The 53,391-nt window shown below is 70.1% G+C and carries 62 protein-coding genes, 1 pseudogene and 1 riboswitch (2 of these 64 only partly in view); of the genes and pseudogenes, 26 read left to right on the top strand and 37 right to left on the bottom strand.

Features of this window, described 5'->3' with window-relative positions:
* From J2S55_RS41955 to J2S55_RS41935, 5 genes and pseudogenes are all read right to left on the bottom strand, one after another.
* A protein-coding gene (locus tag J2S55_RS41955) for a threonine synthase (protein ID WP_306872832.1) crosses the window boundary here: on the bottom strand, positions 1-921 show its 5' portion. The gene continues 258 nt to the left of window position 1, outside the view; the window shows 921 of its 1,179 coding nt (coding positions 1-921); it begins with the start codon at positions 919-921; the stop codon falls past the left edge of the window.
* 87 nt (positions 922-1,008) lie between these two features.
* On the bottom strand, positions 1,009-1,224 hold the full coding sequence (locus J2S55_RS41950) for a hypothetical protein (protein WP_306872829.1): 216 nt from the start codon (positions 1,222-1,224) through the stop codon (positions 1,009-1,011).
* Positions 1,225-1,383: 159 nt separating this feature from the next.
* Positions 1,384-1,551, bottom strand: a complete 168-nt coding sequence (locus J2S55_RS41945; RefSeq protein WP_306872826.1) for a hypothetical protein — start codon at positions 1,549-1,551, stop codon at positions 1,384-1,386.
* 319 nt (positions 1,552-1,870) lie between these two features.
* Positions 1,871-2,401 (bottom strand): RDD family protein, encoded by a 531-nt coding sequence (locus J2S55_RS41940; RefSeq protein ID WP_306872825.1) that lies wholly within the window; start codon positions 2,399-2,401, stop codon positions 1,871-1,873.
* Positions 2,402-2,946: 545 nt separating this feature from the next.
* Positions 2,947-3,039, bottom strand: a pseudogene (locus tag J2S55_RS41935) (IS5/IS1182 family transposase); the annotation flags it as partial.
* A 277-nt stretch (positions 3,040-3,316) separates the two neighbouring features.
* On the opposite strand from J2S55_RS41935, the gene J2S55_RS41930 reads away from it, so the two are divergent.
* The gene (locus J2S55_RS41930; protein ID WP_306872822.1) at positions 3,317-4,432 is read left to right on the top strand and encodes a MerR family transcriptional regulator; all 1,116 of its coding nucleotides are present in this window, start codon (positions 3,317-3,319) and stop codon (positions 4,430-4,432) included.
* 463 nt (positions 4,433-4,895) lie between these two features.
* Here the strand turns inward: J2S55_RS41930 and J2S55_RS41925 are convergent, their stop codons facing one another.
* The 3 genes from J2S55_RS41925 to J2S55_RS41915 all read right to left on the bottom strand — a co-directional run bounded on the left by J2S55_RS41925 (position 4,896) and on the right by J2S55_RS41915 (position 7,329).
* On the bottom strand, positions 4,896-5,612 hold the full coding sequence (locus J2S55_RS41925) for a TetR/AcrR family transcriptional regulator (RefSeq protein WP_306872821.1): 717 nt from the start codon (positions 5,610-5,612) through the stop codon (positions 4,896-4,898).
* 44 nt (positions 5,613-5,656) lie between these two features.
* Positions 5,657-6,877 carry an FAD-dependent monooxygenase gene (locus J2S55_RS41920; RefSeq protein WP_306872818.1) on the bottom strand — a complete coding sequence of 407 codons (1,221 nt, stop codon included), beginning with the start codon at positions 6,875-6,877 and terminating at the stop codon, positions 5,657-5,659.
* 269 nt (positions 6,878-7,146) lie between these two features.
* Positions 7,147-7,329 (bottom strand): hypothetical protein, encoded by a 183-nt coding sequence (locus tag J2S55_RS41915; protein ID WP_306872815.1) that lies wholly within the window; start codon positions 7,327-7,329, stop codon positions 7,147-7,149.
* Between the two features lie 323 nt (positions 7,330-7,652).
* Here J2S55_RS41915 and J2S55_RS41910 point away from each other — a divergent pair, with 323 nt between their 5' ends.
* The 4 genes from J2S55_RS41910 (at position 7,653) to J2S55_RS41895 (ending at position 10,761) form a co-directional block, all read left to right on the top strand.
* A complete protein-coding gene (locus J2S55_RS41910; protein WP_306872811.1) occupies positions 7,653-9,080 on the top strand; it encodes an MFS transporter in 1,428 nt (475 codons plus the stop codon).
* 85 nt (positions 9,081-9,165) lie between these two features.
* Positions 9,166-10,380 carry a cytochrome P450 gene (locus J2S55_RS41905; protein WP_306872809.1) on the top strand — a complete coding sequence of 405 codons (1,215 nt, stop codon included), beginning with the start codon at positions 9,166-9,168 and terminating at the stop codon, positions 10,378-10,380.
* 20 nt (positions 10,381-10,400) lie between these two features.
* On the top strand, positions 10,401-10,598 hold the full coding sequence (locus tag J2S55_RS41900; RefSeq protein ID WP_306872806.1) for a ferredoxin: 198 nt from the start codon (positions 10,401-10,403) through the stop codon (positions 10,596-10,598).
* Between the two features lie 34 nt (positions 10,599-10,632).
* Complete coding sequence (locus J2S55_RS41895) at positions 10,633-10,761, top strand: hypothetical protein (RefSeq protein ID WP_306872803.1); 129 nt, start codon at positions 10,633-10,635, stop codon at positions 10,759-10,761.
* Between the two features lie 102 nt (positions 10,762-10,863).
* Here J2S55_RS41895 and J2S55_RS41890 read toward each other — a convergent pair whose 3' ends face one another.
* A complete protein-coding gene (locus J2S55_RS41890) occupies positions 10,864-11,757 on the bottom strand; it encodes a helix-turn-helix domain-containing protein (RefSeq protein WP_306872801.1) in 894 nt (297 codons plus the stop codon).
* Between the two features lie 88 nt (positions 11,758-11,845).
* Here J2S55_RS41890 and J2S55_RS41885 point away from each other — a divergent pair, with 88 nt between their 5' ends.
* Together J2S55_RS41885 and J2S55_RS41880 are read left to right on the top strand one after the other, a co-directional pair.
* Positions 11,846-12,703 carry an alpha/beta fold hydrolase gene (locus tag J2S55_RS41885; RefSeq protein ID WP_306872798.1) on the top strand — a complete coding sequence of 286 codons (858 nt, stop codon included), beginning with the start codon at positions 11,846-11,848 and terminating at the stop codon, positions 12,701-12,703.
* Between the two features lie 21 nt (positions 12,704-12,724).
* Entirely contained in the window at positions 12,725-14,008 is a 1,284-nt protein-coding gene (locus J2S55_RS41880) for an FAD-dependent monooxygenase (RefSeq protein ID WP_306872796.1), read from the top strand.
* On the opposite strand, the gene J2S55_RS41875 is transcribed toward J2S55_RS41880, so the two are convergent.
* A complete protein-coding gene (locus tag J2S55_RS41875; protein WP_306872794.1) occupies positions 13,985-14,254 on the bottom strand; it encodes a helix-turn-helix domain-containing protein in 270 nt (89 codons plus the stop codon). The genes J2S55_RS41880 and J2S55_RS41875 overlap by 24 nt on opposite strands.
* Before the next feature lie 87 nt (positions 14,255-14,341).
* On the opposite strand from J2S55_RS41875, the gene map reads away from it, so the two are divergent.
* Positions 14,342-15,166, top strand: coding sequence for a type I methionyl aminopeptidase (gene map / locus J2S55_RS41870; protein ID WP_306872791.1), 825 nt, complete (start codon positions 14,342-14,344; stop codon positions 15,164-15,166).
* Positions 15,167-15,331: 165 nt separating this feature from the next.
* Here the strand turns inward: map and J2S55_RS41865 are convergent, their stop codons facing one another.
* Positions 15,332-16,351: an aldo/keto reductase gene (locus J2S55_RS41865; RefSeq protein WP_306872788.1), complete on the bottom strand. Its 1,020-nt coding sequence runs from the start codon at positions 16,349-16,351 to the stop codon at positions 15,332-15,334.
* Positions 16,352-16,508: 157 nt separating this feature from the next.
* Here J2S55_RS41865 and J2S55_RS41860 point away from each other — a divergent pair, with 157 nt between their 5' ends.
* Complete coding sequence (locus tag J2S55_RS41860) at positions 16,509-17,099, top strand: TetR/AcrR family transcriptional regulator (RefSeq protein WP_306872785.1); 591 nt, start codon at positions 16,509-16,511, stop codon at positions 17,097-17,099.
* A 10-nt stretch (positions 17,100-17,109) separates the two neighbouring features.
* The gene (locus tag J2S55_RS41855) at positions 17,110-17,319 is read left to right on the top strand and encodes a hypothetical protein (RefSeq protein WP_306872784.1); all 210 of its coding nucleotides are present in this window, start codon (positions 17,110-17,112) and stop codon (positions 17,317-17,319) included.
* Here the strand turns inward: J2S55_RS41855 and J2S55_RS41850 are convergent.
* Positions 17,309-17,851: a hypothetical protein gene (locus tag J2S55_RS41850; RefSeq protein ID WP_306872783.1), complete on the bottom strand. Its 543-nt coding sequence runs from the start codon at positions 17,849-17,851 to the stop codon at positions 17,309-17,311. The genes J2S55_RS41855 and J2S55_RS41850 overlap by 11 nt on opposite strands.
* Before the next feature lie 76 nt (positions 17,852-17,927).
* The gene (locus tag J2S55_RS41845) at positions 17,928-18,644 is read right to left on the bottom strand and encodes an ArsR/SmtB family transcription factor (protein ID WP_306872782.1); all 717 of its coding nucleotides are present in this window, start codon (positions 18,642-18,644) and stop codon (positions 17,928-17,930) included.
* Between J2S55_RS41845 and J2S55_RS41840 the strand changes: the two genes are divergently transcribed.
* Complete coding sequence (locus J2S55_RS41840; protein ID WP_306872781.1) at positions 18,627-18,884, top strand: hypothetical protein; 258 nt, start codon at positions 18,627-18,629, stop codon at positions 18,882-18,884. The genes J2S55_RS41845 and J2S55_RS41840 overlap by 18 nt on opposite strands.
* Before the next feature lie 98 nt (positions 18,885-18,982).
* The gene (locus J2S55_RS41835; protein ID WP_306872779.1) at positions 18,983-19,153 is read left to right on the top strand and encodes a hypothetical protein; all 171 of its coding nucleotides are present in this window, start codon (positions 18,983-18,985) and stop codon (positions 19,151-19,153) included.
* A gap of 113 nt (positions 19,154-19,266) precedes the next feature.
* Here J2S55_RS41835 and J2S55_RS41830 read toward each other — a convergent pair whose 3' ends face one another.
* From J2S55_RS41830 to J2S55_RS41820, 3 genes are all read right to left on the bottom strand, one after another.
* Positions 19,267-20,394, bottom strand: coding sequence for a VanZ family protein (locus J2S55_RS41830; protein WP_306872777.1), 1,128 nt, complete (start codon positions 20,392-20,394; stop codon positions 19,267-19,269).
* 60 nt (positions 20,395-20,454) lie between these two features.
* Positions 20,455-20,652, bottom strand: coding sequence for a hypothetical protein (locus J2S55_RS41825; RefSeq protein WP_306872775.1), 198 nt, complete (start codon positions 20,650-20,652; stop codon positions 20,455-20,457).
* A 114-nt stretch (positions 20,653-20,766) separates the two neighbouring features.
* A complete protein-coding gene (locus J2S55_RS41820; RefSeq protein WP_306872773.1) occupies positions 20,767-21,033 on the bottom strand; it encodes a hypothetical protein in 267 nt (88 codons plus the stop codon).
* 78 nt (positions 21,034-21,111) lie between these two features.
* On the opposite strand from J2S55_RS41820, the gene J2S55_RS41815 reads away from it, so the two are divergent.
* Together J2S55_RS41815 and J2S55_RS41810 are read left to right on the top strand one after the other, a co-directional pair.
* Positions 21,112-21,996, top strand: a complete 885-nt coding sequence (locus J2S55_RS41815; RefSeq protein ID WP_306872769.1) for a DUF2268 domain-containing putative Zn-dependent protease — start codon at positions 21,112-21,114, stop codon at positions 21,994-21,996.
* Between the two features lie 10 nt (positions 21,997-22,006).
* Complete coding sequence (locus J2S55_RS41810) at positions 22,007-22,765, top strand: MerR family transcriptional regulator (protein WP_306872766.1); 759 nt, start codon at positions 22,007-22,009, stop codon at positions 22,763-22,765.
* A 141-nt stretch (positions 22,766-22,906) separates the two neighbouring features.
* Here J2S55_RS41810 and J2S55_RS41805 read toward each other — a convergent pair whose 3' ends face one another.
* On the bottom strand, positions 22,907-23,845 hold the full coding sequence (locus J2S55_RS41805) for an RNA ligase family protein (RefSeq protein ID WP_306872764.1): 939 nt from the start codon (positions 23,843-23,845) through the stop codon (positions 22,907-22,909).
* Positions 23,846-24,088: 243 nt separating this feature from the next.
* Here J2S55_RS41805 and J2S55_RS41800 point away from each other — a divergent pair, with 243 nt between their 5' ends.
* A complete protein-coding gene (locus J2S55_RS41800; protein ID WP_306872762.1) occupies positions 24,089-24,844 on the top strand; it encodes a class I SAM-dependent methyltransferase in 756 nt (251 codons plus the stop codon).
* An 18-nt stretch (positions 24,845-24,862) separates the two neighbouring features.
* Here J2S55_RS41800 and J2S55_RS41795 read toward each other — a convergent pair whose 3' ends face one another.
* The 6 genes from J2S55_RS41795 to J2S55_RS41770 all read right to left on the bottom strand — a co-directional run bounded on the left by J2S55_RS41795 (position 24,863) and on the right by J2S55_RS41770 (position 31,371).
* Positions 24,863-26,317 (bottom strand): alpha/beta hydrolase family protein, encoded by a 1,455-nt coding sequence (locus J2S55_RS41795; RefSeq protein ID WP_306872759.1) that lies wholly within the window; start codon positions 26,315-26,317, stop codon positions 24,863-24,865.
* A 199-nt stretch (positions 26,318-26,516) separates the two neighbouring features.
* Complete coding sequence (locus tag J2S55_RS41790; protein WP_306872757.1) at positions 26,517-26,723, bottom strand: hypothetical protein; 207 nt, start codon at positions 26,721-26,723, stop codon at positions 26,517-26,519.
* A gap of 52 nt (positions 26,724-26,775) precedes the next feature.
* On the bottom strand, positions 26,776-27,438 hold the full coding sequence (locus J2S55_RS41785; RefSeq protein ID WP_306872754.1) for an RICIN domain-containing protein: 663 nt from the start codon (positions 27,436-27,438) through the stop codon (positions 26,776-26,778).
* Positions 27,439-27,497: 59 nt separating this feature from the next.
* Complete coding sequence (locus J2S55_RS41780) at positions 27,498-27,749, bottom strand: DUF4242 domain-containing protein (protein ID WP_306872751.1); 252 nt, start codon at positions 27,747-27,749, stop codon at positions 27,498-27,500.
* A gap of 114 nt (positions 27,750-27,863) precedes the next feature.
* Positions 27,864-30,467 carry an AAA family ATPase gene (locus tag J2S55_RS41775; protein ID WP_306872748.1) on the bottom strand — a complete coding sequence of 868 codons (2,604 nt, stop codon included), beginning with the start codon at positions 30,465-30,467 and terminating at the stop codon, positions 27,864-27,866.
* 211 nt (positions 30,468-30,678) lie between these two features.
* Positions 30,679-31,371: a TetR/AcrR family transcriptional regulator gene (locus J2S55_RS41770; RefSeq protein WP_306872746.1), complete on the bottom strand. Its 693-nt coding sequence runs from the start codon at positions 31,369-31,371 to the stop codon at positions 30,679-30,681.
* A 53-nt stretch (positions 31,372-31,424) separates the two neighbouring features.
* On the opposite strand from J2S55_RS41770, the gene J2S55_RS41765 reads away from it, so the two are divergent.
* On the top strand, positions 31,425-32,609 hold the full coding sequence (locus J2S55_RS41765; protein WP_306872743.1) for an FAD-dependent oxidoreductase: 1,185 nt from the start codon (positions 31,425-31,427) through the stop codon (positions 32,607-32,609).
* 588 nt (positions 32,610-33,197) lie between these two features.
* Here the strand turns inward: J2S55_RS41765 and J2S55_RS41760 are convergent.
* Positions 33,198-34,073 (bottom strand): NAD-dependent epimerase/dehydratase family protein, encoded by an 876-nt coding sequence (locus J2S55_RS41760; protein ID WP_306872741.1) that lies wholly within the window; start codon positions 34,071-34,073, stop codon positions 33,198-33,200.
* 131 nt (positions 34,074-34,204) lie between these two features.
* Here J2S55_RS41760 and J2S55_RS41755 point away from each other — a divergent pair, with 131 nt between their 5' ends.
* The gene (locus tag J2S55_RS41755; RefSeq protein ID WP_306872740.1) at positions 34,205-34,741 is read left to right on the top strand and encodes a MarR family winged helix-turn-helix transcriptional regulator; all 537 of its coding nucleotides are present in this window, start codon (positions 34,205-34,207) and stop codon (positions 34,739-34,741) included.
* A gap of 183 nt (positions 34,742-34,924) precedes the next feature.
* On the opposite strand, the gene bluB is transcribed toward J2S55_RS41755, so the two are convergent.
* The 6 genes from bluB to J2S55_RS41725 form a co-directional block, all read right to left on the bottom strand.
* Entirely contained in the window at positions 34,925-35,623 is a 699-nt protein-coding gene (bluB, locus tag J2S55_RS41750) for a 5,6-dimethylbenzimidazole synthase (protein ID WP_306872737.1), read from the bottom strand.
* 32 nt (positions 35,624-35,655) lie between these two features.
* A riboswitch (cobalamin riboswitch) is annotated at positions 35,656-35,850 on the bottom strand.
* Between the two features lie 224 nt (positions 35,851-36,074).
* Positions 36,075-36,596, bottom strand: a complete 522-nt coding sequence (locus tag J2S55_RS41745) for a histidine phosphatase family protein (protein WP_306872735.1) — start codon at positions 36,594-36,596, stop codon at positions 36,075-36,077.
* A gap of 101 nt (positions 36,597-36,697) precedes the next feature.
* Positions 36,698-37,300: a cytochrome b family protein gene (locus J2S55_RS41740; RefSeq protein WP_306872732.1), complete on the bottom strand. Its 603-nt coding sequence runs from the start codon at positions 37,298-37,300 to the stop codon at positions 36,698-36,700.
* Positions 37,301-37,534: 234 nt separating this feature from the next.
* Positions 37,535-38,083: a DUF6886 family protein gene (locus J2S55_RS41735; protein ID WP_370879758.1), complete on the bottom strand. Its 549-nt coding sequence runs from the start codon at positions 38,081-38,083 to the stop codon at positions 37,535-37,537.
* Positions 38,084-38,292: 209 nt separating this feature from the next.
* A complete protein-coding gene (locus J2S55_RS41730; protein ID WP_306872727.1) occupies positions 38,293-38,736 on the bottom strand; it encodes a MarR family winged helix-turn-helix transcriptional regulator in 444 nt (147 codons plus the stop codon).
* Positions 38,733-39,350: a type 1 glutamine amidotransferase family protein gene (locus J2S55_RS41725; RefSeq protein WP_306872725.1), complete on the bottom strand. Its 618-nt coding sequence runs from the start codon at positions 39,348-39,350 to the stop codon at positions 38,733-38,735. Before J2S55_RS41725 ends, J2S55_RS41730 begins: the two co-directional genes overlap by 4 nt.
* Before the next feature lie 309 nt (positions 39,351-39,659).
* Here J2S55_RS41725 and J2S55_RS41720 point away from each other — a divergent pair, with 309 nt between their 5' ends.
* From J2S55_RS41720 to J2S55_RS41705, 4 genes are all read left to right on the top strand, one after another.
* Positions 39,660-40,607 carry an NADP-dependent oxidoreductase gene (locus J2S55_RS41720; protein WP_306872722.1) on the top strand — a complete coding sequence of 316 codons (948 nt, stop codon included), beginning with the start codon at positions 39,660-39,662 and terminating at the stop codon, positions 40,605-40,607.
* A 9-nt stretch (positions 40,608-40,616) separates the two neighbouring features.
* Positions 40,617-40,826 carry a hypothetical protein gene (locus tag J2S55_RS41715; protein WP_306872720.1) on the top strand — a complete coding sequence of 70 codons (210 nt, stop codon included), beginning with the start codon at positions 40,617-40,619 and terminating at the stop codon, positions 40,824-40,826.
* Positions 40,823-41,515: an alpha/beta fold hydrolase gene (locus J2S55_RS41710; protein ID WP_306872718.1), complete on the top strand. Its 693-nt coding sequence runs from the start codon at positions 40,823-40,825 to the stop codon at positions 41,513-41,515. The genes J2S55_RS41715 and J2S55_RS41710 overlap by 4 nt, the downstream gene beginning before the upstream one ends.
* A 271-nt stretch (positions 41,516-41,786) precedes the next feature.
* Positions 41,787-42,434, top strand: a complete 648-nt coding sequence (locus tag J2S55_RS41705) for a TetR/AcrR family transcriptional regulator (protein WP_306872716.1) — start codon at positions 41,787-41,789, stop codon at positions 42,432-42,434.
* Positions 42,435-42,692: 258 nt separating this feature from the next.
* Here the strand turns inward: J2S55_RS41705 and J2S55_RS41700 are convergent, their stop codons facing one another.
* The 4 genes from J2S55_RS41700 to J2S55_RS41685 all read right to left on the bottom strand — a co-directional run bounded on the left by J2S55_RS41700 (position 42,693) and on the right by J2S55_RS41685 (position 46,381).
* The gene (locus tag J2S55_RS41700; RefSeq protein WP_306872713.1) at positions 42,693-43,817 is read right to left on the bottom strand and encodes a pentapeptide repeat-containing protein; all 1,125 of its coding nucleotides are present in this window, start codon (positions 43,815-43,817) and stop codon (positions 42,693-42,695) included.
* Positions 43,818-44,135: 318 nt separating this feature from the next.
* The gene (locus J2S55_RS41695; RefSeq protein WP_306872711.1) at positions 44,136-44,396 is read right to left on the bottom strand and encodes a hypothetical protein; all 261 of its coding nucleotides are present in this window, start codon (positions 44,394-44,396) and stop codon (positions 44,136-44,138) included.
* Positions 44,397-44,582: 186 nt separating this feature from the next.
* Entirely contained in the window at positions 44,583-45,821 is a 1,239-nt protein-coding gene (locus J2S55_RS41690) for an MFS transporter (RefSeq protein WP_306872708.1), read from the bottom strand.
* Positions 45,818-46,381: a Chromate resistance protein ChrB gene (locus tag J2S55_RS41685; RefSeq protein ID WP_306872706.1), complete on the bottom strand. Its 564-nt coding sequence runs from the start codon at positions 46,379-46,381 to the stop codon at positions 45,818-45,820. Before J2S55_RS41685 ends, J2S55_RS41690 begins: the two co-directional genes overlap by 4 nt.
* Positions 46,382-46,471: 90 nt before the next feature.
* Here J2S55_RS41685 and J2S55_RS41680 point away from each other — a divergent pair, with 90 nt between their 5' ends.
* Entirely contained in the window at positions 46,472-47,227 is a 756-nt protein-coding gene (locus J2S55_RS41680; protein WP_306872703.1) for a DedA family protein, read from the top strand.
* Between the two features lie 117 nt (positions 47,228-47,344).
* On the top strand, positions 47,345-47,614 hold the full coding sequence (locus J2S55_RS48545) for a Tn3 family transposase (RefSeq protein WP_370879757.1): 270 nt from the start codon (positions 47,345-47,347) through the stop codon (positions 47,612-47,614).
* Here J2S55_RS48545 and J2S55_RS41675 read toward each other — a convergent pair.
* Genes J2S55_RS41675 through J2S55_RS41665 form a run of 3 tightly spaced genes read right to left on the bottom strand, consistent with a single transcriptional unit; the run spans position 47,539 to position 49,240 of the window.
* A complete protein-coding gene (locus J2S55_RS41675; RefSeq protein WP_306872701.1) occupies positions 47,539-47,772 on the bottom strand; it encodes a DUF4287 domain-containing protein in 234 nt (77 codons plus the stop codon). The genes J2S55_RS48545 and J2S55_RS41675 overlap by 76 nt on opposite strands.
* Before the next feature lie 29 nt (positions 47,773-47,801).
* Positions 47,802-48,635 carry an alpha/beta fold hydrolase gene (locus tag J2S55_RS41670; RefSeq protein WP_306872698.1) on the bottom strand — a complete coding sequence of 278 codons (834 nt, stop codon included), beginning with the start codon at positions 48,633-48,635 and terminating at the stop codon, positions 47,802-47,804.
* Positions 48,636-48,685: 50 nt separating this feature from the next.
* Positions 48,686-49,240 carry a dihydrofolate reductase family protein gene (locus J2S55_RS41665; RefSeq protein ID WP_306872695.1) on the bottom strand — a complete coding sequence of 185 codons (555 nt, stop codon included), beginning with the start codon at positions 49,238-49,240 and terminating at the stop codon, positions 48,686-48,688.
* A gap of 112 nt (positions 49,241-49,352) precedes the next feature.
* Here J2S55_RS41665 and J2S55_RS41660 point away from each other — a divergent pair, with 112 nt between their 5' ends.
* The 3 genes from J2S55_RS41660 to J2S55_RS41650 all read left to right on the top strand — a co-directional run.
* Positions 49,353-50,000: a winged helix-turn-helix transcriptional regulator gene (locus tag J2S55_RS41660; RefSeq protein WP_306872692.1), complete on the top strand. Its 648-nt coding sequence runs from the start codon at positions 49,353-49,355 to the stop codon at positions 49,998-50,000.
* A 327-nt stretch (positions 50,001-50,327) separates the two neighbouring features.
* The gene (locus J2S55_RS41655; RefSeq protein WP_306872689.1) at positions 50,328-53,153 is read left to right on the top strand and encodes a TIR domain-containing protein; all 2,826 of its coding nucleotides are present in this window, start codon (positions 50,328-50,330) and stop codon (positions 53,151-53,153) included.
* Between the two features lie 184 nt (positions 53,154-53,337).
* A protein-coding gene (locus tag J2S55_RS41650; RefSeq protein WP_306872687.1) for a sensor histidine kinase crosses the window boundary here: on the top strand, positions 53,338-53,391 show its start. The gene runs 816 nt beyond the window's last position; only the first 54 of its 870 coding nucleotides appear in the window; its start codon is at positions 53,338-53,340; its stop codon lies beyond the right edge, outside the window.

The raw sequence follows: 53,391 nt of genomic DNA, 5'->3' as shown, positions 1-53,391 counted from the left end.
ACGGATCGCCTCGACGGCCTCCGGGAGCCGGACCGGGTTGGCGATGGAGGCTCCTTCCGCGATCGTCGGGACCCGCGGTCCTCGGCTCTGCGGATCGATCCCGTTCACCGTGTCCGCGATGGTGGCCCAGTGCTCCGGTTGGCCGACCAGAAGTCTGGGGCGTCGGTCGATCTGACGCGCTTCGAGCAGCTCGCTGAACGCGATGTCACAGCCGAGGATGTTGCTGCCCGCACCCGCTACGAGCACGATGTTGTCAGGCGCCCTGAATCCGAGCGACTCCCACATCTCGTAGGCGATCGTCTTGGTGCCCTGCAGAAAGAACGGGTGCCAATTGTGGCTGGCATAGGGGATCTGCTCAGACTGACGGATCGCCTCGTCGGACACCTGGTCCCGGGTGCCTCCGACGAGTTCGATCTGGGCGCCGTACGCGCGTGCCTGAAGGATCTTGGCGGCCGACGTCGCTGCGGGGACGATGATCTTGGCGTGAATCCCGGCGGCAGCCGCGTAGGCCGCGACCGAGGAGCCGCCGTTGCCGGAGCTGTCCTCAAGGACGTGCGTCTCTCCCTGTCCGCGCAGGTGGGAGATCATCACCGTGATGCCGCGATCCTTGAAACTGGAGGTGGGGTTGAACCACTCGAGCTTGAAGTGGACGCGCAGCCCGTTCCAGTCCAGCGGCAGCATGGGGGTGAAGCCCTCTCCGAGACTCACCCGGTGTCGAGGGGAGACCGGGATCGCGGCCTGGTAGCGCCAAAGGGAGCGTTCGCCGGTGTCGATCCGGTCGGGCGTGAGCCCTGGCACCGGGCTGAGTGCGAGAGGCGTCCCGTCCTCACCGCGCCAGCGCCGGTCGGTGACCGCGTAACGCCGACCGGACCTGTCGTAGAGGAACGGGGTATTGATCACGGCGCTGCTGGTGTCGTTCATGGAGCTGTTGAAACCCTTCGACAGGTGGTTCCCCCGGCGAGGGGAACGTCAGATGAGTGGTCGAGGCACGTGGGATGGACAGACGGGTCAGCGCATCGGTCCGGTGGCCGCCGCGGGAACGTCGCCGGCTCGTGTTGTTCCGCGGGTCGTGGTGTCGGTCGCGCTGCGGCCGAGGACGGCGACGGCCACGGCATTGCCGCCCGCCGTCGGGGTCAGGTCCAGCCCGTTCCCCACGCCCATGGCGCGCGCCGCGAGAAATCCGTAGGCGTCGACGAGGAACGACGCAGAGACGGACCACACCATCGAGCGGGCGGGCAGCGACCCGAGGCCCTTGGCCTTCGCCCGTCATGGAGCAGTGGGCTGCAGGCTGCGCCCTGCAGGGAACGCTCGGTGCGGCCGGCACGTGTGTGTTCCAGGCACCCTCACAATGTTAGACAAATATTGCAACATTGCAAGAAAATTCTAAGTTGATATCCGTCGGCGCACGGGCTTGAGCAGCAACCGCTCGGCCGGTGGCGTCAGCGGGCCGTCGAGGGCGGAGTTACCGCCGTCCAGCGCGGTGATGTGGGGGGTGTCAGCGGTGGCCGGGGTCGTGTTGGGGGAGGGCTGCTGCGACGGCTTCTGAATCAACTCCTGGCATACGACCCACATCTCAGGCCCGGCCGGAACCTTCCGACGGCCCATCACGACCCGAGTCTGAATCCCGAAACTCCGCCTGGCCGGACCGTCAAGATCTTCAGGGCACTCCTGCCGGGCGACGCCGGCCAAGCGGAACCTTCATCGGCCGCGCCAGGCCTCGCCGCCGTCTTCTCGTGGACCGGAACATCCCCCGCCCTTGATCTCGATCGCATCCGTGACGGCATCGGGCAGCCAGGGGGCCCGCCTGCCCGGCAACCCCAGGGGGCGCCGGCTCGGCGTCCGTCCGTTCACGCCCGGGGTGCCCGCAGCATCACGGCGACGGTACGACTCGTGTGGCCGCCACAAGGTCGTGCAGGGCGGCCCGGTCGCGGCGCACCAGCAGTAGCGCGATCGAGACCCCGGCCAGGGCGTACGCCGCGACCAGGAGGGGCATGGCGAAGATCACTTCGTGACCGCGTGCCAGCCGGGACACCGCCATGTGACCGCACTGCCACGGAAGCAACTTCACAACGTTGCGTACCACGATCCGTGCTGTACCGGGCCGCTCCCCGCTGACCGTAGCCACAACGAGCCCGGCCCGTCGCTTGCCCCACGTGGCCTGGCGCCGCCCCGCCTCCCCGATGGTCAGACACGCCCCGACAGGCAGCGCGGTCAGCCCAGTGATCAGTAGATCGGTGCTCACCATGCCGAGCCCATCGAACACCCCTGCTCCCGCTAGGTGCAGCGGGACGAACACCACGGCAAGCAGGGTCAGCCAGGCGACGATCGCAAGATAGTCCCAGCCGGCTGCCACCAGCCTCGGGCGTAACTCTGCCCGGCCGACTTGCGTCTTCTTCAGCATGCGTTGCCTCCTTGACCAGCATGACGATTTCACCTGCGAGCGTTACGCCCACTCATTATGGCAAATATAAAGGGAGCCCGATCAACATCCTCGTCTCGGCTTGGTGGCTCACAGGATGACGTCCGTGCCGAAGAATTTCTTGCGGCACCAGGTATTCCTGAGACCGAGACAACTCGGAACGCCGGCGATATGTCGCGGCGATTTCAAGGCGAGCATTCTGGATTCGAGGACCACAATCCGGCCGCCGGACTTGATATCTGCAGAGCAATTCGGAAAAGCGGTGCGTCGGCCCCTTGTCGTGTCGGGGTGTGTCCAGTAAACGGGGTAACTCATTTGAATCAGTTCTGTCGGGTGGTCGAGATCGAGCGGCCTTCGAAGGTGATGGCAAAAGCGTTGAGAGCGGCTTTCCAGCGGGTGATCCAGCGTTTGTGGCCCTTGCCGGTCGGGTCCAGGCTCATGATCGCCACCAGCAGTCGAGAAACGCATCCACAAATGACTGAACGACTGACGGCCAAATGGGTCACGGTCCAAGGAGCCGGTCAGGTTTCTCCTTTGACCGCGCGCACGCTGACCGGGTCGATCGCGCATCGTGACCGGTCCAGCTCGCCTCGGGCGCCGGAATCGTCCAGCAGGACGCGGTACGGCAGGGACCAGCGCTCCTCCGGACCAGGGGTTGCGCCGAAAACATACAGTCCCGAAGTCGGCCATGTCCGTGGCGGGGTTGGGCATCGACGCCGCGGTACGTAAGCATTTCTCGATCGAGTCGGCGTGCGATTCCGCAGCATTTCCCGCGCTTGGCCGTTGCACCGGCACGGCCCGCAGGAGTCGCCGCGGACCGCTGCTCCGCGTTCGGCTCTTGCAGCCGTGAGTGAGGCTCTTGACCCTCACGTGGCGTCAGGCCGCATAGTCGGTGCCGTGGAGGATCACTGGACCGTGGGACGCGTGGCCGAGCTGGCCGGCGTGAGCGTCCGCACGCTGCATCACTATGACGAGATCAGTCTCGTTCGGCCGTCGGCGCGGACCGTGGCCGGGTACCGGGCCTATTCGGCGGGTGACGTGGAGCGGCTGCGGGAGGTGCTGGCCTACCGGCGGTTGGGCTTCGGGCTGCGGGAGGTTGCGGAACTGGTCGGCGACCCGTCCACCGACGCGGTCGCGCGCTTGCGCCGACTGCGCGGCCTGCTGCTGGAGCAGCGTGATCGCGCTGACGCCATGGTGGCGGCCATCGACAGGGAACTTGAGGCGCGGGCGAAAGGGCTGAAGGTGACACCGGAGGAGCAACTGGAGGTGCTCGGTGCACGGCTGTACGACGCGATCGGCGGCGCCTACACCGCGACACGGCGTACCGAGCCGCGGATCGCCGCGCAGATCTGGGACGCGCTCGGGGACGCGCAGACGGTGCTGAACGTCGGGGCCGGCACCGGCTCCTACGAGCCTGCTGATCGCGACGTGACCGCGGTGGAGCCATCGGCGGTCATGCGGGGGCAGCGGCCTCCCGGCTCGGCGCCGTGCGTGGCCGCCGCCGCGGAGAGCCTGCCGTTCGAGGACCACTCCTTCGACGTCGCGATGGCCGTCTCCACCGTTCACCACTGGGGGGACCCGATGGCGGGGCTGTGCGAGATGCGGCGCGTGGCCCGCCGCGTGGTGGTGCTCACGTTCGACACCGACGAGCCCGGATGGCAGGACCGGTTCTGGCTCACCCGCGACCACCTGCCCGAGTTCGCCGCCGTCCTCGCAGAATTTCCCTCGCTTGCCGGGATGGCCGACGCGATCGGCGCCCGCGCTGAGCCGGTGCCCATCCCGTGGGACTGCGCTGACGGCCTGTTCGAGGCGTACTGGCGCCGACCGGGGGCGTATCTGGAGGATCACGTGCGCCGTGCGATGTCGGTGTGGACGAGGGTCGGGCCGGAGGCCGAGCAGCGGGCGGTACGGAGCCTCAGCGACGACCTCGACTCCGGCCGGTGGGCCGAGCGCAACAGCGACCTCGCCGACCTCGACACGGCAGATCTCGGCCTCCGCCTGCTCATGGCTTGAACCGCGTCGCAGTGTCCATGTCATGTTGACGGAAGCGCGGAACAGCGGCCCGGTGGCGTAGCCGGCGCGGGCGAGGTAGAGCTTGAGCAGGGTGACATAGCCGTGCTCATCCAGCAGCACGGTGCGTACGCTGTCGCCCTTGCCGTGGATGCGGACCACGCCGTTGCATCTCCGCACGCGTAACCGGCGGATCGGCTGCGTCAAGGTGTTCATTCAGGACTGCCGCCGATCCGACTGGGCGCCCATCCCACCCACCGCGGTCTTCCACCTCGACGACTTCAGCAAGGTCGAGGAGGCCGAACCGCGCGCGCTCAGCGAGTACGTGATGGCTCAACTCGAGAAGGACGGCAACCTCGACCTGCCGGCCGATGACGGCACTCGGGCGGCGGTGGTCGTGCTCATGCGCACCGGGATCCGCGTGGGCGATCTGATCCGGCTGCCCTCCCAACCGATCACCGATCACCTACGGGAGGGTCTGGCTGCGGCCGATGATGTCCAGGACGGCGTCCCTGGTCTGGCGGAAGGCGGCGATGGTGTCGTCGGCGGCCGCGGTGACGGCCTGTTCGGCGGGTGCGGCCGCGGGTTCGAGGAGCAGGGCCACGGTGTCGGCGAGGACATCGCCGGGGTCGCCGGCGCTGGGCGGGGCGGAGTCCGGGGCGGACATGGTGGTGCCGAAGCCGACGAGCACGGCGTGCATGGCGTAGGACTGGTCGGCCGGCGGGCGGTCCTGGCGGAGTAGTCCGTGCCGGCGCAGGATCGGCATGACCGCCTCGCACATGGCGCTGGGCTGGGTGCGGTCGAACAGATCGCGGTCGCCGGCCTGCTCGGTGAGCAGCCGCAGGAGGCCGGCGTCCTTGGTGGTGAGGCGGCGTGCCAGCGGGGAGCGCAGCCCGGTGCGGATCAGCAGCGGGGCCAGGTGGCGCGGCAGTACGGCGGCGGGGTCGGCGGTGATGCCGGCGATGACCGCCTCCAGGAAGGCCAGCAGTTCGCGGGCGAACAGGCCGAGGATGAGGTCTTCCTTGGTGGGCCAGTACAGGTAGACGGTGCCCTTGCCGACCCCTGCCGCTGCGGCGATCTCGCTGACGGTGACCTTGCGCACGCCGTGATCGGTCACCAGCTCGCGTGCGCTGTCCAGGATGCGGGCGGCTTTGCGCGAGTGGTGCTCGATCAGCTGGCTCACCGTGCTGTCCTCCGTTTTCGTGCTGTCAGGATGTTCGGCTTCGGTCAGAGGGCGGCAACGTCGAGGTTTTTGGCCCGCATGTCCTTGTTGTTGAACATTCTCCTGCCCATGGCCTTGCCGACGCCCGGCATCCGCATCAGGTGCATCATCCCAGCTCGCAGGAGCTGCTCCTTACGGTCATGCGGGGTGAAGATGCGCCGTCCGGGCAGGGCGCTTTCCTGCTGCAGGTGAATGAACGGCCTCATCCGCGCCTCCCAGGCCCGCAACGCCCCGGGCAGGTCACCGGGATGGCGCTGCAACATGGTGCCCAGCAGCTCGCCGCCGGCCATGCCGCTGGAGGCGCCCATGCCCGCGTACAGGGTGACGCACCAGGCGGAGTCGCCGATCAGGACGGCCCGGCCGCGGTGCCAGCGCGGCATCTTGACCTGCTGCACCGAGTCGAACAGCGCGTCGGGTGCCTGCTCGTAGCGTGTCAGCAGCCCTTCCAGCAAGGGGCCGGTGGGTTCGGGGCCGTAGGCGGCGCGGATGGACTCGATGGGCGGGCGGCGGAACTCGGCGTCGATGTCGCCGGTGCGGTAGGAGAACAGCAGGCTCGGGGCGTGGTCGGCGAACGGGAAGGCCCACACCGAGCGGCCCGGCTCGGCCAGGACCAGGCCCTCGTGCAGGCTGAAGCCGTCGACCGGGCCGTCCAGCACGGTGGCGCCGACCATGTAGTCCAGCGGGTGCAGGTACTCCTCCTCGGGGCCGAAGACGAGCCTGCGCACCGTCGAGCGCATGCCGTCGGTGCCGATCACCAGGTCGAAGCGCTCGGTGACGGTGGTGTCGGAGGCGGTGTCGTGCAGCGTCACCTCCGCCGCGGCGTCGTCCTCGGTGATGCGGGTGGGGACGGTGGAGTAGCGGATCTCCACATCGTCCGGCAGCGCCGCGAACAGGCCCCGCTCCACATCGCCGCGCAGCAGCGGCCGGGGACCCCCGGCCATGAGGGAGGGGTTCATGCCGGGACGTCGGCGCCCCGCGCGGTCCACCTCGTAGCTGGTGACATGGGGTCCGCTGCGGTCGCCGATGGCCTCCAGCACGCCCAGCCGCCGGGCCGAGGCGATGCCGGCGCCGAACAGCATGATGAAGTAACCGCCGGAGCGGCGCGCGGGCGCCCGCTCTACCACCACCGGCTCCCACCCGACCTGGCGCAGCCGCAACGCGGTGGCGATGCCGGCGATCCCCAGCCCGACCACCAGCGCCCGGCCGCCCTTGCCGACGTCGGTCATGACGACTCCTTTCACAGGCTTCCAGGCCATGCTAGCCAACGAACTGACCAAATCGGTTCTTTTGGTCAGTTCGTTGGCATGCCGAGCCGAGAAAGAAGGCGATACAGGGGTTGAGGAACATCCATGCGAGATCGTGCGCTAAGCGCTCCAGGCGACTTCCTCCGCAGGAGTTCCTGGACGGGCATCGAGCCGCGGGAACGCGTCTACCACCTGGGCGGCCCCGCCGCCTTCCTCCATACGGCCTGCGATTTCTCCGGGTTCTCAACTGATCATGTCCCGTGCCGGTCAAGCCTGGCCGGTAGATCGTCCAGGCCGGAGGTGGCGAACTTCCACTGGAACGGCTGTGCCGTGGCGTTGTAGCGGTCTTCGAAGACTCGGAGCCGGTCCTCGACCTGGGCGAGGTCGGTGAAACGGAAGAGGACGAAGTGCCGGCCGTCGGGCCGGATGAGCATCGAGGCCTCGCCCCAGAGCGCCTCCCGTTTTCCCGCAGGGCGAGCGGGGGCAGGGTTCCACCGCGGCTTGAGGCTTTTCCTCCATCGGTCCAGCACCGTGGACGACACGCGGTGGGAAGTCTCCGGGACCTGTTCAACGACAGGCTTGAAGCCATGAGTGGCTACTACGAACAGCCCGGCGGCGCGGAGCCCGGCATCGAGACATCCGTCCCGCGGCTCCGCTGCGGGTCGCCCGACGCGCGGAACAGTTCCTCGGCCCTGGCCGGCGGGCGCGGACCTGAGGGAGTGCCAGGCGCCCCGCGACGCATCGTGGGGGTGGGCGCATGAGCCATACCTCGCCTTCCGCCCCGCCCGCGTGGCGGGAACTGCTGGGCCGGGAGTATCTCGGCGCGGCTGTCGTGCTGGCCGGCGGAGTGCTTGTCGGTGCGATCAACATCTATCTGGCGGCGAGCCTGCTGCCGACCGCGGTGGCCGATCTCGGCGGCGCGAGCTTCTATGCCTGGAACATGACGGTCTACCTCGTCGCCATGGTGATCGCGACGATGCTCACCGGCCGGTCCCTGTCACTGTGGGGGAACGTCGGCGCCTACCTTCTCGGCTTCGCCATGTTCACCGCGGGCTCGCTGGCCTGCGCGCTGAGCCCGGCGATGGCGTTGCTGCTGGCCTCCCGAGGCGTGCAGGGGCTCGGCGCCGGGCTGCTGTCCGGGCTGGGATTCGCCGTCATCCGATCAGCCCTGCCGGCCCGGCTCTGGACGCGCGGCGCCGCGCTGATGTCGGCGATGTACGGCGTCGGCAACTTCGCCGGCCCGGCGCTCGGCGGCCTGTTCGCCCAGTTCGGGTCGTGGCGGCTGGCGTTCGCGGCGATGGCGGTGATCGGGGCCGGATGCGGTGCGCTCGTACCCCGCGTGCTGCCGCGCGGCGAACGCGGCGGCGGGCGGGTGCCGATCCCGGCCGGGTCGCTGCTGCTGATCACGGGGGCCGCCGGGGCCGTGAGCGTGTCGGGGGTCGTGGCCGGCACGCCGGCGAAGGCCGCCGGCATCGCGGTGGCGCTGCTGCTGGTGGCCGGATTCGTCGTACATGAGCGGCGCAGCGAGCTGCGGATCTTCCCGCGGACGACGTACCAGAGGGGTTCGTCGTTGAAGTGGGTCTACCTGACGCTGGGACTGCTGGCCTTCGGCGTCGCGGTCGAGTCGTTCTTACCGCTGTTCGGCCAGCGGCTGGCCGGGCTGCCACCCGTCGCGGCGGGGTTCTTCGCCGCGGCCATCTCGCTCGGCTGGTCGCTCACCCAGATCGGCAGCTCATCGGTGACAGGGCAGCGTGCGGTGCGCCGATTGCGTGTGCTCGGCCCGGTGCTGCTGGCGCTCGGCCTCGTCGTTCAGGGGCTGTTGCAGCGCGAGGACACGCCGATCTGGCTGGTGCTGGTCTGGGTGCCGGTGTTGTTCGTCGCCGGGGCGGGAATCGGCCTGGCCTACCCGCACCTGTCCGTGGCCGCGATGTCCAGCACCTCCGATCCGGAGGAGGGCGGACGGGCGGCCGCGGCGATCGCCACCGTGACGAGCCTGGCGATCGCGTTCGGCACGGCGGTGGCCGGGGTCCTGATCAATCTGGGCGGGTCGATGCTCGACGCGGCACGGTACGTGCTGTTCGGGCTCGCGATCATCTGCGCGGTCGGCGCCCTCACCGCACAAGCCGCCAATCGCACGGATCGGAAGGAGCCCGCCGATCAAGCCCCGCCTCACCGAGGCTCGTGACCCGATGCCCGGCTCAGGACCTCGATCCCCTGTTCAGCGCATGCCCGACATCATCGCCGACCGCAATTCGAAACAAGGAGATCCCATGGCTGACGACCTGTCAGAGCCCCAGCTGTTCCCGATGGCCCGTGCGGCGCGGTGTCCGTTCGATCCGGCACCGGAGCTGGGCCGGCGGATCAGGGAAGCGCCGGTTTCACGCGTGAGACTGTGGGACGGCAGCACCCCCTGGATGGTCACCCGCTACGCGGACGCCCGCGCGGTGCTCGCCGATCCGCGCGCCAGCGTCGACGTCGCAGAACCCGGCTTCCCGCACACCAACGCGGTGAGCAAGGCCCGCGACGCGCAGATGAAGACGCTGATGCAGATGGACGCGCCGGAGCACATCGCGCAGCGGCGGCTCATGACCGCGGACTTCACGATCAAAAAAATGGAAGCGCTGCGGCCCAGGATCCAGCAGATCGTCGATGACCTCATCGATGAGATGCTCGCCGGTCCGAACCCGGCCGACCTGGTGGAGGCGATCGCGCTACCGGTTCCCACGCTGGTGATCTGCGAACTGCTGGGGGTGCCCTACGCCGACCGCGCCTTCTTCCAGCGCGTGGCGGGCGCGCTGGTCATGGACGAGGGCGACCCCGCACAGGCCATGGCCGCCAGCGAGGAACTGAACGTCTACCTGGACGCCCTGGTGGACAGCAAGAACGCCGAACCGGGCGACGACGTCCTCAGCAGGCTGGCCGTCGGACAGTATCGCAGCGGCGCGATGACCCGGCGGGAGATCTCCACGATGGGTCAGCTCCTGCTGGTGGCCGGGCACGACACCACCGCGAGCATGATCGCGCTGGGTACGGCCGCGCTGCTGGCGCACCCGGAGCAACTGGCAGCGGTGCGCGACGGGGATCCGGCGCTGGTGGCGAGCGCCGTCGAAGAACTCCTGCGCTATCTGTCCATCACCCACACCGAGGCCCGCCGCGTCGCGCGGGAGGACCTCGAGATCGGCGGCCGGCTGATCCGCAAGGGGGAAGGCATCATCGTGGTGAAAAGCATCGCCAACCGCGACCCGTCGGCCTTCCCCGCTCCCGGCACTCTCGACGTCCGCCGCAAGGCCCGCCACCACGTCGCCTTCGGCTACGGCGCTCACCAGTGTCTGGGCCAGTCACTGGCCCGAGTGGAACTGCAGGTCGTCTACGGCACCCTCTACCGGCGTATCCCGACGCTGGCCCCGGCCGTGCCGCTGGAACACCTGACTTTCAAACATCACGCCGTCTTCTACGGTGTCCGCGAACTGCCCGTCACCTGGTAAATCTCCGAAGGAGAAAGTGGATGAAGGTCACCGTCGATCAAGACGCCTGCATCGGCTCGGGGCAGTGCGTCCTCATCGCCCCCGACATGTTCGGCCAGCGCGACGAAGACGGCATCGTCGCGCTCCTTCACGACAGCCCGGGACCGGGACTGCGGGAGGACGTCCGTGAGGCCGCCCGCATCTGCCCGGCCCTGGCGATCCAGCTGACCACGTCGTGAACCAGCTTTCTCGCCTCTGGTCGTAGGAGCTTCGGTGGCCGGTCCGACCGCCACCGAGGCCCCGCGCCGCAACGGGTTCACCGGTTCATCGACCCTGGTCGGCGGCGAGGAGATGCTCTCCGCAGAGTGGGCAGCGGCCGTCCCGCTCGGCGAGCAGGCGTAGGTCGGAGCCGTCCAGCGGCGGTGTGACCTTTTCTCCGTCTCCTGGCCCAGTGGTCGATCGAGCGGCGCCGGACCCGTCCGGCGCAGGTGACCGCGGCGAGGTTCACAGCGGTAGCCGTCCCGTCTCCGGGCGGCGACCGAGCCGGAGATCCCTGGAGAGGTGAGGCATGGCGGGTGTTCCGCGGCTGGGCCAGGCGATGTCGTCAACGGCGAGGAACGGCTCGCCGGCCACGGTCGCGGGGGTCGCCCCGGTGAACGCCATGACGTCCCGATGCAGGTGGGACTGGTCGGCGTAGCCGGCGTCCGCCGCGACCCGGGCCGCGCCTTCACCCGCGACCAGGCGGTGGGCGGCATGGTCGAAGCGGACCAGCTTCACGGCGCGCTTGGGCGGCAGGCCGAGCTGCGAGCGGAACCGGGACCACAGCCGCTTACGGCTCCACCCGACCTCGGCCGCGAGTCCGTCGACCCGGGCCAGACCACGGCTGCCGACGATCCGGTGCCAGGCCCAGGCCACCTCCGGCTCCACCGGCGGCCCCGCCCCATGCCGGTGGGCAAGCAGCGCGTCCACCAACGCGAAACGATCCTGCCACGACGAGACGTCACCCAGTTGCTCACGGATCCGGGACGCCTCCCGGCCCCACAGGTCCTCGAGAGCCACCACGGCGCCGTCGAGGTCGGCGGGGGAGACGCCCAGAACCGCGCGTGCGATCACCGGGGACAGGCGCACCTGCACGCACTCGACGTTCTCACCCCGCGCCCGGACCGCGCCTCCGGACCCGAGCCCGGGCCCGGCGACGACACTTCCCCGCTGTTGCCGCCCGGCGGCATCGTCCAGGACAGGCGTACCGGCGCCGAACTCCAGAAGCAGCGTCACGGCCGGGTGCGGGACCATCCGGAGCGCGTCCAGGTCACGGACCCGGAACCCGGCCATGGTGACACCGGCCACCCGGCTGGGCCGCCGCGGGCACGCGACGTCCCACACAACCGCATCATGCACGAACGTCCGCACCGTCCCATGCTAGCGAGCCGACGGAGGGGAACATTTGTCCAATCCGCCGGCGCGTACCGGCGGCGACAGTGGGCTCATGACTGTTTCTGACGGCGGACCGCACATGAACGGCGGCACCGAGGCCACCGAGAGTTCGACCTTGCCCATGGACGACGGCGACATCTACGTGTGCCAGGACGGCCCCCGCGACGCCCCCGCACTCCTGCTCGTCCACGGGTCCGCATCCTCGACCCGATCGTGGGACCCGATGGTTCCGCTGCTGACCGGATCTCACCGCGTCATCCGGATCGACCTGCTCGGGCACGGCCGGTCGGCCAAACCGGCCGACCGCAGCTACGCGCTCCCGGACCAGGCACGCAGGGTCGGCGCGGCCCTGGACCGGCTCGGCGTCGAGCACGCCGTAGTCGTCGGCCATTCCAGCGGCGGCGCGGTCGCCACCGCCCTCGCCGAACAGCGCCACGACCTGGTGACCGCGCTCGCGTTCATCAACACCGGCCCCAGCCTGGACGCCTTCATCGCACCGGAGTCCGCCGCGTTCGGACCGTCGCAGTGGCCGCCGACGGACGAGCAGCTCCGCCGGTTCGCGAGCACCGGTTTCAGCCGCGCGGGCTACCAGATCCCACAAGAGCTCCTGGACGAGGTGCGCGCCATGACCTACCACACGCTCACCACGACGATGCAGGCCACCCGCCACTACATGGAGCAGCAGACGCTCCCGGATCGGCTGACGGTCCTGGGCAAGCCGCTACTGGTGATCTTCGGCGAGGACGACCGCAGGTGGCGATCCTCATCCACCTCCGACTACCGCGCTGTCCCGGGCGCGAAGGTCGAGTTGCTGCCCGGACTTGGGCACTCGCCCCTGCTCGAGGATCCGCCGCGGACCGCCACCCCCCTGCTGGCCTTCACCGCGATCCACGCCGTACGGGTGGGCTGAATGACAAGAAGGAGGGATGCCATGCGGATTCTCGTCTCCGGCGCCAGCGTCGCCGGTCCGGTGCTGGCCTACTGGCTCACGAGATACGGCTTCGAGGTCACCGTCGTGGAGCGGGCCCCCGCACCGCGCAAGACGGGCGGACACGCGGTCGACCTGTTCCGGCCCGCGATGAACATCTCGGAGAAGATGGGCGTGCTCCCACGCATCGAGGAGCGGGCCACCGGCACCGACCGGATGACCGTCTGTCAGGAGGGCGCACGGCGCCCCGTCCGGGTGGACCTCTCCAAGATCTTCGGCGCCACCTCCGACCGGCACGTCGAGATCATGCGCGACGAACTGAGCGAGATCTACTACGACGCCGCGCGAGACGACGTCGAGTACGTCTTCGGCGACTCGATCAGCGCGATCTCGCCCGACGGCGAAGTGCGGTTCGAGAACGCCGCGCCGCGCCGCTTCGACCTCGTCGTCGGCGCGGACGGGCTGCACTCCAACGTGCGTCGCCTCGTCTTCGGCAAGGAGTCCCGCTTCAGCGCCTTCACCGGGGCCTACCTCGGGGTGCTGACCCTGCCGAACGTCTCCAGGCTCGACGGCGAGCTCCTCATCCACGTCGGCGTCGGCCGCACTGCAGGCATGTACGGCGCGCGGCACCTCGGCGACGCGCGGGCGTTGTTCCTGTTCCGGAGCGAGCGCGAGCTCCACTACCATCACCACGACGTGCCCCGGCAGAAGGAGCTGCTGCGCGGTGCGTTCGACGGCATGCACGCCGACGTGGACCGCTGGCTGGACGAGCTGGACCGCACCCCGGCGTTCTACTTCGACTCGATCACCCAGCTCCGCATGGACACCTGGTCGCGGGGGAGGGTGACGCTCGTCGGCGACGCGGGCTACTGCCCCGGCCCGGCCGTCGGCGGCAGCACCAGCCTGGCCGTTGTCGGCGCGTACGTCCTCGCCGGGGAGCTGGCGCGGGCGGACGGTGACCACGAGCGCGCCTTCCCCGCCTACGAGCGCGCAATGGCCGAGCACGTGCGTGGCAGCCACGCGGCCGCGCTGAGCGCGGCGAAGACCCTGATCCCCACCTCGCACCTCGGCGTGTGGGGACTGGCCCAGGGCGCCCGCCTGATCTCCGCCCTGCCCGCAGGGCCCAGCCGCGCCCTCGTCCGCCTCACCACCAGGAGCGCACGCCTCTACAACTCCATGACCGTCGACGACTACCCGCCGTCGCCCGCCGCGTCACCAGGCCGGGCCGGCCCACCGGGACTCCGCGGGCGGGCGCAACAGCGGCTACGAGACGGCTTCCAGCGGTAGGTCGTTGCCGCGCCAGGTAGCTGCCAACTCCTGAACCGGCACGTTGAGTGCCTCGCCGAGGCAGACGATCGTGCCGAACCCGGGGGACGGCAGCCGTCCGGTCTCGATCTTGCGCAGGGTTTCCGGCGAGATACCAGCCGCGTGCGCGACTTCCGCCAGGTCGCGTCCCGCTCGCGCGTGGCGCAGCAGGGCGCCGAGGCGCCTGCCTGCTTCGATCTGCTCAGGTGTGAGTGGTTGGCGGACCATGCTCCGAGGATAGGGTTGGTATTACTATACCGGCAAGTGCTAGGGTACCGGTATAGTAATACCAACACCCTGTGACGCGAGGTATTCGTGATTGAACTGAAGACGCCTGCGGAGATCCAACGCATGCATGTGGCCGGGCGTTTCGTCGCCGAGGTGCTCTCCGAGGTCGGCCGACTCGCTGACGTGGGTGTCAACCTGTTGGACCTGGAGCACCACGTGCGCGGCATGATCAAACGGCGCGGGGCGGAGTCGTGCTACTGGGACTACGCGCCGTCCTTCGGACGCGGCCCGTTCCGCAACGTCATCTGCCTGTCGGTCAACGACGCCGTCCTGCACGGCCTGCCCCACGACTACACGCTGCGCGACGGGGACGTGCTCAGCGCGGACCTCGCGGTCAGCGTCGACGGCTGGGTGGCCGACTCGGCGCGCACGGTCGTCGTCGGGACCGCTGCCGAGGAGGACCTGCGGATCATCCGCGCCACCGAGGAGGCGTTGGAGGCGGCGATCGAGGTGGCACGTCCGGGCAACCGCCTGGGTGACATCTCGGCGGCCATCTGGGCGGTAGCCCACGACTACGGTTACCCGGTCAACACCGAGTTCGGTGGCCACGGCATCGGCCGCACCATGCACGAGGGGCCCCACGTCTCCAACAGGGGCCGGGCAGGCCGCGGCCTGAAGCTCCGGCCGGGCCTGACCCTCGCGCTCGAACCCTGGTTCGCCCGCACGACCGACCGGATCGTCTACGACCCCGACGGCTGGACCATCCGGTCGGCCGACGGCTCGCGCACGGCCCACTCCGAGCACACGGTCGCCATCACCGAGGACGCCCCTTTGGTGCTCACCCGGCGTGAACCGGAGAACTCGGCAACGCGAGCTGATCCCGCCGGTCGGCCGGCCGCAAAGGACGCCTGAGTCGCCCTGTTCGACCGATGCCGGCCTGATCGAACGGTGCTCGCAGTCGGCGCCGAAATGCCGGTGTCTCCGGCTGCGCGTCGCGGTCCAGGCCGGACCGCCGACACAGTGGCCGTGACGTGGCGCTTTACGCTCCTGGCGGCCGGTACCGCCAACCGCTGTCGATCAGCGGCGTCGCAGGGACGGGTCGAGCAGCGCGGGCGGAGTGTCGTTCTTCTCGTGCGCGGCCAGGTCGGTGCCGGGGGCCACGATGGCGTCGATCGCATCGAGTACGTCGGCGGAGAGCACGGTGTCCGCGGCGGCGAGTTGCGAGTGCAGGTGGCCCGGCGTACGGGGGCCGATGAGCGCGCCGGTCACGCCAGGGTGCGCGGTCACGAATCCGAGCGCGAGCTGGATCATGGTCAGGCCGGCCTCGTCGGCGACCTCGGCCAACCGCTCGACGGCTTCGAGCCTGGCCCGGTTGGCGGGGACGGTGGTATCGAAACGCTGCGGCATGAACGCTGAGCGGTTGCTGGTGATCTCCCGGCCCTCGCGGATCGCGCCCGACAGCCAGCCCGAGGCCAACGGGCTCCACGCCAACACACCGAGCCCGTATTCCTCGGTTACCGGCAGGACGTGGGCCTCGATTCCGCGCTGCAGGATCGAGTAGCTGGGCTGTTCCGTGACGTAGCGGCTCAGGTGGTGCTCGCGGGCAGCCCACTGTGCCTGCACGATGCGGTAGGCGGGGAAGGTCGAGGAGCCGAAGTAACGGATCTTCCCTGCGCGCTGCAGGTCGGTCAGAGCCGACAGCGTCTCCTCGTCGCCGGTACGGGGGTCCCACCGGTGGACCTGGTAGAGATCGACGTGGTCGACACCGAGACGGCGCAGGCTGCCGTCCAGTGCGGTGACCAGCCAGCGGCGCGAACCGCCCTGATGGTTGCGCTCGTCGCCCATCGGCAGGCTCGCCTTGGTGGCCAGCACGATGTCCTCGCGGCGGCCGGCGATGGCTCTGCCCACCATCTCTTCCGACTCGCCGCCGCTGTACACGTCGGCGGTGTCGATCAGGTTGATCCCGGCCCCAAGGGCGGCGTCGACGATGGCGGTGACCTCGTCCTGGGTGGTGCGCCCGATCTTGCCGAAGTTCATCGCGCCGAGCGCGAGGGTGCTGACCTGCACACCGGTACGGCCCAAATTGCGGTACTGCATGACCGTGTGTCTCCTCATGGCGGGGGGAACGTGGTGGCGATGAGTGGCTTGGATGTCAGGCTCCCGCTCTGGCATCATGAGCAAAACGGAACCTGGTTCCGAAACCATACGGAACACGGTTCCGGTCTGGCAAGTGCGATGACGGCGGAGGAGCGCGGTGCACGACAGCGACCAGGGCGCGGAGCGTGCGGCCCAGTCCAAACGGAAGGACGCCCGGCGTAACAAGGAGGCCCTGCTCGACGCGGCTGCCGCGGTCTTCGTCACGTCAGGCGTGGAAGCGCCCGTACGCGACATCGCGGCCAAGGCCGGCGTCGGGCTGGGTACGATCTACCGCCACTTCCCGACGCGGGCGGACCTCATCATCGCCGTCTACCGGCACCAGGTCGACGCCTGCGCCGAGGCCGGTCCAACACTCCTGGCGACCAGCCCGACTCCTTGTGCCGCACTGGGACGGTGGATCAGTCTCTTCGTCGACTTCCTGGTCACCAAGCACGGACTCGCCGCGGTGCTCCAGTCCGACAACGCCGCCTTCGACACGCTGCACGCCTACTTCCTCGACCGCCTCGTGCCCGTCTGCGCCCAGCTGCTCAGAGCCGCAGCGGCCGCTGGAGAGATCCGCTCCGACATCAGTGCCTACGAACTCATGCGCGGAGTCGGCAACCTCTGCATCGGCGCGGACGGTGATCCCGGCTACGACGCACGTCGACTGGCCGAAATCCTCGTCGCAGGACTGCGCCTACCGCACTAGCCGCGACACCGTGACCAAGTTCGGCGCCGCCGACATCCCCGAAGTCATACAGGCCATGTCGACATCCGGCTTCGGGTCGTACGCCTCGGGCTGGATGCCGAGCTCGTGGGTGCTGCTGGTCGACGGCGACCTCGACGCGTACTCCCGCTTCCGCCTCGCGCGTGAGCGCGAGCGTGTCCATCACGCCCGCTACCAGGACAGATGCCGCCTTATACCCTGACGCCCCGGCTCCCTGAGGAAGGGCAGCACCCATCGGCTTGGGCGCCGTCCGGCAGTAGGGCCAGGAGCTGTTCGGTGTGGGTGGGCAGCTCCACGTCTGCAAGGCCTGTGATGAGGTCTCTCAGCGGCACGAGCTGATCGACCAGGACTGTGCCGTTGGACAGGAGCAGGGTGGGCACCGGTGTGTCGAGTTCGGCCTCGCTCAGCGCGGGCCCGCCGAGTGCGCAGATGGCATCCCCTTGGAGGCGGATGCGCTCCCGAAGCCCCGCGTTGCCGCCGGCGCGCGCTATGACGCGTTCGATGGTCCAGGTGTCCTGGGCTATGCGGTTGTCGTAGGTGGCGTTCGTCGCCGAGGCGACGGAGGCGGCGGCGGCGATGGTGGTGGCAGTGACGATGGCGACGTGCGCCAGGATCTGGTCGGCGTTCCACTCGCCGGCCGGCGGGGCGGGACTGGTGTCACCAGAGTCGGCCATTGTGGCCGCGGCGTCCAGCAGGGCACGGTAAGCGTTCCGGAGCGGGGCGGTGTCCAGCACGTCCTTCTTCTTTCTGCGGTCGTGTTTCTGTGGTCGTGCACGGCGTTCATGTGGCAAGGCTGCGGCGGCTGCCTTCTCAGGCGTGCGCCCGATACATCTCCCATGGCGCCTGCGGGAGGATCTCACCGGTCTCAAGCAGCGACTTGAGGTTCGCCAGTACGGCCGGCCATCCGTGCGCGATCCCGTTGAGCATCGCCTGGTTGGGCAGGTTCTCGTGGGTCACGGTGAGACGGACGATGTCTTGGTGCGGTTCGACGAGAAATGTGACGACCGACGATTCTCTCGACGGTCCGGTGCCGGGGGCATCGTCGAAGGTGACGACGAGGCGTGTCGGGGACTCGGCCTCGATCACGTGACCGACGACGTCGACGACGCCTGATCCGTCGACGCGCCGGTGCTCCCAGGTCGAGCCCGGCCGCCAGTCCGAAACGTTGGCGTGTCCCCAGTAGCGCGCGGTCAGGTCCGCGTCCGTCAGGGCTTGCCAGACCTGCTCCGCGCTTGCGCGGATGTAGGTGACATAGACGTAGGTCGGCACGGACGTGGGTCCGTCGGTCATGGCGTACTCCTCTGCTTGGTTCTTGATGGCGTTGATCGCTTGCAGACGGGGCCTGTCGAACTCCGAGATCCAGCGCTCTTGGATCTCGTGGATCGGTGCCGGGTTGAGGTAGTGGAGCCGTTCCCGTCCACGCCGTATGACGGTGACGAGGTCGGCCTGCTCAAGGATGTTCAGATGCTGTGTCGCCGACTGGCGTGCCATGTTCAGACCGCCAATGAGTTGCGGCACCTGCGCCACGGCTTCTACTGGAGCGTCGTCATGGGCGGCTATGCCTCCGATTTCCGCGCCGCCGACCGTCCCGCTCTGGAGCGGTTCGTCCCGCCGCCAGCCGGCCGGTCCGGACTGCGGCTGGAGCTGTACGGACGCGACACCTTCTCCCACGGCGAACCCGTCGTCACCGAGATCAAGCTGTCCCTGGACGGCAGCACCCCCAAGCCGACGCCTTCCCCGACCTCAGCCCCCGCGGCGACAACCTGACCATCCTGGTCACCGACCCCGCCGGAGCCATCCGCCCCTTCCGGCCCATCGCCCGCCACTGCGGCAACCCCGACCGCCGCATCACCCTCGACGCCACCATGCGCCGCCTGGCCCGTGCGCACGCCCGCGCCCATGACCTCAAGCAGGCCGACACCGTCCTGGACCAACTGGTCGACACCTTCCGCGACAAGCACCTCCCGCCACCGGTCCTGGCCACCATCGCCGGACAAGCCGAAACCACCCGCACCGAACTCCACGACCAGGCCTGACACCACGCCGCCCGCCTGAGCGCTACCGCGGACAGCGACTCACCGTCCGCGGTAGCGCCGCCGGCGTCCGGGCTTGAGCAGCAACCGCTCGGCCAGTGGCGTCAGCGGGCCGTTCATGGAGTGTGAGCGACGGACTCCTCGACGACTCCCGCTCGGCGGGCATCCAGGCGGGCGGCGGCCCGGGTGATGAGCCGCGTCCGGGTCCAGCGCGCCATGACGCCGCGCCGTTCCAGTTCCATGACGAGGAGGAGGGCAAGGACGGGCACGAAGCTGCCGACGGCCGCGCCCCCGGCGAGGGCGAGGTACGGCGCGGCCGAGCGGGTCAGCCGCCCGAGCGCAGGTGCGGGCCGCCCGGTCGCCGCGTGGCAGACCGCGACGTGTACGGCCGCGCGGCCCGGTGTGGCGCCGTCCCCGCGCGCCGCCGGGAAGAGTACGAAGATGGCCAGCCCGGTCACCGCGTACGACAGGCTGGGCAGGATGTCTCTCAGGAGGGCATCGTCGGGCATCGGGCCACCCGTGACGAGCCGATAGGCCTGGACGGAGAGCAACCCGAACACCGGCGAGGCGAAGAACCACACCACGCCATCGAGCAGCATGGCGAGCGCCAGCCGGCCGACGGTGGGCGAGGCGAGGTCCTGGCGGGGCGCCGGCCATGGCCCCGGCAGCAGCCGCGCGGCCGGGCCCGCCAATGTCCAGCCGAGTCCGGCGCCGGCCGTATTGATGATCAGGTCGTCCAGGTCGAACAGCCGATACGCGCAGGGATAGAGGCCCCACAGGCCGGTGAGCTGGGTCAACTCGATCGCCAGTGAACCGGCGAGGGAGATCATCAGGGTGCGCGCCACGCCGAGCCCCTGCCGGTAGCGCAAGAAGAAGCCGAGCGGCACGAACAGGGCGACGTTGAACACGATCTGCAGCACCGACCTGCTGTACAGCGCGGTGGCCAGGCCTCGTCCTGTGTTCTCTCTGATCACGTCCTGGACGCTCGACAGCGGCTGCCAGCGCGGCGTCGCGAGGCTCTGCCGGATCGCGCAGAAGTCCGGCGTCACCTCAGGGAGCGGAAAGAGGGTGAAGGCCACCACGCCGCAGGCGTACAGGACGAGCACCGCCGTGACGAACCCCGACCATCGCCCGATTTGCCCGAAACGGCTGTATTGGTGGGACACGAAGGGCAGCAACAGCAGCGCGATGGCCAGCGGGGCGAGAAGCAGGGCGATTTTCGCCTGGGTCAGGTAGATCTCCACAAGCCGCGAAGTCTAGCTAAAGAGGACATACGGGCATATTTGAGGATGTAGGGGCGACCTTCAGGGGACCTTCCTGGCGGACCATGCCGACGGCCCGCAGCGCTTGTTCAGCAGGAGGGCCGCGGCGAGCAGCGTGACCGCGATCCGGCCGAGACGGACGGCGGACCCGGTCCACGGCGCCGGCCCGACTCCCGGGTTCACCTGGGTGATCTGCATCCCGGCGTTGGGGGTGAAGTGGTCGCGGATGAACCGTCCCACGTGCCCGGCAGCATCGCCACCATGTGGAGCAGCGCCAGGATCGGCCCTCGGGGAGATCGGACCGGATTCCGGCGGTACGCCATAAGGGCTTCCATTCGGTACCCAGGTACAGGTTTACCGTCTAGGTATGGCCCAGAAATCACCGTTGACCTGGGTCGGGCCCCCTCCGCCTGCACTCTGCCCACCGCCGGGCAGCCGCTCCGCGTGGCCGAGTTCGACGCCCTGTCCGCCGACGCGGTGCAGGGCGTGGCGCACCCGGCTGCGCCTGGAACTCGTCTTCAGCCCGGACACCGCCGCCCGGACCGCCGAACTGACGGCCCGGGAGAACGGCTGCTGCTCCTTCGCCTTCACCCTGGAGGAGGTGGCCGAGCTGATCGACACGGACCGCGGCGGGCCACCGCCGCGCAGCAGCGCCGCTGGTTTGACCTTGACGCTGCGTCAACTTCTAGCATCGGGGCCATGTCGATCACTGTTCTTGACACCTACTCCGCCATGCGGCGGATCCTGCTGGCCCCGGTCGCAGAGCGCGCCGACCTGCTGCGTTCGATGCTGGAGCCCAACAGCGGCATGTACCGCTACCACCCCGGCGAGGTCGACCTGGTGGCCATACACCTCCAAACGTCCGGGTTCCCCATCGACCGCGACGAGGAGCGTTGTCTCGACGCGCTCGAAACCCTGGCGGCGGCCGGAGCCTGGGAGCGGATGCAACGCGCGCTCGACGACGCTCTCGCCGTACTGTTGGAGGCGACGCCGGGGCTGGAGGCCCCGGACATCACCGTGCTGTTCGTCCTCGGCGATCCGGCTGACAAGCACTTCATGGGTCCCTGTCTAGGAGTGACCGGGTTCGGCGGCATCTCGGGCAACATCGCCATCACGTTCTGGCCCTTCCCCGAGAACGTGGAGCGGCTGGAGGCCACCGCCGTGCACGAACTCCACCACAACCTGCGATGGAGTCCGGGCGGGGTGGTGTGGGACCCGATGACCGTCACGGTCGGCGAGCACATCGTCGGCGAGGGCCTGGCCGACGCCTTCGCCCGCCAGCTCTACGGCGACGAGCTCGGCCCCGCCCGCATCGGCGTGCCGCACCTGCACGACGACGCGGTCTTCGACAAGGTGCTCACCGGGCTCGACGTGACAGGCATGCAGAACTTCACCGCCTGGGTGCACGGCGACCCCGGCGCCGAGCACCTCGGTGTCACCCCGGTGGGGCTGCCGATGGGCGCCGGGTACGCCGCGGGCAACCGGCTGGTCGACGCCTACCTGGCGGCGACCGGGCAGACGGCGGCGCAAGCCCTGCACGCCGACAGCTCGGAGATCATCGCAACCACGCTCCACCGCGGGTGACACTGGTCCGATGGAGTGGACGATCCAGGAGCTCGCGACGAGGGCCGGCATCACCAGCCGCACCCTGCGTCACTACGACCGAGTCGGGCTCCTGGCCCCGTCCCGGGTCGGCGCGAACGGGTACCGCTACTACGACTCCACCGCGGTCTTCCGGCTCCAGCGGATCCTGCTCATGCGCCGGCTCGGCATGGGCCTGCCCGCCATCGCCGAGGTCCTGGCCGACGAGGTGGACGCGTGCGACGGGCTCCGCGCCCACATCGCCGCGCTGGAGGAGGAACGGGACCGCGTCGAACGGCAGATCCGGTCCGCGCGTGACACGCTCGACGCCCTGCAAGCGGGGGCGGAACCGCAGATGGACGTCATGCTGGCGGGGTTCAACGACCGCTACAAGGACGACGTGATCTCACGCTGGGGCGAGCGCGCGTTCCAGGTGAGCAACGACTGGTGGCACGGCAAGACCCTTGACCAGCAGCGGGCCTGGAAACAGGCCGCCGAGGACCTCGTGGCCGCGTGGGTCGCCGCGGCGAGGGCCGGGATCTCTCCGACCTCGGAACACGCTCAGTCACTGGCCGCCCGGCACGTCCGCTGGCTGAGCCAGATCCCGGGTACTCCCACGGCCGAGGGCGACCGGGAGCGCTCGATCGCGATGGTGAGATGCCTGGGGGACATGTACGCCGACGACCCCCGCTTCGCCGGCATGTACGACGACGCCGCGGGGGCGACGTTCGTCCGCGACGCACTGCACGCGTACGCGCGGACCCGGATGTAGCTCGTGTGGTCCGCCGAAATGACCCTTTGCACGATCAAGGCAGCCAGGACTCGACGATGCGGGTGGAAGACCTTGCCACCAGGCAATCGGTGGGCTTGCCGCTGACCGGCCTTGTCGCTGCCGGACCCGACGCGGCTGCTCTCACTCGTGGCGCATCGCTCGGACGACCTCCCTCAGATGCGCGTGCAGTTCGTCCTCTCCGCCATCACCGAGGGCCGCCATGGCGGAGGGGAAGGCATCGGTCAGATCGACCATGACGTCGAGCACGACCTCGTCCACGAACTCGCGGAAGGACTCGGGCCCCGTCTTGGACCGCGCGCTGTCCAGCCGTGGTCCGTTCACCATGGTCCGGGCGATTCGGCGCAGGTCGCTCAAGGCAAGCTGCGTGTGCTGGTTCCAAGGCTGGCTCTCGTCAAAGCGCTGCTCGTCGAACTCTTCGATCTTCATCTTGATGATCGGGCGCTGTTGCGACGTCGCAGAGATGTCAGGACGCATGACGATCCCTTCCGCGAGGTTGCCCGGGATGTCCGGCAGACCGAGCCGGCGCGACACTTGGGTGGGGAATCGCAGAGGCAGGGCGTCCAACTCGTGCCTGGGGCCCCTGCCGAGCAGGGGCACGACATCGAGTCCGGCGGAGGCCGCCACGGCTGCCACGTCGGTATAGGGCAGCAAGAGGCCGGCGTCGTCGGGATGGTCGTGTCGGAGCACGTCGAAGAGCGCGAAACGCAGGTCCGGGCTGTACCAAACCCCGGTCTGCACCGCGCTGACCCCGGGCACCGGCGCGACTTCGCCGTGTGGATAGTGGCCGCCGTACAACTCCCCGTAGACACGCACCACCGTGCCGCCCAGAGACAACGCCGCCCTGGCCGCTTGCTCCAGTTCGGCGCGCAGCAGTTGCCAGCCGAAGAATGCCTCCTCTCCGCGTAGCCAGGCCTTGCGCTTGCCGACCCGGAACTCCCGGCCGTCATAGGCGATGACCAGCTGTGCTCCGTGAATCTTCTCAGTAGAGATCCAGATGCCATTGGCGGCGACGGCAGCGCCCGACGCAACCGGGATCTTGGGAAAAGGCACATGACGCATGGCAGAAGTCTGGGTCCTCACCCGACGTCCCCGAAACTCCTTTCGCTCCGGACACCGCGTGAGAGAAGGCGGATCCTGTCGACAGTGATCGGCCACACCGGCCGTCCGATCTGCAGTCGGGCTCATGGACGAGGGGGCAGGAGGCCTGCGTGGCACCAAGGTCGTCGTCTCGGCGGATCTTGAGGAGTTCCTCCGGGTGAACCGGGGCGTACGGCCCGTGCGCGAACGGGCAAGTATGCCAGGATGGGCCGCATGTCTCCCGATCTTGAGAGTTCCGCCGGGCCCGCAGACCAGGCTGTGGCCAACGACTACGACAGCTTCGCCGAGGCGTACGCGGCCGAGACGGAGTCCAACCTCATCAACGGCTATTACACCCGGCCCGCGATCCTGGACCTGGCCGGGGACGTGACAGGGCGGCGGATCCTTGACGTCGGCTGCGGTGCCGGCCCGCTGCTCGCGGCGCTGCGCGACCGGGGTGCCATCGTGACCGGCGTCGACTCCAGCACGAAGATGCTGGAGCTGGCCAGGCAGCGGCTCGGCGACGGCGCGGCCCTGCTCCCGGCCGATCTACGCAGCCCCCTGCCGTTCCCCGACGGCGCGTTCGACGATGTCATCGCGTGCCTGGTGCTGCACTACCTGGAGGACTGGAAGGCACCGCTGGCCGAGCTGCGGCGCGTGCTGGCGCCCGGCGGCCGACTCATCGTGGCCGATAATCATCCCTTCGTCAGTCAGAAGCTGGCCGGTCCCGGTGCCAACTATTTCGCGACCCGAAAATGGTCCGAGGAGTTCACCTTCAGCGGCCAGAGCGCCGAGCTGACTTTCTGGCACCGGCCGCTGCACGCGATGACCGACGCTTTCACCGCGGCCGGCTTTCGGATAGCCGTCGTCAGCGAACCGCGCCCCGCGCCAGGCGCCCGTGAACTCTTCCCCGACGAGTTTGCGAACTTCCCCTCCGGGGCCTTCCTGAGCTTCCTGTTCTTCGTCCTGGAGGCCGCCTAGCGCGGTGACTGGAAACGATCACCGGGTTTTTGCTGCGTGATGGACGGTGAGGTCACCGTACGTCGACAGAAGCGCGGCGATGTCGCCGGGCTTGCCCCGGAGTGTGGCGTCCAGGAATGCGGCGCTGGCTGCGGCGGTGATATCCGGTCCCAGGGTGCGGCCCAATGAGCCGACGAGTGCGGGCACGGGTGGCATGTAGAGCGGCGCGTCAGTGAAGGTGAGATGCGCCGTACCAGGGACGGTGACCCGGTAGCTCGTCGTGGTGCTGAGCTTGAGGACCCGCGTGAGGCGGGGGATGTAGATCGGGTTCTCAGCTGGGTCCACAGGGTGGGTGAGCGCGAGTACTGGCTGGTGAAACGGTCGTGGGGCGGGGTCGTAGGGGAAGCCGTCCAGGTTGATGACGGCCACGAACCGGGGATCTTGGCGGGCGGCCTGCAAGGCGGAGCCCCCGCCTATGGAATGCCCGGTCGCCGCAGCCCGATCGGTGTCGAGGCGCCCGGTCAACGGGCCTGGGATGTCGCCCCGGTCGAGACGGCCGAGCTGAGTGAGGGCGAAGCTGAGATCGGCGGCCCGAACCGCCGTCCAGCCGGCTGCCAGCCTCTCGTCCTCGGCCCGATCGCCGGTGGCTCTGATCCGCGTGCGGATCGTTCGGCCGTCGGCGACAGTGACAGCGGCCGAGTCGTAAGGGTGATCAAGAGCTGCGACGACGTAGCCGCGGCTGGCCAGTTCCTCTGCCCAGGCGGTGTTCTGGGTGCGCACTCCTCCCAGCCCGGGGGAGAACAGCACGAGGGGGAATCTTCCGCCTCCGTCGGCCACCGCCGCATCGAACACCGAGCTTGTGTGGGCGCGCGGAATCTCATCGAGGAGGAAGCCGGGCACGCCGAGGTAGCCGGCCAGGCCCTGGGAGACAACACGCGCCTCTTGTGCGGTGCGTCCGAGATACTGTGCCCGCTTGAGGTCCGCAGGGCTCTTCTGCGCGGGATACCAGAGTTGGACCACAACCGTGCGCCGGTCATCGGGCTCGGAGGTGGCGATCTCGGGGCGATCGGGATCGGTCCACTGCATCACAGTGGTGCCGACCGCGTACTGGCCCGACGGCTCGGGGAACACCGGCAGGGGTAGCGCCCACGCGGCCACTGCGCCCCCCGCGATCGGAGCGAGGCACGCCGCCGATCCCGGCAGGGCCAGCCACCACCGGGCCCGCCACGCGGGTCGTCCGGTGGGCCGTCGCAGCAGTGGGGGAGCGGCGAACAGGAGCGCGATCGCGGCGCCTGCGAGTACAGGTAAGAGCTGCCAGCGCACCCCAAGCACGATCAGCACCGCTCCGGACAGCACGACAGTCACCATTGCGGCGAGTGTGACCGGCCGGCGGGCGCCGACCGGGAACCAGCGGGCCAGTACCAGTGCAACGGCACCCAGAAAGACCAGAATCTCTAGGGGCGACATGCCAAGTCCCCCGACTGCCTCAGTCATTTGACCATCCTTGAGGAGGGACCGGTGTCGGCACATCCACCTCAAGTCGCCGGTTATGTGCCACCTAGGTCGGACTGCGCGGGTCATCTGACTACCTAGGTCGCACTACGCCGGTCACTTTGAGCGGGGGCCAGGATGAAGCAGCGGATCAGCTCCGAGAGGATGATCCGCGATGATATGAACCTTTGATCCCTACCCTTCAGTAGGGATCTTCGGCAAACAGGTTGACGTTCAGTGCCGGCGATCGGACCTCGCCGAGCCGTTCGGCGGTCCTGCCCACGCCGATCGCGTAGCTGCGGGGGGTGTTGGGACTGTCGAGCGAGCCCAGGAAGGCGTCGGCCGCCACCCGGACGGTCAGCGCCTTCCCGGCCGACAGGGGGGGAGGCCCTCGCGGTGCCGGTGCCATGCCAGCGGGGCCTCACCTCATCCGGCGCGGGCCCGGCGTCCGGGCATCAAGGTCACTGGAAGCGCCACAGCTGGGCGTCGTTGGGCGTGGTGCAGGTGAAGACCTTGGCCAGCGTCCCGAGGGTGTCCAGGCACAGGGTGGGGTCCAGGGCCGACCTCAGCTGGCCGAAGCCCACGCCCGTGGACGGGATCTCCCCCTGGTGCAGCCAGCGCTCACCGGCCAGGCGGCTGGGGTCGCAGGTGTGCTGCACCACCTGCGCGCCGAACGTGGCGAACTCGTTCCTGACCTCGACGCACTTGCCACTGCCCCGGTTGGCCAACTGGTAGACGAAGGCGCCGGAGCCGTCGACCGACAGCAGGGTCGGCAGCCACAGCTGGGCGTCGTTGCCCTTGCAGGTGATGCGCTGGAGCAGGGCGTTCTCGGCGGTGGAGGCATCCTTGACGTCCAGGCACATGCTCTGCTCGGCCTCCTGCATCTTGAAGAAGCCGCCGAGGGCCAGTGGCCCCGGTCCCGGCGGAGGCGCCACCGGCCCTCCGGTCGGCTGCCCCGGCCCCGGCACAGACAGCGGCGCCGGCTGGTCGGAGGCGTTCGCGGCGGTCGGCACGAGGCAGGCGGCCATGGAGATCGCCGCGGCCAGCAGCAGCGGCGCCGCCGCCCGCCGCCCGGCTCGCGGCGCGGAGGAACGTCGTGCGCGTCCGGAGAAGATCTGGTTCATGTGCGTTTCTCGCTTCCTGTTGCGGGTTTCGGTTGGTGTCGTGCTGGTGCTGGGGCTGGTCAGCTGCCTTCCTGCACCTGGAAGATGTGGTCGGCGACCAGCCCGTGGGCCTCGCGGTGCACCGCCGCGGCCGCCTCCGCCGACGGCGCCTCGACCAGGCAGAAGATCTTGCCCTGGCTCTCGTCGACCCAGTAGCGCAGGTAGCTGACGTCGTGTCGGGCCTGCTGCTGCAGGTCCGCCTTGTGCGCCTGGGCGACGTCGGCCATCGCGACGCCCTGGGCGATGGTGTGGACGTCCATGTAGAGCGGCATGCAGGGCCTCCCGTTCCGTGGTGAGTCCCGCCAACCGTAAGGACGGGGGCCGGGGGGCCGGATCGGGAGCGGTTCCCTATGTTGCGCCGCGCGTTGCCTAGATTTCCCGCGCGCTCAGACTTCCGTGGTGGCCTGGATGTGCGCCTCGGTCAGGCCGAGGCGGACGGCCTCCTTGGCGGCGGCGGCCCGGCTGGGCGCGCCCAGCTTGGCGAGGATCGCCGAGACGTGGTGGCCGGCTGTCTTGACCGAGATGAAGAGCTCGGCGGCGATCTCGGCGTTGGAGTGCTGCGCGCAGACCAGGGCGAGCACCTCCCGCTCGCGCCGGGTCAGCCCGGAGGGATGCTCCCGCGTGGCCGCGCGCGGCCCGGCCGGCAGCGACCGGACGCCGAGCCTGCGCAACTCCTGCCTGACGATGCGCGCCGCGGGGAAGGCGCCGAGGTCAGTGAAGATCCGCAGGGCCTCGCGCAGCTCCGGCTCCCCGCCCGCGCCGCACAGGGCCAGCGCGGCGTCATAGCGGCAGCCCAGCTCGGTCCAGGCCCGCGCCGCCCCGGCCGGGTCGCCGTCGAGCTCCAGCCGGTACGGCTCGGGAAACGCTCCTTGCGGCGCGCGAGGGGAGCCGGTGCGCGCCAGCCAGACCGCGACCGCGCCGCGGTCCCAGGCGTCGGACGGAGCGGCGACGTCATGGGCCAGCTCCGCCTCGCGCCGCGCCTGGACCGCCTTGCCCTCCAGCCAGTACGCCTCGGCCCGGGTCAGCCGTACAGGGACGATCTGCTGCGGCTCACCGGTGCGGTCGGCCAGGTCGGCCGCCTCGTCGAGGTGCTCCCAGACACCCGGTTCGCCGCGGCGGGCCAGGACCGAGCCGATCCTGCGCACCGTGCACATCCGGTTGGACGGGGACCGGCCCACTGTGGCCAGGATGCCGGCGCTGATCGCCAGCGACTCCTCCCAGCGTCCGGTGCGCTCCATGACGGTGGCCTGCTCGCCGCGCAGGCATGTCCCGTACGTGGGCAGGTCGTGCTCGTCGCAGTAGGCGATGCCCTGGGCCAGGCACCGTTCCGCCTCGGCGAAGCGCCGCCGGCCGCTGTGCATGGCGACCAGGTTCGTGAACGCCCGGCCCGCCTGGTCCTGGTGCCGCCCTGCCAGGGCGACCTCCAGCGCGCGGCGTATCCGGTCCTCCCACGCGCCGCCCCGGATCCAGGCGCACGCGGCCCGGGTGTTGAGCGCGTCGCTGAGCACGTCGGTGGCGCCGAGCCGCTCGGCCAGCTCCTGCGCCCGCAGCGCCAGGCCCTCGGCCATGTCGTGCTCGTAGCGCAGCATCCGGTGGTTGGCCAACGAGGCGTACGCCCAGGCCAGCTCGGTGCCGGGCCCGAGCGGTTCCAGGACGGACACCGCGGCCTCGGCGGCGGACACCTCGCCGTGGCACAGGTTCCACTTGATGCGTGACAGCCGTCGCAGCGCGGCGCCCTCCCGCAGCCGCTCGCCCGCCTGGCGCCACTGCGCCAGCGCGCGCTCGCACGCCTCGGCCGCGTCCTGCCACTGGTCGAGCAGCACCGCCTCGTCGGCCAGTCCTTCGCACAGCTCGGCCACGGTCGCGGCGTCCGCCTCGGCCGCGAAGCGCAGGGCTCGCCGGTACTGTGCCGCCGCCTCGCGGTGGGAGGCCAGCCACGCGGCGCGGCGGGCGGCGGCGGGAGCATGGCGCAGGACCGCGGCGGCGTCCCCCGCCGCCTCGGCGTGGAAGGCCATCCGGGCGTCGTCGTCACAGCCCAGCGCGGCCAGCGCCGCCAGGACCAGGCCGTGGATCGTGCGGCCCCGGCGCGCGGGCGCCGCCCCCTCCACCGCCAGCCGGGCGATCTCATGGCGGAAGCGCAGCCATTCGCCGTCGCCGGTCACCAGCCCGCACGCCAGCAGCTCGTCCACGGCCGGGGCCGGGCACGGGGTCACCGCCTCCAGCAGCCTCCACTCCACCCTGGTCCCGGTCAGCGCCGCGACGTCGAGCACCTGGCGGGCCGCGCTGCTGAGGCGCGCGGCGCGCGCCAGGACCGCGTCCCGCGCCGACCCGGGAACCTCGTGCATGCCGGCCTGGACGACCTCGGTCACGTAGAACGGGTTGCCGCCGGTCATCCGGTGCAGCGCGTCGGCGTCGGCGTCGCTTCCCCCGGCCAGTTCGCGTACCGCCTGGGTGGACAGGGGCGCCAGGCCGATGCGCCTGGTCGAGCGCTGCGAGGCCAGATCGCCCAGGGTGACGCGCAGCGGATCGGCGGCCGCCAGGCCGTCGTCGCGGTAGGTGGCGAGGAGCAGCAGCGCGCTGCCGCGCAGCCGCCGGCCGAGGAAGCGCAGCAGGTCGAGGGTGGCCTCGTCGGCCCAGTGGATGTCCTCCACCACGACCACGTCCAGCGTTCCCGAGTCGCCGACCTCGCGCAGCAGCCCCCGGAACAGCTCCTCACGCCCGGCGCCCGCGCGGCACAGCTCCAGCAACGGGCCGCCCAGTTGCTCGGCCAGGTCGAACAGCGGCCCCAGCGGGCGCGGAGTGAACAGCCCGTCACAGGCTCCCCACGACCACCGCGCCGCCGGCAGGTCCTGCTGGAACCGCTCGACCAGCACCGACTTGCCGACCCCCGCCTCGCCTGCGACCAGGACCAGCCGCCCCTCACCACGCTCGGCCTCGGCCGCGTACTCGGCCAGCGACGCCAACGACGACTCCCGCTCCAGCAAGCGCATTCCCGTAGTATCCGTCAGCGCGGCGCGGCTGGTAAGGGATCCCCCCGTCAGGCCGGGGGCTGGTCGCCCGGCCCGGGTTCAGGCGGCAGCCGCCACCAGCTTGCGTCACTCGGATCGGGGTCGGAGCTTGCCTTTGAACCGGTCGAGCAGGTAGGTCCGCAGCCCGGCGGCGTCATGCGGTGCCACGGATGTCACCTGGACATCATGGGAGTCACGCCGGCGGCCGGGCGAGTTTGGCGGCCACGGCGTCGAGGACCCAGTCCAGGCCGGTCGCGAAGGACGTCTCAGCATCCACCTCCGTGCCGTCGTGCACGAACTTGGCCAGCGCGGGGAAGCGGCCCGTGGCCAGCATCCTCGTCACATGCGGGCCGGAGGCGAGCTGCCAGTCACGCTCGGACAGGCCCGTGGCGCGCTCGGCCCGCAGGTTCGCGATCTCGCGCCTGATCGCGCCGGTGAAGTAGGCGCTGACGGTCTCCACGGCGCGCATGACGGTCTCGAGGTCGGCGAGGCCGTCGAAGGCGGCCAGCGTGGCCTCAGTCACGGCGAGGGCGTTCGGGCCCAAGGTCGGACGGCCGCCGAGCAGGTCGGCCAGCCATTCGTGACGGAGGGTGGCCTGCCTGGTGCGGTGGGCGCGGACGCGCAGCACCTCCCGCCAGTCACCGGGCCGCTCCTCGGGGAGGATCTCGGCGTGGACCTCGTCCACCATGAGGTCGAACAGCTCCTCCTTGGTGGAGATGTATCCGTACAGGCGCATCGGGCCGGCCTCCAGCCGGGCGGCGACCTTGCGCAACGACACCGCCTCCAGCCCGCCCTCGTCGGCCAGCGCGATGGCGGCGGCAACGATTCGCTCCCGGTCGAGCGGCGCGGGGCGAGTCGGCGGCTCCGGCCGATCCCACACAGTCATGGTTACATCGTACTGTTGCGATACGCTGTAATAGGGCAATACAGTGTATCGACATGAGACATCGTATCGCCGTGATTGGAGGCGGCCCCGCCGGCCTCACCTTCGCCCGCGTCCTGCACCGCCACGATCACCCCGTCACCGTCCTCGAACGCGACCCCGCCCCCGACGCCCGTCCTCCGGGCGGCACGCTGGACCTGCAGGAAGGGATGGGCCAGCTCGCGCTGGGCAAGGCGGGGCTGCTGGCGGAGTTCCAGGCGCTGTCCCGGCCCGAGGGACAGGCCATGCGCATCCTGGACGCGGACGGGACCGTCCTCCGCGACTGGCAACCCCGTCCGGGTGACCGGGCCAATCCCGAGATCGACCGCGGGCAACTCCGTGACCTGCTGCTCGGCCCCCTGGACGTTCAGTGGGGGCGGGGCGTGACGGAGGTGGTGCCGGAGACCCGGGACGGCGTGCTGGTCCGTTTCGCGGACGGGCGGGAGGAGACGTTCGATCTCGTGGTCGGCGCGGACGGCGCCTGGTCCCGGGTCCGCCCGGCGGTCTCGTCCGCGACGCCGCACTACACCGGCGTCACCTTCGTCGAGACGTCCCTGGACGACGTCGACACCCGCCACCCCGACCTCGCCCGGCTGATCGGCGACGGTTCCATGGCTGTGTACGGGGTGAACCGCGGCCTCGTCGCCCAGCGCAACAGCGGCGGCCACGTCAAGGTATACGCCCAGTTCCGCGCGCCGCTGGACTGGCACACGGACCTGGACCGGCATATGGGCCTGAACCGGCGCGCGGGCCTGGACGCGGGCCTGGACGCGGGCCTGGACCTGGCCGACGTCGAGGCCGTGCGATCAAGCCTGCTGGCTCTGTTCGACGGCTGGGCCGCTCCCGTCCTCGACCTCCTCCGCCACGGCACCGCTTTCGTCCACCGCCCCCTCTACATCCTGCCCGTGTCCCACACCTGGGCCCACGTCCCCGGGGTGACGCTACTGGGCGACGCCGCCCACCTGATGCCCCCATTGGGGGTGGGCGCGAACCTCGCGATGCTGGAAGGCGCCGAACTCGCCGAGTCCGTCGCCGCCGCCCCCGGCCCTGGCGATCTGGACGAGGCCGTCCGCGTCTTCGAGGAACAGATGTGGGCACGGGCCGGCGGATGGGCGAAGATCACGACGGCCGGTCTGGAACGCCTCGTGAGCCCGGACCCCACCGAAGCCCTGGCCTTCTTCGACGAAGTCCAGCCATCCTGACTGTCAAGCGCGAGAGCACCGGCACCAGCAGCTCGCCACGGCTTCACGGGGCAGCACGGCACCGCCGCGGTTCCTTCCGGCGGATACCGGGCTCAGTCGAGACAGCCGAGATGCGGGCCATGAGTAGATCTTGAAGGCGCCGGCCTGGGCAGACGGCAGCTCGCACATAGGGTTGAGCACCGCCCCGACTTCCGAGATTCCGCATCCCGGGGCATCGGAGAGGCTCCAGCCCGCTTCCGAGACTACGAACATGATCGGCTCGTGGCCGCTTCTGGCCGTATCTCGGCCGGACCCGTCGATCGCCCCGACCCCCTACGGGGCCGGCCCCGACGGGCGACCGTCACGGCCCCGCCACGACCCCCGGAAGACGGGACGCGGCCGGGGCCGGGGGCCAGGCTCGACGTCATGAGCAAGCGGCAGGTGGAGTTGATGGGCGGTCCGGGCCGGGACCGCCGGCTACGGCCGCCGGTCCGGGGGCGTGTGCACGTTGACCTGCCGCACGTCGGTGGTGCCGAAAGCCTGGATGCTCATGCCTTCTTCTCAGGTCAAGTGTTGTCGTGGTGCTGATCCGGGAGGGGTGCCGTCGTCCTACCGGTAGGAGCCCTCGGCGAGGTCGGCGACCGCGCCGTCGCGCTGGGGACGCCAGCCGAGCTTGTCGCGTGCGGCGTCGCCGCTGACGCTCTGGTCGAGGGCGAGGGCGTCGGCGAACAGGGCGCCGAGCGCCTCACGCGCCTGGTCAAGCGGCCAGCTCTGCGGTTCCGCCTGGACGCCGGCGGCGCGTCCGGCCGCGGAAGCGAGGTCGCGGACGGCGACCGCGGTCTCGGCCACACCGTGCCAGAGCGACCCGGCGGGTGCCCGCTCCACCGCGGAGACGAACAGGTCGGCGAGGTCGTCGACGTGCACCATGGGCCAGCGTACCGCCTCTTCCCCGACGAACCTCGGCGCCGCGTGTTCGCGGGCCAGGTTCACCAGGAGAGCGGGAATGCCGCCACCCCGGCCGTGCACGATGCCCGGGCGGATCACCAGGGCGCGCACACCGCTCTCGGCGGTGTCGAGCACCTGACGCTCGATCGTCGGCCGGTATCCCACGATCGGGATGGGGTTGGCAGGGGTGTTCTCGTCAACGGGGCCGGGCCCGGTGGCTCCCAGCACCCAGACACCGCTGGTGTAGACGAAAGCTCGCCCGGTACCGCGCAGCGGATCCGTCAGCGCGGCGATCGCGGCGGCGTCAGTCTCGGCGTCTCCGGTGGGCGTCGCCATGTTGATCACAGCGTCTATGTCGGGGGTCACCGCCTGGGTGAGCGAACGCGGATCGGTCAGGTCGCCGACACGCTTTTCACGCCCGTTCTCCGGGCGGTCGTCGGTGGCGCGGGTCAGTTCGACGATCTGATGTCCGGCCTCGTCCAGGTGGTCCGCGACCGCCGAGCCGAGGTAACCGCCGGCACCGATAAGCAAGATCTTCATCAAAGTCTCCCCTCGAAAATTTCGATGTCGAAAACTTAAATCACTGCGTTCGCAAGTGTCAAATCCTTCGATGTCTAAGTGTTAGCCTCTGTACAAAGCCACGCTCAGGACAGCTCAGGACAGGACTCACGATGACGACCGACGGACTCCACGACGGAGTGGACGTGATCATCAGCCAGTGGCAGACGGCGCGCCCCGATCTGGACTGCTCACCGATGGAGATCATCGGTCGCCTGTCCCGGGTCTCCCGCCTCCTCGAACGCGCCATCAGGGACCACTTGTCCGCGTACGACATCGAGCCCTGGGAGTTCGATGTGCTGGCCACCCTGCTGCGCTCCGGGCCTCCCCACGTCCTCAACGCCGGCGAACTCAGCACGGCGGCGATGGTCAGCTCGGCCGCCCTGACCAACCGCATCGACCGGCTCGAGAAAAAGGGCCTGGTCGACCGCGCCGTCGATCCGGCCCATCGGCGCCGCGTCCTGATCTCCCTCACCGATCAAGGGCTGAGCCTGGTCAACAGGCTCGTCGAGCATCACGTCGCCAACGAGCGGCGGCTCCTGGAGGGCCTGAGCTCCGCCGACCGCGACCAGATCACCGTGCTCCTGCGCCGCCTGCTCGTCTCCCTCGGCGACACGGGGCCGGACACCTCCGCCACCGGCGCATGCTGAGAACGCGTCGCGTCACCGTCTCGCAGCTGGTCGCCGAGGTGGGCGAGCCGTCTGAACCGTGATCACACCGGCGTGACGCGACGCGTTTCCGGGCGGCCGGATCGCCGGTCATCCGCGAAAAGTCACGAGAGGAACCCGCGAAGTCCCGAAAGGCGGGGAAGGCCGTCGTCCGTGGAGGAGCGTTCAGCTCATTCCCGTTCGATCGGGATGCGTGGAGGAGCGTTCGGCTCGATCGGGATGAGGGCGGCCGTGGAGACCGGAACTCCAGCGGTCGTGGTGGACGGCGGCCCACAGGGGGCGCCGATCCCGCCAGCCGTTCCGCTCGAGGTCGGGGGCGGTCTCCAGGTGGGTCACCGGCCCCACGCACAGCCACGCGACGGGGCGGATCGGCGCGGGGATGGCGAGAAGGTCGTTCAGGAACGGCTCGCGGTAGAACGACACCCAGCCGACACCGAGATTCTCGGCGGTGGCGGCCAGCCAGAGATTCTGGATGGCCAGGCACACCGAGTACAGGCCCGCGTCGGCGATGGCGTGGCGGCCGAGAACGGTGGGGCCGCCCCGATCCGGGTCATAGGTGACCACGATCGACAGTGTGGACTCCAGCACTCCTTCGATCTTGATCCGGGCGAACCGCCGTACGGCGGAGGCGTCAAGGGTCGCGGCGAAGACCGCGCGTTCATGCTGGACGTGTCCGTGGAACGCGGCGCGGACGGCGGGGTCGCGCACGACGATGAAGTCCCAGGGCTGGGAGAGACCGACGCTGGGCGCGGCGTGGGCCGCAGACAGGATCCGGTGCAGGGCCTCGTCGGGGACGGGTTCACCGGTGAACTGCGCGCGCACGTCACGGCGGCGGTGGATGACGTCGTAAAGCTGGCTGTCCATGGGCAGGCTCCCGCTGCGTTCGTGCCCCTTCAAGGGGCTGTGAGCGCAAGGCCGGTCTTCGGACTCCCGGATCGACGCCTGACCACCCGCCTTCCCAGCCCTCGCGGGCCAGTGGCTGCGCATGCGCGCGTGGGCGGCGGCTCCCCGGTCACCGCGGCGGGCCCGTGCCGGAATCACACCGGCTTCCCGATTCTCCTCACCGACGCGAGGCACCTTGCAACAGTTTCGCCGCTCAGTACGCTAGCGGATTCCCGACCTCACCGCGCCGCTCACCCGGCGACGGCCAGGGATCATGCGATAAGGACCGTCCCCCCCGGGCATTCCAGCGAAAGGGGAGACCACCGTACGGGGTGAGAGCCCCGCGGAACCTCCGTGTCCGCGCCAGGGCGCCATAGGGACCGCGGTCGACGTCACCGTCGCCGAATTACGGACGGAGGCCTTCCGGTGATGTTCAGAGGGCCAAGGCTCGCTCGACGGTACCCAAGTCCAGATCAACGAGATGCGCATCAGGAAAGCGGAGGTCCGCCCAGAAGTCGCCAGGGCTCTGCAGGCCCAGGCGCACCTTCACCCAAACAGTCATCGCCATGCCATGTGCCGCCACCACGAGTGGGCGCCCGCTGGCAAGTGCGAGATGCTCGGTGATCCCATCGTCGAAGCGCTTGGCGACCTCGGCCCGCGGCTCCCAGTCAGCATGATCCGCGCCTTCCACATAGGCGCGCCGCAACTCGCGGTAGTTACCCTCCCACGGCTCCACGCGGGTGACCTCGTTGAACCGTCGATCACGCGTGACCGTGTCGTCGCCGCCCAGAGTCTGCCAGGCCTTCGGCTCGTCGCTGGAGACAAGGCAGGCGTCTTTGGGCAGACGGGCGATCAGCCGCTGAGCCGCCTGCCACCCCTCAGTGCCGAGCGGCCATTCGTGCGGTGGGACGGTCGGACCGTAGGCAGGCATGGCATGGCGGACCAAGAGCAACATCTCAGGGAATATACCGAGCCGACACCCTCATAACCCCGGGAAACGATCACAGAGATGCCGGGAAGCGATCTTCTCAATGCCTGCTCCACCCCAGGCCGGATCTACTTGTGAACACTCCAACCGGGGGCTACGACAGCCCCCACAAGCAGCAGCGGCACGAGCCCCAGGCAGATCACCACGACGTGGAGCGCCCTGGGGCGTCGACCGCCCGCCTGTCGCCAGGCGAGCACCGCAGCGGCCGCAATGGCGAGCGCCAGCAGCAGGTGCGCGCCGTACCGCCACAGGGCCGGCACGCCCCCCATGGTCTTTTCGGCGAACGGCTCCCCGGCCAGTGTGAAGCCGATGACCATGTTGAGCGCCCCCAGGCCGAGCAGCGCGATCCCGGGCAGCCACCGGAGGAACACGCCGCTGAGCGCCGTGCGCACCACGATCCCCGCGAGCAGGAGCACCGACGACCACTGGTGAAGCAGCTGCACGAGCACGCCGCCGGCCACGTCGAAGCTGAGCTGCAGCGCCGAGGCATAGGCCTCGGCCATCATGACGCCGCGCAGCGGCTCGTAGGAGCCGTCATAGATCACCTGGGCGCCGTCATGGCTCACCTGGTCGCTCGGCGTGTGGAAGAACGCCAGGAAAGCACCGGTGAGCACGACGATCACGAAGCAGGAGATGAGCCGCTCGTCCACCGACCTCTTACCGGACCACAAGTTTCCGATTCAATAGGCGTCGGAGAGCAACAGGTCAGCTAGCCGGAGTGTCACCCGCCTCCCGAGCCGGGACTGTCGCACGGGTCCTGAGGCCTGACCGGCCTCGGCGCGATGCCCTCCAGGTGCTGGAACGCAGGTGGGCGGGGGGTCAGGGTCCAGGGGACCCGCTAGGTCTAGCGGCCGGCCTCCGCTGCCGGTGGGGGAGCGACCACCGGGACGTGGGCGTCGGGGGCGTCAGCCTGTTCTGGCCGGCCTGGGGCGGGCATTGCGCAGGCGGATGCCGCTCCAGCCCAGAGAGCTGGTGGTCACCGCATCCCAAAACGCCCAGAGGTTGTCCAGCACTCTGAGCTGGATCCCGGCCTCCTCGTGCAGCTGGAGCAGGCTGCCGACCGGTTCGGGCGGGCCGAGCGGTTCGACGGGCTCGGTGGCGACCATCGCGTTCGGCACCGGCTCACCGATCGGGACGAACTTCTCGGCGGGCAGGCGGTAGCCGTACAGGCGCACGGTCAAGAACGCCTCCAGCCAGCCGTACTCGATCGCATGGATGCGCCGCCCGCAGCCGGCACCGATGATCCGTTCCCGGTCGGCGTCCGTCGTGTCCGGCACGGTCCAGGCCATGGCGCGCGGGCACTGGCGGGGAAACCAGTAGTCGGGGCAGCGATCGGCCGACACAGCCCACACATATGCCTCCGGTTCTTGTGCGGTGGTTGCCACGTGGGGGACAAATCGGGTGATCTCCGGGTCCTCGGAGAAGTGCAGAACTTGACCTGGTCTGGGCCGCATGACCCGTGTCTACCATCGTGGCCCAAGGGCGCACCCCTTCCCGGAAGGTTGGTATGGCCGGGAGAGGGGAGCGCTGGTCGGCGGGGCGGCCGTCGCGCAGGTGGTCGGTGGGGATGCGCCAGGCGGTGAGGCGGACCTGGCGTCCGCCTTCGGCGGGGCCGTGGACGCCGCGCCGATCGGTTGGGGGACGGCGTGGGGCGATGTGACGCTCACTGACGAGTGACCTGGTCGAGGGCGGCGGAGAGCTGTTTGAGCGCCTCGATGACCTGCTTCAGCCCGTCGAGGCCGAGCTCGTCCACCACCCGGTCCGCCAGTGCTTCCAGGTCGGGGTCGATCCGCTCTATCGCGGCCATGCCCTTCGCGGTGGGCCGCAGCAGCTTGGCCCTGCGATGGGCGGGGTTGGGCTCGTACTCGGCCAGGCCCTGGTCCACCAGCAGATCGGCGGTCCGCTGCACGCCCTGCCTGGTCAGCCCGCGGAGCCGGGCGATCTCGGCCACGGACATGGGCTTGTCGGGGACCGCGCTCAGTACCTGCCACCAGGCGACGGTCATCCCCGCCGGCTTGGCGAGCGTGTCGCCGGCGCCGAGGAACTGCCCGTTGAGGCGGTAGACGGTGAGCGCGGCCTCCGACAGCAGATCTCCTGTCTTGCTCATATGTCCGATGGTGCCATCAGCGCTTCGAAGGCCGAGGCGTCGTTGTGTGCGAACAGCCGGTACCAGGCGTCCAGCACCTGGGGGGTGTACAGGTCCAGCTTGGCGAAAATCTCGCGGGCGAAGTCGACCGGTGCGGTGGGGGTGCCCGTGATGAGGTCTCCGTCGGTCACGGCGGGCGCTTCGACGTAGCGCTCCGCGCCGCCGTAGCCCTGCTGCGCCTGCAGGTACGGCAGCGCGGCGCTGGTGTGGCCCCGAGTGTCGAAGATCCCTTCGCGAGCCAGCCCGGCCGTCGCGCCGCAGATGGCCGCGACCGGCACGCCCGCTTCCAGCAGGTCGCGGGCCTTGCGGGCGAAGGGGGAGAGTCCGTCACCTTCGTCCCAGAGTGCGGCGCCGGGCAGGATGAGCATCGCCGCGTCCTTGATGGAGTCGAGCGAGATGTCGGGGGTGACGCGCAGGCCGCCCATGGTGGTGATCGGGTCGGTCGTGAGACCGACGGTGACGAGCTCGTAGCGGCCGGGGTCCCTGTGGTGGTGACCGTTTCTGATGTGGGCGGTGGCGTGTCCGGTCTCCCAGTCCGCCATGGTCTCGTATACCGCGTGGTAGATCTTGTTCATGACAGCATCTTGTCACAATGACAACATGCTGTCAATTAGGCGCGAGAAGACGGATCCGGCCGAGGTGTGGGGGAGGGTGGTCATGGATCGATCTTTGAGGCGCTGAGCCGGGAAAACTGCACGACCTCACCGGAGGGTCGTACGGCTGGGTGTCGTCGCCGAGAGGGGCCGTCGTCGCGGATCGTCGTCCCTTCGCTGGGTCCGATGGCTTCTCGCGACCCAGGCACTCTCAGGTCGTTCTCTCCGCATTTACATACATGATGTATGTATGTATTGTCGCCGGCGTCACCATCACCTGAAGGGGCGGTCATGCGGGCGATACAGCAGTCGGCGTGGGGAGAGGCCGAGACCATGGCGTTGGTCGAGGTGGAGGAGCCTGCGCCGGTGTTCGGCGAGGTGCTGGTCAGGGTCATGGCGGCCGCGGTCAATCCGGTGGACGTCTTCACGCGCCGGGGGCAGGCGTACAACCGGGTGCTCGACCTGCCGTTCATCAACGGCTGGGACGTCGCGGGGACGGTGGTGAAGACCGGCTACGGCACCACCCGGTTCCGGCCCGGCGATCGGGTGTTCGGGATGCCGTGGTTCCCCCGGGCCGCGGGTTGTTATGCCGAGTACGTCACCGCCCCCGCCCGCCACTTCGCCCGTATGCCGGAGGGCTTGAGCTTCACCGAGGCGGCGGCGCTGCCGCTCGCCGGGTTGACGGCGTGGCAGATGCTCACCGAGGTCGCCGCCGTCGCCCCGGGACAGCGGATCCTCGTGGCGGGCGCGGCCGGGGGCGTGGGACACCTGGCGGTCCAGATCGCCAAAGCCCGCGGCGCCCATGTGACCGGCACCGCGAGCGCCGCCAAACATGCCTTCGTCCGCGGATTGGGGGCGGACGAAGTGATCGACCACACCACGACAGAGGTGTCCGCCGCGGCGCGTGACATGGATGTCGTCGTCCAGATGTTCGGCGGCGAGGCCGGGCTCAAGGCACTGGAGTGCCTGCGGCCGGGCGGCGTCCTGGTCAGCGGGCAGGCGGCCTGGACCCCCGGGCTCCACGAGCGCGCCGACGAGCTCGGCGTGCGTGCCGCGGCCTACCTCGTCGATCCCGACGGCGCCGGGCTCGACGCACTGGCCGGCCTCGTGACCGAGGGGTGGTTGAAGGTGCACGTCGACGCGGTGTTCCCGCTGGCGGAGGCGGCCGAGGCGCACGACCTCGTCGGCTCGGGGCGTACCAAGGGCAAGGTTGTGCTCGCCGTCGGCGAGATGGACTGAGGAGGAGCAGTGTCGGAACAGCACACCACACCGGCTGACGTGGTCCGGGCTTACGCGCAGGCCAAGAGCCGCGCCGATATCCAGGCGGCTCTGCGGTACTGCAGCCCGGACACCGTCTTCGAGACGATCGCGTTCCAGGCAGCGGCGACCGGCATCGATGAGGTCGCCCGACAGACCGCCGCGGCCTGGCGCAAGCAGGCGAAGGCGGTGGCGCGATGACAACGTACGTGCTGGTTCATGGGGCCTGGCACGGCGGCTGGTGCTGGCGGCACGTGTCCGCGCGGTTGCGAGAGGCCGGCCATGAGGTCCACACTCCGACGCTGACCGGTCTCGGCGAGCGGGCCCACCTGGCCGGCCCCGAGATCGGCCTGCGGACGCACGTGGACGACCTGCTGGGCCTGCTGAGGTATGAGGATCTGCGGGATGTCGTGCTCGTCGGGCACAGTTACGCCGGCTTGGTCGTGCGCGAGGCCGCCGACCGTGTGCCGGAACGCGTCTCCCAGATCGTCATGGTCGACGCCTGGGCGGGCCGGGACGGGGAGTCGCTGGACGATCTGGCTCCCGCGTTCTTCCTCGACTGGATCGAGTCGGTCACCGTGGACGGCATGATCCCGCCCTCCCCGGCGGCCGCCGTCGGCGTGACGGAACCGGATCAGGTGGCATGGCTGGAGCCCCGGCTGACGGCCCACCCCCGGCGAACGTTCTCCGAGCCGACCCGGCTGTCCGGGGCCGTCGACGCGATCGCGTGCCGAGCGGTGCTCTGCACACCCGGCGGCCCCATGCCGTTCGCGCGGCTGGCGGACGAGAACGGCTGGGCGGCCACCGTCCTGGACGTCGGCCACGACGCCATGGTCACCGCACCGCAGGCGCTGGCGGACATCCTGCTGCAGCACGCGTACACGTCCTGAGCCGGGCGCAGGCCACGTGGTCCGCCACCGAAGTGAGGATCGGCCACCTGCCGGCCCGGCTCACACTCGGCACCGCGACACTGCCGCCTGCGCTCCGGCATCCGATCTTGTCGTCGCGCCGACCCGCTGCCTTGGACCGGCTCGCCGATGGGCGCCTGATCGCGGGCCAGGTCCCGCCGCTGCTTCACGTGCAGGGCCCGTGACGGCTGGGAAACACGTCCGCCACGCATGTTCTTCTATCCTTGGGCGTAGAACAAGAGGAGATATGCGGGTGGCAGGGAACACGAGTGTGCGCCGGAGCCAGCACGAGCGCACCAAGGCGACCATGGGTGCGCTGGTGGCGGCGGCGCGCGAGCTGTTCGTCGCCGAGGGTTTCTCCGCCACCGCGGTGGACGCGATCTGTGCCAGGGCCGGCGTGACACGTGGCGCTTTCTACCATCACTTCAGTAACAAGGAGCACATCTTCCGCGAGGTCTACGCCGCCGACCAGAAGGACCTCGCATTGATCGTCCGGCAGGCGTTCCAGGCCCAGCCGGATCCGTGGGACGGGATGTCGGCGGGCTGCCGGCGCCTGCTGGAGGCATCCCTCGAACCCGCCGTACGCCAGATCACGCTGGTCGAGGCGCCGGGCGCGCTCGGCTGGTCTGCCATGCGAGACATCCAGGCCGGATGCAAGGAGCAGATGCGGCGCGGGCTGGCCATCGCGATCGAGGCCGGGTGCATCCCCGATCGGCCGTTGGACCCCGCCACCTCGCTGCTGTACGGGGGGATCTGCGAGAGCGCCCTGGACATCGCACGCGCCTCGGATCAGCGGGCCGCGCTGGAGGGCTCGCTGGCCGAACTCGATCTGGTGCTCGCCGGCGTCGCTCACCGTTCTGCTCCAGGCTGCGCGCACAGCGAGCGGCGGGGTGCCGTCTGACCGCGCGGTCCTCCGGCTCCAGCTCCGTGAGCCGCCGTCCCTCCTCGGACAGCCGTTCCGCCCGACGACCGCCTCGGTGGACTCGCGGTGCTTGAGCTTCAACCACCGGCGTGAGCCGTCGTGTCGGGACCGGAGCTGCTTGACCACCAGGCCCTCGACCCCGGCTAGGTGCATCGTCTCGTACCAGGTCCGCGCCTCAGTCGCATCCGTCGCCGCCGGCGGTGGGCGGGCGTGGACCAGCCCGGTGAACTCGCGCATTCACTCAGCCGGCCCGTCCCTGACTGCGAATTCGTCGTAGGTCCGGGGACGGACGGGTGGGAGTGGTCGTGGCCGGGCTGGTCCGATCGAGGAGGGTTCGAAGCCGTCAGGCCAGACGGTGCTCTCATCGAAAACCACCCGTTTCAGGGAGGCGCCGGTCAGCACGGCTCCGCTCAGAGTGGCTCCGCGGAGATCGCTGTAATCGAGGCGGGCGCCACACAGGTTGGCGTTACGCAGGTCAGCTTTGCTCAGATCGGTGGCGCGCAGGTCGATGCCCTCGGCGATGATGCCGGTCAGGACGGCGTCACGTAAATCGGCCTGGTAGAGGACCGCGTCGGGGAGGATCGCCCCGGCCAGCCGTACTCCAGTCAGATCTGCACGGGTCAGATCGACTCCGACGAGGGAGGATTCGGTGAGATCGCTGAAATGGAGATCCACATCCTGGAGCCGGGCGGAGGCGAGGTTGGCCTTGGGCAGGACCACCCGGTCCAGACCGAGCACCTGGCCTCTCACTGATTGGCGGCGGCCGAGAACGGTGAGTGCCGCGTGGAGGTCCGGAGCTCGGAGGGAGAGGTTGACCGAATCGTCGGGGGTCGCGGCCGTGCGCTGGGCGTCCTGGGCGTTTCTGTGAGGGTGGCGGGTGCGGGTGCCGATGAATGCGGTGAGGATCTCGCCGATGGTGCGGCGGTCAGCTGCGGAGGAGCGTGCGATGCGTTCCAGGGCGTAGATGCCGCCGAGTCGGACGTCCACGCTGGAATCGCCCAGGTGGGCGATCGCGGCGGCGAACGATTCGGTGGCCTGGCCGTGGCGGCTGAGCTGGAGCTGGCGCCAGGTGAGGTAGGCGCCCACCAGAAGCACCAGGCCGCCTACTCCCTGGAGCAGGGCTGTACGGATGTTGTTCACGGCGGCCGCGTAGTCGGCCGGCGGTTGCGCGGATCCCAAGTCCCAGGCGAGCAGGTGACGGGGGAGCAGGATGGCACAGGCCAAGGCGGCCATGCCCAGGAGTGCGGTGACGATGAAGGGAGCCGAGAGCCGCTGGCGCCAGGACGCGCCGACGCGGGCGATCTTGTCCGTTCGGATGGGGTGGCGGGGGAGCGGGGGCGTGCGGTCTTCGATGCGCGTCATGGCCTCACCGAGGGTCGGGCTAGGAGGGTTGCATCGGTCGAGGCTCCACTGTCTCGTGGAGTCAACGCGTTCAATCTAGATCCACGTGGCTCACCGGACCACATGGTTGGGGTGCCGTTAAGAAACGCGTCGGCCCGGGAGAAGCCTGAGTGCAGGAATCAGCGGTAGGAATGATCATGGGCAGCTATCGCAGACAGTGGGTGAGTATCTGCGGCTTCTGGCCTCGCACTCCCTGTGGAGCATGGACGGGAGACCTTCGGGGATGGCTGACTCCACATGGTCATCTGCGATAACGATCTCGGTCCGCCGTGCGAGCGATCACGCAGCGTACAACCGCACGATTCGGTTCCGACGTTCCTCAGCCCCCGGATCCTGCAGGTGGTGCGCGACCTCGGCACGGCCCGGGTGACCGACCTCGCGGAACGGCAGCGTCGGCAGAGGCCGCATCGATCGACTCGGCAGCGGGGTCTGAATCCAGCCCTTGGCGTCCGCCGCCGATATGGCGCTGTACCAGGCGTCGGCCATCTTGGCGTAGCCCGCGTCCGTCGGGTGCGCGTCGTTCTGCAGTCCGAGGGGCATCACCCGCAGCGAGGAGGGACGCGAGGGCCGCAGCCCACCCCAGTCCCCGTCGCTCCGTTGGGGGAACAGACGGAGCAAGCCGAAAGGGTTAGTTAACAGGGCTGGTCAGAGCCCTTGATGGCAGCTCATGCAGCGGGCGGTGAGATCTGCTTCGACAGGGCGAGTCGCTCGGCGCGGGGGTACCGCTCAGGTCGTCTTCTCCGTGTCGGTGGGCAAAGGACGGGAGGGGGTTCGCGCGTTGTTCGGCGCGGTGTTGGTGCGGCGGAGCATCGTGATGATGAGCACGGGGCCGATGGCGAGCAGGAAGGCGAGCGCGGCGTAGCCGTAGGTGAGGCTGGTCATTGTGGCGATGGCGGCGACCAGGAGCGGGCCGCCCGCGTCGCCGAGTTCGCGTCCCAGTTCGGCGGCGCCCATGGTCTGGCCGAGGCGTTCGGTGGGGGTGGAGGCGGCCAGGGCGGCGAACCCCAGGGGGGTGATCAGGCCGGTTCCGGCGCCGATCAGAGCGGCGCCGGACAGCAGGCCGGGCAGGCCGGGCACCATGGCGCAGCCCAGGCCCGCGGCGGTGAGCAGCAGTCCTGCGGTGATGCCGCCGCGTGCGGTGATACGTCCCTCGTCGAGGGCGCGTCCGGTTCTGGGCTGGACGAGGGCGGCGCAGGCGGCGAGCACCGACACCGCCGCTCCGGTGGCGATGGTGCCCAGGCCGGCCGCGGCGCCGGTGACGGGCAGGAAGCCCACGCCGACCGACAGCGCGGCGGTCGCCGCGGCCAGTGCCGCGGTCGGGCCGAGGAAGGCCGGATCGGCGAGGCGTCTGGCCAGATCGAGCACCGTCTGTCGGGTCTTGGGCAGCGGGGGTACGGCCGGGACGGCGAGCAGGGCCCAGGCGGCGACCGCCACGCCGAGCACCGCCAGTACCGCGAACAGCAGCCGCATTCCTCCGGCCCACACCAACACGCCGCCGAGCAGCGGGCCGAGGGTGTAGCCGATGGACTTGTGAAAGCCGTAGGAGCCGAAGGCGCGGCCGTGCTTGGCTGCCGGGTTGAGGCGGGCGACCAGTGCGGAGGCCGAGGGGGAGAAGGCGGAGGCCGCGGCGCCCTGTCCCAGGCGGGCCGCCCACAGCCAGCCGGGGCTGTCGGCGACGGCGTAGGCCGCCGAGGCGGCGGCGAAGGCGATGAGCCCGCCCAGCAGCACCGGGCGGGCTCCGACGCGGTCGGCGAGCGTGCCGAACAGCGGCTTGAGCAGCACCTCGGCCCCGTCGTACAGGGCCAGCAGGCCGCCCAGCACCAGCAGTGAGGTGACCGCGTCCTCGGAGAAGCCGCCGAGGTTGGCGGCGATGCCGTGCGCGCCGAAGGCGGTGGTGAACCCGGCCGCGTACAGCGGCCACATCTGCCGGCGTGGCGCCGCCTGGGCGGCATCCGCCGAGTTCATGGATTCTCCGGTGATGTCTGGTGCAGGGCGCTGAACACCTTTTCCGCGTAGTCCTCGCAGGCCGCGACGCACTGCTTGAGTCGCTCGGCGGCCTCGGCCGCCTCGGGTGCCCCGAACACGTCCCGGGCCGTCAGGTCCCGGTACCAGCGGCGCAGCCGCTCCAGGCTCTGCTCCTCTTCTTCCAGTTCGGCCAGCGTGAACTTGGCGTTGCGGATCTCCTTGGCCAGTTCCTGGCCGAACTTGCCGCAGTCGGCCAGGAACTCGGTCCAGTCCGCGGAGCGCGCGGCGGTGAACAGTGCCTGCAGACGGGTGGCGTCCTCGGGACCGTGGCCGGATGCGCGCATGGTGATGGCCTGGCCTTTGGCCTGTTCGGTGAGTTCCAGCACGCGTGCCAGACCGTGGGCGAAGACGGGCACGTCCGGTACCGTCCATACGCCCTGGCCGAGCGGCACCGCGCCGATCTTGCGCAACTCCCGCCAGGCTGCCACTCGGTGCCGCGATGGCTCCGCGGGCAGTTTGATCACCAGGATCAGCCAGCCAACTTCTGCCTTTACTGTCACATTGGGGAATGTAACATGGATTACATCTGGCTGGTGAGGGGAGGGCTGGAGATGCGAGGAAGGCGACAGCGGCGGCAGGGACGCAACGGTGTGAGTCTCCGAGCTCAACCGGGCCTGTCGGGCGGTGAGCGCTCCGGTGCCGAGCAGCGCGAGGATGACGGCCGCTCCTCACCCGCCGGCCGACAGCGGTACATCATGATCGCGCCGCTGTCCGCTGTCCTGCCCGTGCTTGCGCGGCTGTGGGGACTGAGCGGTGGATCCGGCTATCTCACCATCGCGATGCTGGTGTTGCTGGAGAACTTCGGCGTCCCGGTGCCCGGCGAGACCGTGCTCATCGCCGGCGCGGCCTACGCCGGCCAGGGCCACCTCAACATCGTGGCCGTCGCCGCCGTGGCGTTCTTCGCCGCGGTGATCGGCGACAACATCGGCTATGGCATCGGCCGTGCCGGCGGCCGCCGCCTGGTCACCCGCTACGGCCGCTACCTGCTGTTGACCCCCGCCCGCTTCGCGCGAGCCGAACGGTTCGTCGCCCGCCACGGCACCAAGATCATCATTGGGGCGCGGTTCATCGAAGGTCTGCGCCAGCTCAACGGCGTCATCGCCGGCACCACTGGCATGCCCTGGCGCCGCTTCCTCGCCTACAACGCCCTCGGCGCCGCCCTCTGGGTCGCCCTATGGACAGTCCTCGGCTCCTACGCCGGCCGCCACCTGGTCACCATCGAAGACGACCTGCGCCACTACCAGTGGTACGCCATCACGGCACTCGCCCTGCTCGCCGGCGCCTACGCGGGCCTCCACCTCGTCCGCCGACGACGACATGCCCGCCACGGCCCCCGGCAGCCCTGATGGCGACCCGCCCACGGCCTCCTGCAGCGACATCGTGTCCGGCCTGCTCACCTTGGCCGGGTACGCCTACGACTCGGCAGCCGGCCGACCTGCCCGACCAGAAGGTGCGGCGCATCGATGCGCGCCGACTACGGGCCGTTCACCGACGTCGCCCGCGGCCGCATCGACCTGGGGCGCATCGAGCGGCACCGGGAGGACATCCCGCGGATCGTCGGGGCGATCCGCACCGGCGCGGCCCGCGCCTGTGAGGTGACCCGGATGCTGTCGCGCGATGGCCGCTCAACCCCGTCCCGTGAGAGCCGGCCCGGTGTTCACGGGACGGGGGCCGATCTGGGCTGGTTCCTGCCGGCGAGGGCGTGGGCGACCAGAGCGTTGGCGTGGCCGTGACCCAGGCCGTGCTCGGTCTTGAGCCGGCCGACGAGTTCCATGTGCTTGGTCAGGGGTGAGGCATTGATGAGATCGATCCAGTCCTGGACGGGGCGGCCGTACTTGGTCTCGATCGAGGAGAAGTAGCCGGCGGGGTTGCCCTTGACCGGTGTGGCCATGTTCTGCGGTCCCGTTCCGGCGGTGGTGGTCAGGCCAGGGTGGTGTGGATGATGTCGGCGCTGGTGGTGGCGTCGGTCGCCAGGCCCTGGTGGTCGCCGGGGAAGACCAGCGGCGCGGTGTCGAGCCGGTCGGCCAGCACCCGGGCCGACAGGGCGGGGACTCCGTCGCCGGAGGCGATCCCGACGCCGACGGCGATCGGGACAGAGCCGGAGCGCAGCGCGGCGACGTCAGGGGTGAAGCGCAGTACGGGCAGCAGGATGTGGGACAGGAAGTGGTCCAGGTTGCCCTGGATGCGGCCCATCATCTCCAGCGCCTCAGGCGGCATCCGGGAGGGGTCGGGCATCGGGGGAGGGGTGGCGTTCTCCCCGTCGACGGTGGTGATGAACTTACCCATCGCCGCGCCGGCGCCGTGTTCGCGGTAGGTGTCGTGCACGTTCTGGAAGGCGGCTCGCCAGTGGTCGCGGTCGGGCAGCAGCTCGGGGAGCGGCGGCTCGTGGGCGATCAGGGCGCGGACCTGTTCGGGATGACGGGTGGCCAGGTCCAGGGCGGTGAGCGCGCCGCCGCTGTTGCCCAACACGTAGGCAGGTTCGGCGGTCAGGGCGGCCAGCAGCCGGGAGGCGTCGGCGCTGAACACCGTGACGTCCTGGTCGGCGGGCGGTCCGGTCAACGGGCTGCGAGACAGACCGCGCTGGTCGTAGGTGACCACGGTGTAGCGGTCGGCCAGCACGGCCGCCAGGGCGGCCAGCGCTCCGGCGTCGGCGGGCGCGCCGGGGATCATCAGCAGCAGCGGCCCGGATCCCCGGACCTCGTAGTGCAGACGCGCACCGGGCACCTGGAGCATCTTGGTCTGGACATCGTTCATGAGGGTGTTCCGTTCTCGTCCGGTGGGGGTGGATCAGAGAGGGGGGTGGGTCAGGCGGGCTGGTAGGTCAGGTCGAGGACGCCGTTGGCGAAGGTGGCCGACCGGGCCAGCTCCAGCGGGACCGGTGGGGTGTCCTCGGGGAACAGGCGCATGCCGGCGCCGACCACCAGCGGGTGGACCAGCAGCCGCAGCTCGTCCAGCAGACCGGCCGCCAGCAGGGTGCGGACCAGGCTGACGCTGCCCGACAGCGCGATCGTGCCGCCGGGCTGCTCCTTGAGCTCCTTCACCGCCGCGACCAGGTCACCCTCGATCAGGGTGGAGTTGTCCCAGGTGACCTGGGTCAGGGTCGTGGAGGCCACGACCTTGCCGATGCCGTTGATCGCGTCGGCCATCTCACCGGTCTGGTGCGGCCACACCGCGGCGAACGCCTCGTAGGTGACCCGGCCCAGCAGCAGCGTGTCGGCCTCGGCGTACATCTGACCGACCACCGCACCCATCTCCTCGCTCAGGTACGGGAAGTGCCACCTCTCCGGCGCCTCCACCACGCCGTCCAGCGAGATGAACAGCCCAGCCGCGATCTTCCGCGCCGTAAGGCCGTCAGTCATGCGATCACTCCTCACACATCACCAGGTGAACCGGTCTGGTGGCCGGACGAGCAGCAAGCTTGTCTTTTGCAAGCATGCTTTGTCAACTGAAGTTCGCTGTAGGATGTGCAGCATGATGGCTCGTGAGTACGGACAGTTCTGCGGCCTGGCCCGCGCGTTGGAGATGGTCGGCGAACGCTGGATGCTGCTGATCGTCCGCAACCTGCTGTCGGGGCCCCAGCGCTACGGCGACCTGCGCAAGGGCTTGCCCGCCATCCCGACCAACATCCTGTCGACCCGCCTCAAACGACTCGAGGAGGCGGGCCTGGCCTCCCGACGCGCGCTGCCCCACCCCGAGCGCGCGGTCGTCTATGAGCTCACCGACTACGGACGCGATCTGGAACCGGCGCTGATCGCGCTCGGCCGCTGGGGCGCCCGCACGATGACCGAGCCCCGCCCCGGCGAGGCCATCACCGCCGAATCGGTGGCCATGGCCTTCCGCACCACCTACCAGCCGGAGGCGGCCCGGGACACCACCGTCGGCTATGAGGTGCGCATGGGCGAGTTCACCCTCCGCCTGCAGATCACCGTCGGAGCCCTGACGGTCGGCATCGGTCCGCACCCGGCCCCGGACCTCATCATCGAAAGGCTGAACGACCAGGGGATCCACGCGCTGATGACCGGTGCCAAGACCCCCGATCAAGCACTCACCGACGGCAGCGTGCGGGTGGAGGGTGATCCCGCACTTCTCCACCGGTTCGTCCAGGCGTTTCGCTTCTGACCAGCCATCCGGCGGGACGCCGCCGGTCTGCCGCACCTACCCTCCGACCGGCTCCACCTGGGGCGCGGCCAAGGTAAGCCCAAAACCCACAAATGCGATCTTGATTGAGCGAGTCGATGCAGGTCGGCCGCATTGCTCCTGGGACCCCGAGAGGTGGCGCGCATCCGCCGGAGGCGCTCGGCTCACTGGTCCGTCACGGGGCCGGCTCGCGACCTCGCCGGCTGGAAACGAGTCGGAGCCGGCGACCGATGACCCCATTGAGTGTGGCCTTCCCCGGCACGGGGGTTCCGGGGGAGGGGCGGGAGGACGTCGGAGAGCGCGCTGGAGGTGACGGTTCTGGCCGGACGGGACGATCTCACCCCGGCGGGCGCGGACGCCGAGGCCGTGGCCGGTGAGCGGCACGTGGCCGCCGAGCCCCTCGCCGTCGCCGGTAAGCGGTACGCGGCCTTCATCTCCTATTCGCGGAGCGCCCGGGGAGCGTTCGCCCCCGCCATCCAGCGGGGGCTGCAACAGCTGGCCAGGCCCTGGCATCGCCGGCGGGCGCTGGAGGTCTTCCGGGACACGACCGGCCTGGCGGTCACCGCGGAGCTGTGGCCCAGCATCCGCTCCAACCTCGACAGGTCCGCCTGGTTCGTCCTCCTGGCTTCACCGGAGTCCGCCCGGTCCAGGTGGGTCGGCAAGGAGATCGGCCGGTGGATCGAGGTCAAGGGGCCACAGACGATCATGATCGTGGTGACCGACGGGGGCTGCGTCTGGGACGAGGCGGCCGGCGACTTCGACCGCGCGGCCTCCACCGCCGTCCATCCGGCGCTGCACGGCGCCTTCGGCGTCGAACCCCGCTACCTGGACATGAGATGGGCGCACGAGGACGTCCATCTGACCCTGCGGAACGCGTCCTTCCGCGGCGCGATCGCGGAACTGGCCGCGCCCATGCACGGCCTCGCCAAGGACGAGCTCGAAGGCGAGGACGTCCGGGCGCAGCGCCGGAGGGTCCAGGTGATCACCGGCTCGGTGCTGGCGATGGCGGTGCTGCTCGTCCTGTCCGTCGTGGCGGGCCTGATCGCGGTCCAGCAGCGTGACCTGGCGGAGGTCAGACGTCAGGACGCCCTGTCACGCCAACTGGCGGCGCGGAGCGAGAACCTCGACGACACCGACCCCGTCCTGTCCCGGCTGCTCGCCGTGGCCGGGTGGCGGATCATGCAGACACCGGACGCCCACGCCGGTCTGCTGAACGCGCTCGCCAACCCCTCGGTGGGCGGTTTCCCCGGCCACAGCGGGAAGCTCAACGGAGCCGCGTTCAGTCCCGACGGCCGCTCCCTCGCCACGACGGGGGAGGACGGCACGGTCAGGTTGTGGGATCCCGTCACCCGCCGGCAGCTCGGGCAGCCCCTCACCGGCCACAGCGGCCCGGCCCAGGACGTGGCGTTCAGTCCCGACGGCCGGTCTCTCGCCACGACGGGGGAGGACGGCACGGTCAGGTTGTGGGACCCTGTCACCCGCCGGCAGCTCGGGCAGCCCCTCACCGGCCACAGCGGCGCGATCTACGGGGTGGCGTTCAGCCCCGACGGGCGGACGCTCGCCAGCGCCGGGGTCGACGGTTCCGTCAGGTTGTGGGACCCCGCCACCCGCCGCGGGCTCGGGCGTCCGCTCGGCAACCCCGGTCCGGTGTACGACGTGGCGTTCAGCCCCGACGGCCGCACCCTCGCGACGGGAGGCAACGACAAGGTCGTCCGGCTATGGGACGCGGTCACCCGCCGCCGGCTCGGCCGCCCGCTCTCCGGGCACACCGAGACGGTGCTGCGGGTGGCGTTCAGTCCCGACGGGAAGACGCTGGCCAGCGCGGGGGACGACGGCACGGTCAGGCTGTGGGATCCAGTCACCCACCGGCAGCTCGGGAAGGCCCTCACCGGCCACACCGACAACGTCATCTGGGAGGTGAGATTCAGCCCCGACGGCCGGTCCCTGGCCAGCGTGGGAGGTGACGGCACGGTCAGGCTGTGGGATCCGGCCACCCACCGGCAGCTCGGGGAGGCCCTCACCGGCCACACCGACCAGGCCAGGGCCATGGCGTTCAGCCCCGACGGCGGGACCTTGGCCAGCGCGGGTAACGACGGCATGATCAGGCTGTGGAATCCCGCCGTCCATCGCCGGCTCGGGCGGCCTCTCACCGGTCATACCGGCCCGATCAGGGCGCTGACCTTCAGCCCCGACGGCAGGACCCTCGCCACCGCCGGGGACGACAAGACGGTCAGGTTGTGGGATCCCGTCACCCGTGAGGAGACCGCCGCGCCGCTCACGGGTCACACCGACGCCGTCCTGGGGGTGGCGTTCAGCCCGGACGGCCGTGTGCTCGCCGGCGCCGGAGGGGACCGGACCGTACTGCTCTGGGACGCCGCCACCGGGCGGCGGATCGGGGCGCCGCTCACCGGGCACTCCGGCCCGGTGTACGACGTGGCGTTCGGTTCCGGCGGGCGGGTCCTGGCAAGCGCGGGCGCCGACGGGACGGTCAGGCTGTGGGACGTGCGGACGCGCCGGCCGCTGGGCCAACCGCTCACCGGGCACACCGACACGATCTGGACGGTGACCTTCAGCCCCGACGGCAGGACCCTCGCCACCGGCGGCCTCGACACCACGATCAGGTTCTGGGACGCCGCCACCGGCCGGCGGCTCGGGGCGCCGCTCACCGGGCACCCCGGTCCGGTGTACGACCTGGCCTTCAGCCCCGACGGCAGGACCCTCGCCGGCGCCGGAGTCGACGGGACGGTCAGGCTGTGGGACGTGCGGACGCGCCGGCCGCTGGGCCAACCGCTCACCGGGCACACGGGCACGGTGCTGCGGGTGGCGTTCAGCCGGGACGGACGGCTGCTCGCCAGCACCGGGGTCGATGGGACGATCAGGTTCTGGGACCCCGAGGCGTACCGGCAGATCGGCCGGCCGATGACCGGCTCCGGCGGCTCGTCCCTGGGGGTGGCGTTCAGCCCCGACGGCCGTACCCTCGCGACCGCGGGCGAGGACGGCGCCGCGCGGTTGTGGGGGACCGCGACGGCGGCCGACCCGGTGGCGCTGCTCTGCGCGACGGCGGGCCGTACCCTCACCGACGCCGAGTGGAGCCTGCACCTGAAGGACGAGCCGCGCCGGCCCGTCTGTCCATAGTGCGGTGACCGGAAAGGTTCACCGGGTCTGACCGGTTACGCCACCAGGCGTCGGGGGTGGTGCCGGCCCGACAAAGGTTTCCGGGCATGGCCTTCGACCTCGTGCATGATCAGCCGTGGCCTCTGAGGCCCTGGCCCGTCGGGCCCCCGACCCACCTGGCACGGGCAGCCCCTTGAATGGGCCTATGCCATCCGAGGATAAACATCAGCCGGTCGCGCCGGTGCTGTTGGTCACCCTC

The sequence above is a fragment of the Streptosporangium brasiliense genome (assembly GCF_030811595.1).
GTDB lineage: Bacteria > Actinomycetota > Actinomycetes > Streptosporangiales > Streptosporangiaceae > Streptosporangium > Streptosporangium brasiliense.
The sequence above is the reverse complement of the archived record's forward strand: the minus strand, read 5'-3'. Positions and strand labels throughout refer to the sequence as shown.

Coding starts and splice junctions, on each gene's coding strand:
- J2S55_RS41950 (WP_306872829.1), bottom strand. CDS start 1,224: ATGGTGTGGTCCGTCTCTGCGTCGTTCCTCGTCGACGCCTACGGATTT.
- J2S55_RS41670 (WP_306872698.1), bottom strand. CDS start 48,635: ATGAACGATGTCCAGACCAAGATGCTCCAGGTGCCCGGTGCGCGTCTG.
- J2S55_RS41765 (WP_306872743.1), top strand. CDS start 31,425: ATGAGACATCGTATCGCCGTGATTGGAGGCGGCCCCGCCGGCCTCACC.
- J2S55_RS41900 (WP_306872806.1), top strand. CDS start 10,401: ATGAAGGTCACCGTCGATCAAGACGCCTGCATCGGCTCGGGGCAGTGC.
- J2S55_RS41700 (WP_306872713.1), bottom strand. CDS start 43,817: ATGACGCGCATCGAAGACCGCACGCCCCCGCTCCCCCGCCACCCCATC.
- J2S55_RS41775 (WP_306872748.1), bottom strand. CDS start 30,467: ATGCGCTTGCTGGAGCGGGAGTCGTCGTTGGCGTCGCTGGCCGAGTAC.
- J2S55_RS41865 (WP_306872788.1), bottom strand. CDS start 16,351: ATGCAGTACCGCAATTTGGGCCGTACCGGTGTGCAGGTCAGCACCCTC.
- J2S55_RS41920 (WP_306872818.1), bottom strand. CDS start 6,877: ATGACCGACGTCGGCAAGGGCGGCCGGGCGCTGGTGGTCGGGCTGGGG.
- J2S55_RS41745 (WP_306872735.1), bottom strand. CDS start 36,596: ATGTTGCTCTTGGTCCGCCATGCCATGCCTGCCTACGGTCCGACCGTC.
- J2S55_RS41695 (WP_306872711.1), bottom strand. CDS start 44,396: ATGCCCCTCGGACTGCAGAACGACGCGCACCCGACGGACGCGGGCTAC.
- J2S55_RS41675 (WP_306872701.1), bottom strand. CDS start 47,772: ATGGCCACACCGGTCAAGGGCAACCCCGCCGGCTACTTCTCCTCGATC.
- J2S55_RS41800 (WP_306872762.1), top strand. CDS start 24,089: ATGGGCCGCATGTCTCCCGATCTTGAGAGTTCCGCCGGGCCCGCAGAC.
- J2S55_RS41725 (WP_306872725.1), bottom strand. CDS start 39,350: ATGAACAAGATCTACCACGCGGTATACGAGACCATGGCGGACTGGGAG.
- J2S55_RS41915 (WP_306872815.1), bottom strand. CDS start 7,329: ATGCTCATCCGGCCCGACGGCCGGCACTTCGTCCTCTTCCGTTTCACC.
- J2S55_RS41910 (WP_306872811.1), top strand. CDS start 7,653: ATGAGCCATACCTCGCCTTCCGCCCCGCCCGCGTGGCGGGAACTGCTG.
- J2S55_RS41805 (WP_306872764.1), bottom strand. CDS start 23,845: ATGCGTCATGTGCCTTTTCCCAAGATCCCGGTTGCGTCGGGCGCTGCC.
- J2S55_RS41690 (WP_306872708.1), bottom strand. CDS start 45,821: ATGAACTCGGCGGATGCCGCCCAGGCGGCGCCACGCCGGCAGATGTGG.
- J2S55_RS41710 (WP_306872718.1), top strand. CDS start 40,823: ATGACAACGTACGTGCTGGTTCATGGGGCCTGGCACGGCGGCTGGTGC.
- J2S55_RS41770 (WP_306872746.1), bottom strand. CDS start 31,371: ATGACTGTGTGGGATCGGCCGGAGCCGCCGACTCGCCCCGCGCCGCTC.
- J2S55_RS41815 (WP_306872769.1), top strand. CDS start 21,112: ATGTCGATCACTGTTCTTGACACCTACTCCGCCATGCGGCGGATCCTG.
- J2S55_RS41780 (WP_306872751.1), bottom strand. CDS start 27,749: ATGCCGCTCTACATGGACGTCCACACCATCGCCCAGGGCGTCGCGATG.
- J2S55_RS41875 (WP_306872794.1), bottom strand. CDS start 14,254: ATGGTCCGCCAACCACTCACACCTGAGCAGATCGAAGCAGGCAGGCGC.
- J2S55_RS41795 (WP_306872759.1), bottom strand. CDS start 26,317: ATGACTGAGGCAGTCGGGGGACTTGGCATGTCGCCCCTAGAGATTCTG.
- J2S55_RS41810 (WP_306872766.1), top strand. CDS start 22,007: ATGGAGTGGACGATCCAGGAGCTCGCGACGAGGGCCGGCATCACCAGC.
- J2S55_RS41730 (WP_306872727.1), bottom strand. CDS start 38,736: ATGAGCAAGACAGGAGATCTGCTGTCGGAGGCCGCGCTCACCGTCTAC.
- J2S55_RS41735 (WP_370879758.1), bottom strand. CDS start 38,083: ATGCGGCCCAGACCAGGTCAAGTTCTGCACTTCTCCGAGGACCCGGAG.
- J2S55_RS41755 (WP_306872740.1), top strand. CDS start 34,205: ATGACGACCGACGGACTCCACGACGGAGTGGACGTGATCATCAGCCAG.
- J2S55_RS41660 (WP_306872692.1), top strand. CDS start 49,353: ATGATGGCTCGTGAGTACGGACAGTTCTGCGGCCTGGCCCGCGCGTTG.
- J2S55_RS41790 (WP_306872757.1), bottom strand. CDS start 26,723: ATGGCACCGGCACCGCGAGGGCCTCCCCCCCTGTCGGCCGGGAAGGCG.
- J2S55_RS41720 (WP_306872722.1), top strand. CDS start 39,660: ATGCGGGCGATACAGCAGTCGGCGTGGGGAGAGGCCGAGACCATGGCG.
- J2S55_RS41760 (WP_306872741.1), bottom strand. CDS start 34,073: ATGAAGATCTTGCTTATCGGTGCCGGCGGTTACCTCGGCTCGGCGGTC.
- J2S55_RS41785 (WP_306872754.1), bottom strand. CDS start 27,438: ATGAACCAGATCTTCTCCGGACGCGCACGACGTTCCTCCGCGCCGCGA.
- J2S55_RS41835 (WP_306872779.1), top strand. CDS start 18,983: ATGCGCCGCCTGGCCCGTGCGCACGCCCGCGCCCATGACCTCAAGCAG.
- J2S55_RS48545 (WP_370879757.1), top strand. CDS start 47,345: ATGCGCGCCGACTACGGGCCGTTCACCGACGTCGCCCGCGGCCGCATC.
- J2S55_RS41665 (WP_306872695.1), bottom strand. CDS start 49,240: ATGACTGACGGCCTTACGGCGCGGAAGATCGCGGCTGGGCTGTTCATC.
- J2S55_RS41885 (WP_306872798.1), top strand. CDS start 11,846: ATGACTGTTTCTGACGGCGGACCGCACATGAACGGCGGCACCGAGGCC.
- J2S55_RS41880 (WP_306872796.1), top strand. CDS start 12,725: ATGCGGATTCTCGTCTCCGGCGCCAGCGTCGCCGGTCCGGTGCTGGCC.
- bluB (WP_306872737.1), bottom strand. CDS start 35,623: ATGGACAGCCAGCTTTACGACGTCATCCACCGCCGCCGTGACGTGCGC.
- J2S55_RS41940 (WP_306872825.1), bottom strand. CDS start 2,401: ATGCTGAAGAAGACGCAAGTCGGCCGGGCAGAGTTACGCCCGAGGCTG.
- J2S55_RS41905 (WP_306872809.1), top strand. CDS start 9,166: ATGGCTGACGACCTGTCAGAGCCCCAGCTGTTCCCGATGGCCCGTGCG.